The following is a 57,671-nucleotide window of genomic DNA, read 5'->3' as shown; positions in this document are numbered from 1 at the left end:
AAAGTAAAAAAATTATGAAAGGGGTCTTATTAAGCTGAAGAGTACTTTAAGTCAATCGACAATGGACGACCTAGTTGCTCAGGCACTCGAAAAGAAGAATATTACGAGTGTTGTTTTATGTGTAAAAAAAGGTGATAACTCATTTTCACATGTGTCTAGTGCAGGTAATATGGCAGTAGATACTCCATATTATTTAGCAAGTGTCACGAAATTATATATTACAACGAGTATTTTAAAATTAAGGATGGAAAATAAGGTGGATTTAGAGGACAAAATTTCAGAATATCTTCCTAAAAGTGTAGTAAGCCGCATTCATGTCTTGAAAGATATTGATTATTCATATGAAATAACAATCAAACATTTAATGTCTAATACTTCAGGCATTCCAGATTATTTTACTTCTGATGTTTTTTTAGAACTTATAGCAGGTAAGGATCAATTATGGACTTTTGAAAAAACTGTACAATCAGTGAAAAAAATGAAACCTAAATTTAAGCCTGGGCAAAAGGGGAAAGTGCATTATTCTGATACAAATTATCAGTTTTTAGGAGAAATTATTAAAGAAATTACTGGCAAATCTATTCAAGAAGTATTCAAAGAATTTATTTTTGATGTATTGAATCTTCAGCATACCTATGTATATGAGAACATCAATGACAAAACGCCTTTACCATTAACTTACAAATCGAAACAACTTCAAATCCCACAATATATGTCTTCAATACCAGCAGAAGGTGGTATTGTATCGACAGCGCAAGAATCCATGGTTTTTCTAACAGCTTTTATAAATGGTCAACTTTTTCCCAAAAAAGACTTCGATGAGTTAATGGAAAATTGGAATTTCTTGCTTTTACCTGGGCAATTTTATTATGGTGTGGGGATAGCTAAGCAGCCAATCTCATTGTGTTCCTTTAAAAATGGATTAATAGGGCATTGGGGACAATCCGGTGCTTTTGCTTTTTATTATCCACAAAAAGATTTGTATTTCACGGGAACAGTCAATCAAATTACCGGTCATAGCGTAGCCGGTCGTTTAATTTCGAAAATTATCAAATATTTTTAGTAAATCCCAAAAAAGAAATAATCACCTTGTTCTTAACCCCAAAAAGTAAAAATAATTTACACGACAAACCGTCTCCTCAGTATTACACTGAGGTTTTTTTGTTTCCCTTTTCACTTCAAAATTGTCGAAACCTTCTCCAGCAACTAAAAAGGTTCAAATGATGGCACAATTAATCAAAATCTGGGGATGGATTTCGGCACTACCCTACATAACGTAAAATAAAAGAAGCTAAAATATATTTTGATAAGCAAAAAAGAAGGTTAATAATAAAATTTCAAGTGGGGTCAATGGAATTGTGAATACGACAATATTTTCAGCATTAAGGATTGGTGCTTAATGGAAACAAGGATTTATAAAACAGAAGAAATGGAAAATCCATGTATTATCATTAATATATAATAAGGGGTTTTAGTATAGAAACAGTAAATAAATTACATATCAATTTAATGGAAATTAAAGAGTTACTTAAAGAAAACAAAAGAGAAAATTGGTTTGATCCAGAGGACCGTCAATATTGTTGGAGTCCTCTATTAATTGGATAAAAAGAGATAAACAAGGGCTGTTATATCTAAAATCATTTATTAGTAAGGGTATAATGTTTAAAACATCTAAAGTGTGCTTATTAATTTATATAGCACTTGGTAGGGCAAATAAAAGAGCAGAATTGCAATATCTTTTGAAAACAAATGGATACAAAGAAAAGCATAAATTGTTTGATGAACATTTATATAATAAAAATAACTAGGGTACGACTAGGTTGTGTATAGTTTAAACATAGTTAAATTTTCAGAGTACGATTAAGTTGTAAAAATTATTTTTTTAATGATGTAGAAATGAGTGTTGGTGCGTCTTTACGGTACGATTAAGTTGTATGGACACAATATAATGAATAGACAGTGACTGATGTAGAGGATGATATCACTATGCTTCTTCCAAGATGATAAATTCTAATTTTCAGTGGTCGTAATTATTGAAAAAGTTGTGAAGAAAAAGAAGTTTGAGCATAACAACCGTGTAATACGGGTTCTTTGCGTGAACACGCAAAAATGATGCGTGTGTAAACCTAAAATGGACGGAAGATACGGATTCTGTTGACAGTGAAGTCCGCTATGATCAAGGAGCGTACTAAGAAATTAACGCTCATTTTGAGAGGGGTTTTATTATGTCCGTGGTTTACCGTAAATTCGTCGATTTTTTCAACTTGTCCGATCCGACTTATGTCCAGTTCGTCCGAAAGTTTGAAGCCAAAACAAAGAAAGGAATCGCTTTCTACTTGTTTCTTGGCTTGTTGCCCGGTCTGATTGCATATGTATTCATCTATCCGCTTCGCGAGTCGATGATGGCATGGACCGGTTTATCGTCTCATTATGTGCAGTTATATGTGCTCATCCTATTGAGCGCCGGCTGGCATATGCTCGTTCCTTTCCTAATGCTACGTTACAAGGACGGACTTTCATTCAAGGAGTCGCTCGTATATTTAGGCTTCGCCAGACTTGATCTGAAAGGGTTGCTACTTGTATTTCCGATTTTGACGATGTTGTTCACGCTTTTATCGTTGCCTTATGTAAAATACGTCTATCCCCCATTGTTTGAATGGCTGAATGGATTCCCAGCTTTCCATATGGGTGAATGGCATGTTTTTTATCAAGGATATTACGACCCGAACTTTCCGTTTCTGATACTGCTAATGGGCCTAATCGGCAACTTTATCGGCGAGGAAATTTATTTTCGAGGTTATTTGTTACGTAAAGTTGGACGCCTCAAACATGATTGGTTATGGATAGCGATCATTTTTCAGTTTTATCACATGTGGCAAGTACCCATCAATTGGGCGTACGTTCCATTAGCTGTAATTATCCCGGAAGAAATTTTAGTTAAGTTACGCAAAAATATTTATGGCGCTATCCTGTTACATCTGTTCGTGAATTTTTTGTGGGGGATGATTAATATGTATTTAGTCGGCGTGCGATAAACTCTAGCTTGTCGTAGCTTAGGTTTTTGCTCGATTTATTGATTTTTTAAGAGTAAAACACTCGAAGGGGGGTGATGCAATTTGCCGGAAATTGCACGGAAATACAATTTGGCGGTATACAGTTCAGCTTTGTTATTTCTGCTTGTTGGGGTTTATATACATGCTACGACATTAAAGAACCCATATACTGGTTTAATGTTCCGTGAAGATGGGGGCACGTGGGTCATCGCATCCATTGATCCTGCCGGCAAGGCGAGAGAATGGGACGTCCGCATCGGTGACAAACTCCTGTCGGTTGGCGGTCAACAGCCGGAATTAATGAAGCTCGGTGATCGTGCTTATCTGAAACGATTGGGGGTACTTCAATTTGAGCGCGGGAATTTGGTTCGCTTCGAATTGCGCAGCGAACCGGGGATGACGGATGTGTATAAGAGTTTGTTTGCAGCCTGCGCGGAGCTAGCTCTGCTCGTTATCGGACTGGCAGCTTATCGGAACAAGCCCGAATCCTATATGGTTCGCCGTTTTTATGCACTGAACGTATTCATGGCGGCGACGCTACTATCGGTTTATTCGACAGAGACGGTGCTTACTGGATTGATATTGCCTGTCGTGACAAGTTGGTTGCCTTACTTGTTGTTTGCTTTCTTCATTGCCTTTGTGTTCCGCACGGTCCCTAATTGGATAAGTTCACTAATGGCAGCCTACAGGGTACTGGCAGCCTTATTCTCCGTGTACGTCCTACTTGTTTTCTCGCTTGGAACCATCCCGGGGTGGACACGGAGCGCTCTTCATACCGCGCTGATTAGCATATTACTTGCCATAATCGTCATTGCTGTCGTATATTGGCGCGCGATGGATCGCGCTGAAAGAAACCGGTTGCTGACATTTGTTACCGCGCTGACATTTGGTTTGATGCCGTTTCTGTTTCTATACGCGCTCCCAGACCTGCTATGGGGGGAATACATAGCGTTGCCGGAAATGACATTGGTAGGTCTTATTGTCCTACCAGCTTCCATACTAGCATTGTGGGCTAGACAGAAGCTGCTCGACATCCGCTTCTATCTTCCCAGTTTAGCTATTCATGGTTTGTATGTAGGACTTGTGATAATCCTAATTGCCGCGCTTATCCGTTCAAATGCTTCTCTGACAACACTTACATTGTGCGGCGCGTTCGTTATTCTTACACTGCTACATCGCTTCAATCTTGACAACTTCAAACGTCAGCGAGAGAAACGGAAAGATTGTCTGGATCGTCAGCGGCTGGAGATGTCTATTAAACTCGCCGAGCATCGCAATAGCCGTGATCTACTGCGAATGCCTGTAGAGCTTATTCATAGCGTGACAGACATTGAGGGTCTTTGCTTTGTCTGGAATCGGGGAAGTGAGGCTATTACGTACGGAACAGGGCCATTTACCGAAATGCAGGAGTTAACCAATTTTGGTCAATTTAACACGAATGTTTTTGAACAAGTGATAGATCTTATGCAGCCCGACGGAACGATAATTGGCTATTTGGTGCTTGGTCCCAAAAAAAATAATACGTCCTTTACACCAGAAGAGCTTGGCTTAATCGACAAAGTAAGGCTGGAAACCGTTCGTCTGCTGATGGGAGCTGCCTTACTCGACGAACTACGAGGAGCGAGAAGTGGGTTACCAATGAAAACCTCAGAATACAGATTACTAGAGGCACAGCAAGCAGAGCGAGTTCGTATGTCATATTATTTGCATGATCATGTTTTACAGAATCTAATCTTTCTTGCACGCGATTTGGAAGAATTACACGATACAGACCGAAGTGACAAGCAATTGACCGCCGTCTGGTTAAAATGTTTGTATGATACGCAACGCGACATCCGAATGCTGTGCGATGATTTATACCCGCATATCATCGATCAGGCAGGCTTAGATGCGGCTCTGCTCTGGCTTGCACGTATAGTTAAGGAGAACGGTGACCTAACCATCAAGCTGGAAAACAAACTGCCAGAGACATTGTCTTCGTTGTACAAAATGACGTTATTCCGCATTGTGCGAGAGCTGGCCAATAATACAGTCAAACATGCGAGAGCACAGAAGCTGGAGATTCGGTTATGGGAAAAAGATGATGCGTTTTGCGGACAGATTAGCGATGACGGCATTGGATTCGATCCAGCAAATATGAGCGGTGTTCGGACCGATTCTCAAGGATTCGGACTTGTCACAATCAGCAGTCAAGTTGCGCAATTTGGAGGAGACATCGAAATTGACTCGGAAGCTGGACGTGGAACGATTGTCCGCATTAGACTACCGAAACAGAGAGGTGAAGCAAAATATGGAGCAACCGATCAAGGTGCTGCTACTAGATGATCATCCCCTTGTCATGGAGGGATTAAAGAATCGGCTAGAGCGAGAGCAAGATATGTTGGTCGTAGGGACTTTCAGTGAACCCCAAGAGGTGCTAAAACGTATCGGTACATTAAAGCCAGACGTCGCCGTTATTGACATTTCGATGCCAAGTATGACGGGATTTGACTTGGCGATAGAAATAAAGCGGACTTACGATATGGCAATCAAGTTGATCGTGCTGTCAGGTTATGTCTACGATGAATATGTGCATAAAGCTTATGAGATAGGAATTCACGCTTATTTATCTAAACAGGCGACCTATCCACAAATTATAAACGCCATTCGGCAGAGTATGCTTGGGTTGCGGCTCGTACCTGAGAAAATGACTACATTACCGAGAGCTGACCAATTGACGCCGACTGAGAAGGCAGTACTAAAGCAAATTGCGTTGGAGAAGACAAATAAAGAAATTGCTAGGGAGTTAGCGATGAGTAAGCGCACTGTAGAGTATCATATGGCGGCTATAAACCGAAAGCTTGATGTCAAGACGAGAGTCGGTGCAGTAGCAAAGGGCTATGAGATGGGATTACTAGAACGCTTATATGACTAGTTTGAGCGCAATGGAAAATACTCCTAACATTATACTGTTGGGGATTGAATGAAACCATTTATATAATTCAACATCCGTATTTTTTGAAGTATGTTCAAGCGAGAGCCAGTTGTCACAAAAAGTGATCTGGCGTTTTTTTATAACCGAATACCTAAATATTCCCATTTTTCGAATAGGCAATACCTATATCAATCTTTTTATTTACCTTACGAAATACACATCTAAGATGGATACATAGAATACATTAAAGGATATGTGAAGGAGGATAGACTATGGCCAAAACTATATTGATAGTTGATGATGATCCGGATATTGTAGATTTGTTAAAGCTTTACTTAAATGCAGAAGGATATATTACATTAGAAGCGTTTGATGGCAAAACAGCTTTCAATCTGTTGAAAAATCAGGCGATTGACCTTGCCATTCTAGATATTATGATGCCAATTATTGATGGTTATCAACTTCTCCAAATGATCCGGCAACAGTATAAAATTCCAGTTATTTTACTTTCTGCCAAAAGTCATGACTACGATAAAATAACAGGACTGAAATTAGGGGCAGATGATTATATTTCGAAACCATTTAGTCCTTTAGAATTGACGGCTAGAATTCAAGCCCAATTACGGAGGTATTATGAATTTAATGAGCCATTATTAGCTCAACAACCCTCTCAGCTAAAGTTGGGTGATTTACTTTTGTCGCACCACGAATGTGTGCTATATATCAAAGACAAACCGATTCCGCTCAGTGCCCGAGAATATGAACTGTTAAAACTCTTGATGAGTGAACCGGGACGCGTCTTTACAAAAAAACAAATTTTTGAACGTGCATGGAATGAATTTTATATAGCTGATGACAATGCAATTATGGTTCAAATCAGCAGACTTCGTGAAAAAATTGAGGAATGCCCAAGGAAACCAGTATATATAAAAACCATTCGCGGCCTCGGTTATCGATTTGCCAAGAAAGATGAGCTGATTCCATGAAATCTCCGAATCGACTTCGGCGCTTATTAGTTATTACATACAGTTATTTCTTCATTACAATTGCACTTATTGCTGCGTTTTCATTGTTTGTATTAAATGAACAGATTCTTAATTATTTTGCGGACATTGCCCATGAAAACGGTACAGTCCTAACATCTGAAACGGATAAGATCATGGATGGCAAAAATCATCAAAACAACGAACAGATCTTTTACAAAATGCTCTTGCAAACGCTTTTGCTTTTTCTCTCTTTATTGATGATTGCTGTTTATATTTTTGGGAAATGGACGGCCTCCAGGCTTACCACTCCACTACGTTCAATTGCAGATGGCATCCAAGATATTGCTCGAGGTCAATATAATAAGCGACTAAAATTTAAAGCAAGTTATGAGCTTGCCCAAATCCAAGATGATTTTAACGCCATGGCAGAACAACTGGAACGAACAGAAAAGGAAAAGCAACATCTAGAAGAGAGCAAGCAACGTATGCTTGTGGATTTATCTCATGATTTAAAGACACCGATTACTACAATTAGAGGGTATATTGAGGCGATGGAATTAGGATTAATTAATGATGAAGAGCGAAGGCAGCGAATTTTACGCATAATTTCTGATAAGGCTGAGCTTGTATCAGAACTCATTGACGACATTTTTGAATTATCTAGACTGGATAGCCCTGATTATCCTTTTGACTTTCAAATAGCTGATATAGCCGAATTCACGAGAGAAATCGCTGCAGAGTATTACGAAGCATTTGCAGAAAAAAATTTTATGTTTCATTTTGAGATTCCTAAAGGTGAAGTCATTTTCCCATTCAACTATACATGGTTATACCGAGCTGTATCTAATATTCTCTCAAATGCATTAAAATATAATTCACCAGGAACAACCGTCCGATTGAAGCTTTTAGCAACGGAAAAAGGGATTGAAATTCATATTCAAGATGACGGGATCGGCATTCCACTAGCAATTAAAGAAAACATATTTGATGCTTTCGTTCGAGGGGATCAGTCACGCAAGAGCGATGGTGGTACAGGGTTAGGACTAGCGATTGCCAAACAAGTTATCGAAAAACATGGTGGAAATATTAAGCTGACAACGAATGGTGAGACGAGTTTTATCCTCTTCTTGCCAAAAAAGTTCTGATTTGTTCTTCAAAAAATATCCAAAAATGAATGTAAGATTATTGAAAGAAAGAAGAAAGCTGGTTGAAAGAGTCATCCTGTAACCTACAATAGAATATTTTGAAATAGATTGTAGGTAGGGGGATTAAAAATTGGGAGTATACAAAAGGAAACTCATTTATTTTGTTAGAAGGCTGTATGCAAAACGAAATTGTATAGAGCCATTGTCATTAGGTTGGAAAGGTGCAGCTATCGCTTTAAGTACGATGGCATTCCTATTGATGTTGAATCAAGGGAGGTTTTTTTTAGATCAGCGTAGTTTAGTAGATTACACGATTGGAATGTTCGTATTTATTTTATCCGTCGTACTAATAAGTGGTTTTATCACTCTTCTATTGCATGGTGTGAAAAAAATTCCTAGTCGATATTTATGGATACTCTTTAGTTCACTAATATTTCTATTGTTCTGCTTTTTTGCTTCTTCTTTGGAAGTAACTATCCTATTTATTCTATTAATTGCGGTTGTTGTTTCTTTGTGGGGAGCATTATTATACAAATGGTTAAAAGGTAGCTATAAAAATGCAAAAAAATATCAAAAAGTTTGCGTCCTCACATGTTTATTTATATTGACTATTGGGATTGGAGCATGGGGTTATTGGTTGATTCATCCCGGGGAAGCGAACACCCCAGTAGTTGTATTAAAGCAGCTGAAAACATCGAAACGGTATGACAATACTTTGCTTAGAAATCCGGCGAAACCGGGCGATTATCTAATTAAAAAGCTCACATATGGCAGTCCGAATACTTATCGAGAAGACTTTAACCAAAAAAATTCTTTGACAACTAAAACAGTAGATGCTAGTGATTTTGTAGAAAAGTGGTCTTCTGTTCGCACGAGAACACTTGGTTTTGGACCTGAGGCAATGCCGTTAAATGGTCAAGTGTGGTACCCAGAAGGGAAAGGAGACTTTCCGTTAGTAATGATCGTTCATGGAAACCATTTAATGAATGATTATTCTGATCCAGGTTACGAATATTTAGGTAACCTTCTTGCAAGTAGGGGCTATATAGTTGTATCCGTAGATGAAAACTTTCTTAATAGTTCTCCCTACGATGATTTATTTTTGGTTAGTCCGCTAAAGAATGAGAATCCAGCGAGAGGATTATTATTGCTGGAGCATTTACAGACGTGGAAAGAATGGAACAGTACTAAAAACAATCCATTTTATCAAAAAGTGGATATGGAACATATTGCACTAATAGGGCATTCTAGAGGTGGAGAAGCAATCGCGATTGCAGCTGCTTTTAACGAAATGCAACACCCACCTAGTAACGGAAATATTCAATTTGATTATAATTTCTCAATCCGATCGCTTATTTCTATTGCTGGAATAGACGGTCAATATATGCCTGCTGGGAAACCACTTCCGTTAAAAAACGTAAACTATTTGGCACTACAAGGGGCGCATGATATGGACGTAAATAGCTTTGATAGCTCTAATCAGCAGTATCGGATTTCCTATACGAATAAAGATGATTATATGAATGCGTCGGTCTATATTTATGGAGCCAATCATGGGCAATTTAATGAAAAATGGGGACGAGGCGATCTAGCTGGCATGGCAAACCAACTTTTTAACCTAAAACAAATTATGCCTCGCGATCAGCAAGAAACCATCACGAAAGTATTGATATCTGCTTTTTTAGATAGTACGTTGAAAGAAAAGAAACAATACAAGGAAATTTTTAAAGATTTAGGCTATGCTAAAGAATGGCTTCCTGACACGCTGTATATTAATAATTACTACGATTCGCAAACATCTTTTATTGCAACGTTTAATGAAGATATTGATCTAAACACGACCACTGTTCCAGGCGGCAAACTGTTCGGCAAGAATTTGAAGGAATGGAAAGAGGAAAAAGTCAAAATGAAAAATGATGAGGCAGATTATAGTGCCGTTCGTTTAGGCTGGAATTCAAAAGACAAATTTTCTCCAGCTTGCTATACAGTAACTCTCCCCAAGAATGGATTAGAGATAGGGCAGAACAGTTCTATCGTATTTTCACTTGCAGATAGTAGAAAGGAAGAAAAAGAGAACAATGAGGAGGAACTAATTGATTTTACAGTTACAGTAGAAGATAGCAATGGCAACCAGGCGAGCCTGCCTCTTAGCTATATAGCCAAATTGACACCTGCCATAAAAGGAAAGTTACTGAAAAAACCTTTTTCCAATATAGGTAATACGACGGAACCAGTGTTTCAACATTATGGATTTTTATTGAACGATTTTAAAGAAGTAAATCCACAGTTTGATCCACTGAAGCTAAATAAGATCCATTTCCAATTTAATTTAACGAAACAAGGGACGATACTAATGAATAATATTGGGATTAGAAATGAAAATATATAAAAATATTAGTAATAGCTAGGGAGAAATTATAGGGGGAAACAATATTGAAGAACCAAACGATATACTTACTCCGTCATGGTGAAACTGAATTTAATACACAAGGGCGATATCAAGGAGAGCTCGATTCTCCATTAACTGAAATGGGTGTACAACAAGTACAACAAAATGCTCTAATGCTAAAAAGTTTAATTGGAGATCCAAATGAATGGAAAATTTTTTCGAGTCCATTAGGCAGAGCTATGCAGAGCACTGAAATAATTTGTGAAACAATTGGATATGATTTGAAGAATGTTGTAAAAGAAGATCGTTTAACTGAGGTGGCTGTGGGACAATGGGCTGGACTAACAACGAAAGAAATTGAAAGTTCTTGGCCCAACCTTCTTCATAACACAGATGTGTATAATTGGTATTTTAATGCGCCAAATGGAGAAGCTTACGACTCAGTAGTGAACAGACTAAGTGCTTGGTTAGAAACTATTCAACATATACCGCAAGTGATTGTTATTTCACATGGTTTAACAGGCCGTATTTTACGAGGAATATATGCAGATTTAATGAAGGAAGATACACTTAAGCTAGAAGTATCTCAGGATGTATTTTTTAAATTAACGAATAAAACAATAACAAAAATATGTTCAGATTTTGATGATTTTTAACTGGGTGTATAGACATCCGCTGAAATAGTGGAACTCAGGCAAAAAACACGTTGCTGCCGCTATGCTTTCGCGCAAAAAACATCTGCCGCTGCCGCTATGCTTTCGCGCAAAAAACATCTGCAGGCCTAAGTACAAAGCCGATTCCGAACGCAATTATGTCAGGGCATAATTAATCTTATTTCTTCAAAAATTCCCTACAGGAATAATCATAAATGCCTCCTATTATAATGTGTGGGGGGCGTTTTTTTTATGAAAAAATTTGTCTTATTTTGTTTTATATGTGCGGTAGCATTCTTTTTTTATTATACGAATCACATAGCAACGGAACAAACGCCAGTAGAGCTACCTTCGTTGCATAGTAAAAATGCTTTATTGCTGAATGAAAAAGGAGACGTATTATTTGAAAAAAATGCAGATGACATTATTTATCCTGCATCATTAACGAAAATTATGACAGCGATTGTTGCTATTGAAATGACTACTGATTTGCAGAAGCAAACCATTGTTAAACCACAAACGATTTCTAAATTTACTGCTCAAAATGCTTCCATGGCGGGCTTTAAGGCAGGAGATTTTGTCACGATAGAGGATTTATTATATGGCACACTGCTTGCTTCTGGGGCGGATGCTACAGGAACACTTGCGGATGCGTTAGCAGGTAGTGAAGAAGCATTTGTAACATTAATGAATAAAAAAGCACAGGAATTAGGGCTGAACGATACCCATTTTGTTAATGCCAGCGGATTACATGATCCTGCTCATGTCTCCAGTGTCCGTGATTTAAGTAAGCTATTTCGTTATGCCATTAAAAATCCTACCTTTTATCAAATTTTGACTTCGAAAAGTTATATAACTCACGTTCCAAATGAATTAACGATAACAAGCTCACTATTGGCAAGAATACCAGTTGGAGAAGGTACAATATTGGGAGGAAAAACGGGCTACACCCCTGAAGCAGGTCTTTGCTTAGCCTCTATTATCGAAAAAGATGGAAAACAATATATTTTCGTGACGACGAATGCGAATGGGCAGGCTTGGACACCACCATTCCATATTGAAGATGCTCTTACTGCGTACGATGCGCTGTAAGAGGAAAAATTATGAAAAGGGGATAACTTTTTTTATCGTTTCAATCGTCTTATTTATAGGGTGCACAGTACAAGTACTTGATAAAGGCTCTTGGGGCCTTTGACAAATGACAGTTGGCAAAATTGCTAACACAGTATTCATACTTGGGGAACAATCGATCATTTTCATTTAAGTGGGGAGGTATTGATTACCAATTGTTTCCATCGTCAAATTGCCAGCGCTACCACAGAGGAATTTTTGATGAAGAAAAAGTGAAAGTTTTTTAGAAAAGCATCAAGAAATAATTTGATAATATGCCGTTCACCCTAGCTACCAAAAACGTTAATTAAGTGATTTTTATGGTTCATCACCAAAAGTTGTGGATGACTTTTGTTAAAACATCTACTATGTAAATAGTTGACCTTCGTTCCGACTGGGCGACTCCTCGGGGATCAGTAATAGAGGAACGAAGGCTAAAAGCATCACATCCTGTGATAACGCCTTCGTGACCAACATCGTGCTGCTGTCGCTACGTTGCACTCACGCTTTCGCGCAAAAAACATCTGTTGGCCCGAGACCATGCAGCGCAGCGGATGTTTTCTGTGCGAAAGCGTAGTGTTAACGTAGCGGCAGCACCAAATGTTTTCTGTAGCGAAAGCGAAGCGTCAGCTACAAATGTTTTGACTGTGCGAAAGCGAAGCGACAGCTACAAATGTTTTGACTGTGCGAAAGCGAAGCGTCAGCTACAAATGTTTTGACTGTGCGAAAGCGAAGCGTCAGCTACAAATGTTTTGACTGTGCGAAAGCGAAGCGTCAGCTACAAATGTTTTCTGTAGCGAAAGCGAAGCGTCAGCTACAAAGCGCCCAGTCGAAACGGAAATCAACCACACGTTTTGAGGATGATCCATTTTTATTCACAAAAACTAGTTGATTTCTACTATTTCCTGGAATAATTTATTAATCTATAATTAGAGTCGAATCCTATACTTTTATGGAAAAAACATATGAGAAAAGACATCTGTGATGAAAAGGGCGGTGTAGAACAATGAAAAAGCTTTTACCCTATGCTATTATTTTGACTTTTTTAATCAGTTTTATATTTGTAGGTAATACTCCTGCAAATGCGGAAGGTACACTAGTTATTCAATCCGTAGCTAAAGACACAACAGTTTATGTAGAACCTTCCGTAGAAAGTGCCGTAATCGGGCAATTAGCGAAGGGTAGTTTTGTAACAGCCACACCAGTAAGTGAGGAATGGACTCGAATTAAAACGCAACAGCTAGAGGGATTTGTAGAAACGGCAGCATTAGTAAGCCTTAAATCCGAAAAATATGTAGTGACGCAAAAAGATGGAACAACTTTATTTACATACCCTAGTCCAAGTGCACAAAAAGCCGGACAAATTTACGAAAATAGTATTATCTTTGTATATGGATCAGCACCTGGAGGTTGGTCATTTATCCAATATGGTCATCAAACAGGTTATGTTGCAACAAATTCTTTAAAGAAACCTGTTGCAACAAAAAAACGAGTAAATGCTACTAACGGCGCTGTGCTTCGTTTAACTGCTAGCCCAAGTGGTGAGGTTCTTGGTACACTTGCCAATAAAACAGTCGTTCAGCAATATACAACGCTAGCAGGCTGGGCCTATGTAGAAGCGGATGAACAACAGGGCTATGTGAAAGCTTCAGAGCTAGCAAATATCCAAATAACGGGTAACAAAGTATACAATAAAGGTGTACCTGTAGCGAAAGGGGAAAAAAAGCGTGTGGCATTAACGTTTGATGATGGGCCAGATGCAAAAGTTACCCCACAAGTTTTAGCAATTTTAAAGAAATATGATGCAAAGGCTACATTTTTTATGGTTGGGCAAAATGTCTCTAAAAATTCAGCAGTCGTAAAGCAAATTTATGAGGCTGGCCATGAAATAGGCAATCATACATGGGACCATGCAAAGTTAACAGCCTTATCGACAGCAAATGTTAAACAAGAGGTTGATCGAACTAACAATGCTATTTATGCTGCAATCGGTCAATATCCAACGGTTTTCCGTCCACCATATGGTGCAACGAATGATAAAGTTCGTTCTGTCATGACGATGCCTTCTATTCTATGGTCAATCGATACGCTAGATTGGAAGCATCGCAATGCTGAGAAAATATTAACGTATGTGAAAGCGTCAGCAAAAGATGGCAGCATTATTTTAATGCATGATATTCATCAAACGACAGCAAATGGTTTAGAAAATGTCATTCTATACTTGCAAAAACAAGGCTACGAATTTGTAACTGTTAGTGAAATATTACAATAATCAATAAGCGAATGGAAAGGCCGTGCAACTGTTAATCAAGACAATTGCACGGCCGCTTATTTTATGAAAGGGAGATGTAAAACACAGAGGTATTAGCTACGAACAGGTCTGCGTCCTTGTGTAGACCGCTTAAAAGTGCGGCTACAAAATAATTCGACCATTACCTGTCTTGTTTATGTTCGTTGATAGTCGTAGTAATGAAGGCACTAAACACAATATCAAAATATACTAAGTTATCAGCATATTATTTGAAATAACAGATACTTATACGTTTGTCTACATTCAATTTATAAAGATTCGGAGGAATAGAAATGACTACTAAAAAGAATCTTTCACAATGCATAAAGATAAGACCTTTAACCCTAGATGATTATGAAGCTGCCTTAAACTGGAGTATGGATGACACTTTTTGTTTAGCCAATGGATGGGAGTTAAATAGAAGTCCCGAAGAACTATATAAATGGTGGCTCAAATGTATTAACAATGTAGCTGAGGATTTTATCCGAATGGGTATTCAGTTTAACGATAGATTAGTTGGATATGCAGATTTAGCCTGTATGAAAGGGAATACTGCTGAATTAGGTATTGCAATTGGTGAAAATAGGCTGTGGGGGAAAGGGATTGGATTTAATTCTGCTCTATGTATGATGGCGTTTGCCACAAAAAAATTAGGAATTACAACTTTTAACGCAGAAACACACGAGGCTAATGTTCGTTCACGAAAAATGCTTGAAAAGATAGGATTTAAAGAAATAAGTAGAGTAGGTAGTGAAAAATATTTTGGCATGAACAGCCAACTAATACAATACGAACTAAATTTATAACAGGGAAACCTCAATTAAAAGGTTTCCCCATATTTTCTTCAGAAATAAACATTAAACTTAAACAGAGCCTTTATTTAAATAAATTGATCGTTGTAATAATAATTGGAATACCGAAGACGTCGATTAAAAACGCTCCTACAATGGGTACAACAAGAAATGCTTTTTGAGATGGGCCGAAACGTTGGACAACTGCTGACATATTGGCCATCGCATTTGGTGTGGCCCCTAAACCGTGACCAGCAAAACCGGCAACCATCACCGCAGCATCGTAATTTTTTCCAAGAAGCTTAAACAAGACAAATATACTAAATAAGACAATGAAGAATACTTGTACAAAAACAATGATGAATAGTGGCAGTGCTAAATCAGCGATTTCCCATAATTTAACACTCATGAGCGCCATTGATAGGAAAACACCTAATGTCACATCGCCGATTAAAGAAATGCTTTTCATGTTAATCGCTTCAGGTTTTATTTTATCCATAATATTGCGCACTAGTACAGCTACAAACATTGCACCGACATAGCCCGGTAGTACGAAGCCAGTAGCTTCTGAGAATAATGTTCCAACATATGTCCCTACAGCCATACAGAACGTAATTATTAATACTTGTGTAAAGAATGAATCGGATGTAATTTGTTCATTTTTATTTTCAAAATCAATTTCTTTTGTTTCTTGCTCATTTGGCGTTAAATTATATTTACCAACTAAGTATTTGACAATCGGGCCACCGATTAAGCCACCAGCCACTAAACCACATGTAGCCGCAGCCGCACCGATTGTCATGGCTGATGAAATACCTAAGTCTTCTAATGTTTGTCCAAATGCTGCAGCGGCACCATGGCCACCTTCCATAGAAACAGCACCAGCCATCATACCGATTAATGGATGAATCCCCATAAGCGATGCAAGAGATACACCAATCACATTTTGCATTAATGCTAAGAAACCACAAGCTAACCAATAAATAATTAATAATTTTCCGCCAAGCTTTACAAGTTTAAAGCTTGCTCCTAAACCAATTGTTGTGAAAAATGTAATCATAAATAAACTTTGTAATGACGTATCAAGCGATATTTCTAATACGCCAGTTGTCTTTAGAATAGTGGCCAACGCGGCGAATAATAAGCCACCAACAACAGGTGCTGGTATACAAAAACGCTTTAAAAAACCGATTTTATTGATGAGCCAGCCGCCCAATGCGAATAGTGCAACTGCTAGAAATACTGTTGTAATTTGATTAATTTCGATCATGAACATTATCTCCTAAGTAAGTGATTTAGTGCTTCATATACAAAATAAGCACCTAGTTTAACTGTGCGTCCATTCTCATCCAGTGAAGGATTTACCTCACAAATATCAAAAGAATGTGTATTTGGATGTGAAGTGACTTGTTGAAGAATCGTACGTACCGTTTTTGGATCTAGTCCAAACGGTGATGGAGCACTTACACCCGGTGCAAATGCAGCATTTAGTACATCCATACAAAGTGTTAAGAGAATATAATCATGATTATCCATATACCGCTGAAGGTCATGCATGATTTGCGCTTTATTTTCTGGCGTCATATTTTCTTCTAACACATAATTCACATGCAATTCATCGGCTTTATCAAATAGTTCTTTTGTATTGCCGAAACGTTGTATGCCTAAAACAAAGTAATCGGTAAGCGCATCCTGTTCTAAAATCTGCCGGAACATTGTACCGGAGGATGGTTGCTCATCGTATGGTCGTAAATCGAAATGAGCATCGATGTTGACGATTCCGATTTTTGCATCTTTAGGGATCGCTGCACGAACGCCTAAATAATGTCCGTATAATGTTTCATGTCCACCGCCAAGCACGACACATTGTATTTTTTTATTTAGCAATGTTTTGACAATTTCGCCGAGCTCGTATTGCGCTTCTTCTAATGCGCGGTTAAGACAAAGAACGTTACCAACATCTATAATTTGCTGTTCATCGTTAAATGTCCAAGGTAAGCTAGATAGTGATTCACGCAGAGCATTAGGTGCACTTGCTGCCCCTACACGTCCCTGATTACGACGTACACCTTCATCACATATAAAGCCCACAATTCCGGCATGCTGATTATCTGAAGCGCTTACATCATTAATAGCAGTTCTTTTCACTTTTTGATGTAAACGGAAACTACTCGTATTAGTCGTTGAATCTATACGGCCTTTCCATTGTTTTTGATCTGTCATTGTATACATTTATTCATCAACTCCATTTCCAATATTATTCTAGTGAAAATATTGTTATGAATAAATTATATATTCACATAATTATAAATGCTAATATATAATTAATATTAATCTATAGCTTAAAACTATAAATGTGGGGGGATATTGCTGTGGATTTTAAACAATTACAATATTTTTTAGCAGTTGTGGAGCAAATGAATTTCTCGAAGGCAGCAGAAAAACTACATATTTCTCAGCCTTCTCTCAGTAATGCTATTAAAAAATTAGAGCAAGAGATTGGTTCACCTTTACTTGAAAGGAATACAAGAAATCTTCAATTAACAGAAGCAGGCGAGCTTTTATATGAACGAGCAAACGTTATATTGAAAAACATGGAAGTTTTAAAAATAGAAATGGATGAGGTAATTGTACGTGGCACAAGTGAAATAACGATAGGCGTGATGGAATCGATTAAGCATTGGCTCCCAAAAGTCATTACAGAGTATAAAAAAGAATATCCAGAAATGATGATTCATTTAGTAGATATTTTAGGGAGTAAGCGTGTTGAAAAATCACTTAAAAGCTATAAAACACATTTAATTATTACAAATCAGATAATGGATGATGAAGAGCTCGAGGTTAACTGCTTATATGAAGAGCGACTTGTAGCTGTTTTACCTTTAAATCACCCATTAGCGAAGAAAGAGAAGCTGACGATCGCAGATTTAAGTGAAGAGCCTTTTATTATTAGTACAGGGGGCTTTCAAACGAGACATGACATTTTAGATGCATTTGAAAAGGCTGGCAAAAACATGAATATCCAATTTGAAATTGAACGCTTTGAAACGGCTGTATCGCTCGTTCGTGAAAATTTAGGCGTTACCATTCTACCAGAAAATTATTTAAAAGGTCCTACAGCAAAAACTATTGTACAAAAAGAAGTAGATTGCCCCAATTTACGACGAAATGTTTATGTGGTGTACTTAAAAAATCGTCATTTACCTTTGGCTATTCGTGAATTGCTTACTGATATTATGGAGATAGGCAAAACACTTTAGAATATTGAAATCTTAAATACCACGGTTGATGGATTATGTTAAAAATGAAACTAAGAGGAACATGAATTCTAAATAATATGAAGGGTGACAATATGAGAAAAATAGTAATTGGTATTCTAATAGTCTGTTTATACTGTTTTCCTTTTGTTTATTTTTCAATGTACCAAGATTTTGCTAACCGATCAATGCTCTGCTACTTATTGATGATTGTAGTGACTTCACTTCTTGCTTTTCTTGGGAAATTTCTATGCAACTCAATTCCTTTTATTATTGGCAATATTGTATCGGCCGTTATGTCCTTTTACTTTATCGGTAGGATGGAAGACACGCTAGGGATAGGATGGGATAGTGGTTATTTTAAACCATTTTCACCTTCCCAATTAGTAATAATTGTGAGTATTTTAATTTTAACTCCTCAGTTTTTCGCTATGAAGTTAGCTAATGGATACAAAAATAAAGTTAAAGATTAAATTAAGTGAGATGAGTAACTTCAATGAATGAAAAGTTACTCTTTTTTTGATGAAGTGCACATAGCGATAAATTAACGCAATCGACGCTATTGTGATTTGAAAATACATATTATGGCAAAATAGTGTTTTAACTTGTATTTTTTTATCGTAATGAGAATTTCTATCTTTAAAAACACTGCCTTAAGTATGAATTTTCTCTATAATTCAAATTTTTGTTTAATAGACATTGATTTACAAGAAATATAGCGGTAACATTTAATGTAAGAATAAAAATGAATATTCATTCATTTGTCATTTTGATGTTCAAATAAAGGGGGCTTTTTTATGAATTTTTCTTATAGTGAAAAAGTAGTCGAATTACAAGAGAAGCTGACAAATTTTATGGAACAATACATTTATCCAAATGAGGCGGTGTTTGCTGCGCAGGTGGAAGCAATGGAAGATCGTTGGGGAGCTATCCCACCAATTATGGAGGAATTAAAGCACAAAGCACAAGAAGCGGGCCTATGGAATTTATTTTTGCCAGATAGCGAATATGGTGCAGGTTTGACGAACTTAGAATATGCACCTTTATGTGAAATTATGGGACGCTCTTTACTTGCTCCTGAAGTGTTTAATTGCAATGCGCCAGATACGGGAAATATGGAGGTGCTTGTGCGTTACGGCTCAGAACAGCAGAAGAAGCAGTGGCTAGAACCGTTATTGCGTGGAGAAATACGTTCCTGCTTTGCAATGACTGAGCCTGCGGTCGCGTCTAGTGATGCAACAAACATCGAGGCAAGTATTGAACGTGATGGCGATGATTATATTTTAAACGGACATAAGTGGTGGACGACAGGAGCTGGCGATCCTCGCTGTAAAATCGCTATTTTTATGGGGAAACATAAAGATTCTACAGCACCTATCCATGAGCAACAGTCGATGATTTTAGTGCCGATGGATACACCGGGAGTGAAAATAGAGCGTATGCTTACGGCATTTGGCTATGATCATGCACCAGAAGGACACGGTGAGGTGACGTTTACGAATGTTCGAGTACCAGTTGAAAATATTTTGTGGGGAGAAGGAAAAGGCTTCGCGATTGCGCAAGGTCGTTTAGGGCCAGGTCGTATCCATCATTGTATGCGTCTTATTGGAGCCGCTGAACGTGCATTAGAGGAAATGTGCGTGCGTGTTCAGGAGCGACATGCTTTCCATCGACCACTCGCAGACCAGGGTGTGATGCGCGAGCGTATTGCGGAGTCCCGTATCGATATTGAGCAGGCAAGACTCTTAACGCTTAAGGCAGCGTACATGATGGACACAGTAGGAAATAAAGAAGCGAAGGCAGAAATTGCGATGATTAAAGTAGTAGCACCAAATATGGCATTGCGAGTGATTGACCGAGCAATTCAAGCATTCGGTGCTGCTGGAGTAGGACCTGATACGACGCTTGCCGCACAGTGGGCAAATTCTCGAACATTACGACTAGCAGATGGACCGGATGAAGTGCATCGTAACACGGTTGCCAAGCTGGAGCTGAAAAAGCATGCTAAAAAGCAAGAGGAGCTGGTTAAATGACAGTATTAGATTTATTTAGCTTAAAGGGGAAAACGGCCATCATAACGGGGGGAGGACGCGGTCTTGGAGCCCATATTGCACAAGGCTTTGCGGAAGCTGGTGCCAATATTGTACTGTGCTCAAGAAAGGTCGAGGCATGCGAAGAGGTAGCTGTAGAATTAGCTGAATTAGGTGTACAAACATTAGCTCTTGCCTGTGATGTGACAAAGCCAGAGGATATAGCAAACGTAGTATCAAAAACGCTTGAATCATTCGGCCAAATTGATATTTTAGTCAATAACAGTGGGGCGTCCTGGGGTACTCCGGCTGTTGAAATGCCGTATGAGGCTTGGCAAAAAGTTTTCGATGTGAATGTCAATGGTACATTTTTAATGAGCCAAGCTGTTGGCAAAATAATGCTAGAACAAAAGAGCGGAAAAATTATAAATATCGCCTCAATTGCAGGGCTTGGTGGTACATTACCTGATTTCATGGATACAATTGGTTATAACGCAAGTAAAGGTGCGGTCATTACGCTAACAAAAGATTTAGCCGTAAAATGGGGGCCGTATGGCGTCAATGTAAATGCGATTGCCCCAGGATTTTTCCCAACAAAAATGTCAAAGGTCTTAATTGAGCGCGGACAAGATTATTTAATGGGCGTGACGCCGTTAAAACGTTTAGGAACTGAAAATGATCTAAAGGGCGTTGCATTATTTTTAGCCGCTGCTGCCTCAGATTATATTACGGGGGACGTCATAGTTGTAGATGGCGGTATGAGTTCAATCATTTAAGGGAGGGGTACAATGGATACGATACAAGTAAGGGCAAGTGAACGTATTGATGAAGTGAAATTACATTCATTTTTAAAGAGTCAATTTCCAGCGTTACCAGAAGGAAAGCTAGAAATTTCACAGTTTAGTGCCGGACATTCAAATTTGACTTATTGCCTAAAAGTAGGCGAATTTGAAGTTGTTCTTCGTCGTCCCCCACATGGCCCAGTCGCCAAAAAAGCGCATGACATGAAACGAGAGTTTACGATTATATCTGCATTACATCCTTTTTTATCTGCTGTACCAAAACCTTATGTTTACGTTGAAGATCGAGAGATTATCGGCAGTGATTTCTTTTTAATGGAACGCAAAAAGGGTATCGTACTCGATACTCATTTTCCACCTGGAACAGAAAATACGGAGGATTTAGGACGGCTCATATCAGAAAAAATGGTTGATTCACTTGTTGCTCTTCATGCAATACCATATAAGGAAACGAAGCTTAAGGATATGGTAAAGCCAGAAGGGTTTATGGAACGGCAGGTACATGGATGGATTGAGCGCTATGATAAAGCGAAAACGGCAGAGCATGCTGAAGTAGCGACATTGACAAAGTGGTTAAAGGATCATGTACCTTCTAATCATGAAGCAACCATTATTCATTATGATTACAAACTGAATAACGCCATGTTTACAAGCGATTACTCTGAGATGATTGGTCTTTTCGATTTGGAGATGACAACTGTAGGGGATCCATTAGCAGATTTAGGTGTAGCCATGAGCTATTGGATGCATGCAGATGACCCAAAAATGCTACTATATGCTTTTGGAGAACCGCCAATAACGACTTTACCAGGGTTTTACACACGTCAAGAATTCATTAATCGATATGCAGAGAAAAGCGGGCGTGATGTTTCAGCCATCGATTATTATATTACATTTGCCTACTTTAAATTAGCTGTAATTTGTCAGCAAATCTATTATCGATATGTGAATGGTCAAACAAAAGACGACCGTTTTGCACAAATGGATAAAATGGTAGCTGCACTCATCCATCAGGCTTCCAAGGCACTCTAAACTATGGTGAAAATGACGGTTGTTTATAAAGCAGCCGTCATTTCATATTGTTAAAACCTTTTTCTGTCAATGAAATTAAGGTGTCAAATTATACAAGGTAGGACTCTTCCCTACCAAAGTAAGAAATGATCAGATTTTAGGAGGCTGAAATGGAATCAAGATTGAGTGTAGAAAGTGAAAAAAATAACGAGATAAAAACAAAGATGGGCTTTTTACTCGTATTTTACTTTTCATGGACAATTAAAGAATTATGGTTAATCGACTACATTTATTCGTTCGGTGAAATTATCTCTCCATTATTAGAGGCGGTCGTTAAGGGTGTCATTTGGATTGTTCCAACGTGGTTATACATAAAATACTATTTACATACTTACCCATTTGACTTCTTAAGAATGAACGTAAATGTTATTAGGGGTTTGTTTTGGGGAGTAGTTCTTTCATTGTTAGTGGGCTTATATTTTGCTTTTGAAACTTATATCATTAATCAACAATCATTTCAATTTTCATTATCTATTGATGATTATCTAAATGTTTTTTTAATGGCTGGGATTGCAGAAGAAATAGTTTTTAGGGGATTAATTTTACAAGAGATTAATAAAAAAATGACTTTTTGGAAAGCAAATGTTTTGACTGCTTTATTTTTTTTAGTAATACACTATCCAGTTTGGATTTACAATGAAAAATTCTTTCATTTTGGGGGGCATGTATATGTATTAATTTTAGGCATACTCTTTGGGTTCGTGTACAAAAAGACTGGCTCATTATGGTCAGTTATTATATTGCATGTACTTCATAATTTTTTTGTATCTATTATTTAGAAAAGAAAATACATTATTAACTTTCTTCAACTAACGATACGATTCTGCGAGGGAGGATATTTATGACTTATAAGTTTGAGATTATGACTCAGGAACAAGCTGAGGATATTGCACATAATTGGCACTATGATGGAGAATATTCTTTTTATGATATAGAAGCTGATGCAGAAGATTTAGCTGAATTTTTAAACCCAGAAACAAGAGGTACCTCAATGTTTGCAGTTTTGAAAAAGGATGAAATCATTGGTTTCTTCAGTGTTAACAAAGTAGCTACTAGAATTTATGATATAGGTTTAGGAATGAGACCAGATTTGACTGGCGATGGTAGAGGATTAGAATTTCTAAATGCAGGTATTGATTTTGTCCAATCAAGATTTACACCAGATAAAATTATATTATCAGTGGCAACTTTTAATCAAAGAGCGATAAAAGTATATAGAAAAGCTGGGTTTAAAGATATTGATACATTTATGCAAGATACAAATGGGAGTACATATGAATTTTTAAGAATGGCTTATGAATGCTAATTTAAAGGTTCTTTGTCCAATTAAAGGTTCCAATTAGGGCATCGTTTCTTGCGCTAACGGAGCAGTAGTGGAAAACGGTGATACATCAATGTTTATAGAGGGAGTTTAGGACAAGAAGAATTCAAGTAGGTAATAGCTTTTTAGACGGGATTTATTGGGATATTATGCTAAACTGACTAAAAGGAGATTAAAGGACTGATTCAATAATGGATATTAGAAAACCTAACGATTTTGAACTAAAAAAGGTATTATCTCTTTCTCCACAAGCTGTTTTTGATGGCACATTAGGTGAAGTAGAACCTACAAAAGAAAAAATTGACCAGCTTGTTAAACCACTTTTGGAAAAGGGGAGCTATTATTTAATAGCGACAAAAAAAGATAAATTAATGGGCTGGATTCTTATAGGCGCTAGCAAAGACCAATTTACTGATATGATGAATGGATTTATTTATGAACTATTTGTTATTGAAGAATTTAGGGGAAATGGGATTTCTAAAATGTTAATGAGAGCAGGTATTGACCATCTAAAACAAGATGGATATTCAGAAATACGTCTAAGTGCATTTGCAGGGAATCAAGCAATTAAACTGTATGAAAAATTGGGATTTAGCATTAGGACAGTTACTATGAGTTTGCAGTTATAAGCAACTAGCTTTTTTCACTACGGGTGCTTAGCTTCAAGATGGGATTCCACAGGGATCCCATCTTTTTCTTCATCACGAAGTGGTGGAAACTGTTGATACATCAATGTTTATAGAGGGGGTGTAGTACAACCTTTTATAGAGTTACAAAAAAGCTGAACTCCACATTTTGGAAATTAACTTTTTTTCTATATATTAGCTTTTAGTTATAATCGAATTAATGGACTCTTATGGCTAATTCAAATCTTTTAAATACCACGCATCCATAGCAGAGTGTTCAGAACCTGGTAGGGGTTCTTGTAAAAGTGTGAATCCAAATTTTTTATATAAAATACATGCAGTTTTTAATTCATGCATTGTTTCTAAATAGCACTTTTCATAATGTTTAGGGGCAAAAGACAAAGCTGTTTCCATTAATTTCTTAGAAAGCCCTAAACCTTGTGCTTTTGGACTTAAGTATAGCTTTTGTAATTCGCAAACTTTTTCCTGTTCGCTGAACGGAGCTATACCAATTCCACCTACAACTTCCCCATCTAATTCTACTACCCAATAGTTCGCATGTTTTAAATTATTATAATATTGGTAAAGGTCGTTAAGTTGAGGATCAAAATAAGCTGATCCAGGAACTGCTAATCCAAGTGATTTTAATGAATCTTGTATAATTTCTTTTACTTTTGTATTGTCTTCTTTTTTAATTTCTCGAATAATCATATACGATCTCCTTCAATTAGGTCTTAATAAGGATTGCCACAGATTTTTGAAAATATATTCCTAAAATGTTGACTTAGTCCACATTTATATTAATATTAAATGTAGACTAAGTCAACTAAAGGAGAATGTATGGATAAAGAAATTATTTATGATATCAGACAATTCAATCGTTTTTATACAAAGGTACTTGGTTTATTTAATAACCAAATTCTAGATACAGATTGTTCATTAACCGAAGCACGAATACTATTTGAAATAAGTGAGAGAACTGAGTGTATTGCAAATAATCTCGTGCAAGAACTTAATATTGATAGAAGCTATTTGAGCAGAATTTTACGTAAATTTGAGAGGGAAGGGTTAATAGAGAAAAAAAGCTCACCAATAGACAGTAGAAAAAATCTCCTATTCTTGACGAGAAAAGGGGAAGAACTACTAGATAAAATTAACAATCAGTCAGATGAACAAGTAAATCAATTGTTTAATGGACTAACAAAAAGTGAGATCAATGAAATTCGTAATTCAATGATGCTAATAAAAGAAAAATTAGATAATAATAAACTTTGAAGATTATCTTGAAATCGAGTCTTCTGTTAAAGAGCGCGATAATTTAATAAGCGTCGCTGTTCCACTTAAACTTCTAGGAAAGAACTTAATCATCTTTTATTTCTGTGGAGAAGAGCTAAATTGTGTGGAGATGGCTATTGGAGGCTTTACTTGAAGATCATTGAGTTGCATAGGCAGCTCTTTTTTCTTATTGAACTACCGAAGTAGGTTACTTTAAAAGGGCAAAAAAATTTATATACAGTAAAGTTTTTAGTTGTGCAGGGAGGGAAAACAATGCAATAACAAATAATTCAAAATTGGAATCAGTATTGTATAGATGAAAATTTTGTTGGCTTAGGTTCTACAAGAAAAGTATATAGAGTTTTGGATTATGTAATAAAAGTGCATTTGCATCCAATTGGTTATAAACAATCAAAAAATGAAATAGAAATTTATACTTCAATGGCTGACAAAGGTCTCGATCGGTTATTCGCTCAGACATATTATGTAGATGAATTCATATCTGTACAAAAATATTACAAACCTTTAGAGCTAAAGAATAATCAGTCGTATGAGGTGAAAGTTGAAGAAAACCGACGCTTGATCCCTAATTTGTTTGATGAGGTTTTAGAAATATTAGATAAAAACTTCGACTGCTTTGATTTAATAGACAGTAGTAATTACGGTTTAAACAATGATGGTAAACTTGTTTTTATCGATTATGGTATGACAAAGAAATTATATGAGAAAGAGTGGGTCCCATTAGCAGAAGAGGGCATACTTCCGCAAATACATTTTGACTTTTGCATCATTTGTGGATTAGAAAAGGAACTACGTATGTACGGAGACGATGACAAAGACAAACGTTGTTATGAGTGTGGTAAGGAATAAGGGGAATTAGTATGTCGGTAAGTTTGTGAAATATTGTACTTAAACACCCATGAAAAAACGTAATCACATTTTCTGTGTTGTTGTATTAATTTTTACGACATGGAAATCAAGCTACCGAAGTCAAAGGAGCTTTTCTTATTGAGCTGAGTTAAGTGGCAACAGCTAGCTGTAAATTAATAGACGTAGATTATAAAAGGATTAACAGTAAACATGCGTGTGTTACCAATCCAATAGCTGCATAATTGAAGAAGACTAGCCAAGCTAATTTAGCCTAGCTAGTCTTTTTTTCTATGTTTTATGATTGGTAGTGAACTATAATTATGCTTTTTATGTTTGGATAATAGGAATACGTTCTAGCTCCGAAAGTTGTTAACATCTACAAAAGCGCTTTCAATCCTAATTTTCCCTGTAGTAAGTAAATTTCCATATCCTAACACATGAAAAAGGAGCCATTCTTACAAATGAGTAAGAATAGAGAATAAATAGTTAGTTAACAGTTATTCAAATATAAAGAATATCTAGTCTATAATTTAGACATCGAGGAAAGAAGGAGAAAAAAATGAAAAAAATTATAGGATTTGTTTTAGTTATCGTTATTTTTTTAGGTATAGGATACGGAGTAAAACGTTTTATTCAAGGCCCACCACAACCGGCCAATGGAATAGTAGTTATCGGTACAGAACAAGATGTCAATAAAGTTAAGCAGGAATATAAAAATAAAACCGAACAAACTTATGATTACAAAGCGAAGTTCATCGTAACAAAAAAAGGTGAATCAGAACATGAGTATTTGGTTATTAACAAAACTACTGCTGAACAATTAGTTAAGAGTGGAATTATTAGAGCAAGAAAAGAACCAAGAAGTTCATCTCTCATTTCAGAACCTGTTAATGAAATTAAAGAATTACCTGGTTCACAAAATTTATTCTATTCTATAACTGATTATGATTTGATAGATAGCCAGATAGATTTGAATGGACAAATGATACCTGTAAGCTATATTAAGAATCAAATATGGGTCGGATATATGGCTATGGATTTTGTTATTCTAAATGATAAAACTTATGATGAGTTGGCTGACCCAGATTCCGTTATGACAATGATTCACTTAAAGGATAAATTTGATTATAAAGAAGATAAAGAAGAAGTAAAACAAATTTACAAAACAATTGAGAACGTTTATCCAGATAGCAAACGCAAAGTAGATTTTGTAGACATACAAGATTGAGCTTTAATGATGAAAGGATGGGTCATATGGAAGTTGTACGTATGGAGAATATAGTGAAAAGCTATGGAGAAGGCAATAGCAGGGTAGATGCATTAAAAGGGATTGATCTTTCTATTCAGCAAGGCGAGTTTGTCTCAATCGTCGGTGCTTCTGGTTCTGGAAAAAGTACACTGCTACATATTTTAGGTGGGTTGGATCGCCCTAGTTCTGGGGAGGTATTCATTGGGGATAATGATATTTATAAATATTCAGATAGTGAACTTTCAGTATTCAGAAGACGAAAAGTTGGCTTCATTTTTCAATTCTTTAATTTGATACCTGTATTAAATGTCCAAGAAAATATTGCTTTACCTACGTTATTGGATAGTGAATCTATAGATATGGCGTATTTAAATGAAATTATGAATATCCTGGGGCTTCAAGAACGTAAGGACCACTTACCTTCCGAACTATCTGGAGGGCAACAGCAACGGGTTTCAATTGGCAGGGCGCTTATTAATCGTCCGCATTTGATACTTGCTGATGAGCCTACAGGTAATCTGGATACTCGAAATACGAAAGAAGTTATGGATTTATTAAGATTCACGGCAAAAAAATACAATCAAACCATTGTAATGATTACTCACGATCTAACAATAGCATCAGCCTCGGATCGGATTATCACAATACAAGATGGTAAAATCATTTCTGACCAACGACTGACCGCGAAAGAGTCACTGACCGGAGGGAATGATTTTGATCAATAGTTATAAGCAACTAGGTACTAAGTATTTAAAAGGGAATATGAAACGAACAATTTTGACGTTGGTTGGAATCGTGCTCTCTGTAGCATTAATTTCAACGATTGGTCTCTATGCGAAAGGATCACAACTTTCTCAAATTGAGAACACCAAAAAGTTAAGCGGGGTTTCTTTTCATGTTGGTATTTCAGATTACGATGAAGAGATATTAAATAAAATCAGATTTAATCCCCAAATTGAATCGTTTGGTTTAATGTCTGAAGGGGACATCTTTCCACTTGGAGAGGTTTCTGTGCAAATGAATTTTGCAGATCACCAAGCCTTAAATTTTTTAACCTATAGCCTACTAGATGGAAAATTACCATCTAATGACCATGAGGCCGCTGTTGATTCCTGGATACTTCCTTATATAAAAAAAGATCTTCAGATTGGTGATTCATTTGAACTGGATGGAAAAACATATCAACTGGTAGGCTTACTGAATAATAATGATTCTACACAGAAAGGTAAAAATGGACGATTATTAACATATAAAAGTAAGTTTGCTATTGGAGAGGGAAGGATATTAATTGAAATTAATGAGAAGGCAGACTTCAATGAGGTTTTAGACGAACTTAAATCAATTACTGAAGATGATAATATTGCTATTAACAATGATTTGATTCTAGTTTTGAAACCGGAATCGAATCAAGCGCTTCTGACTATCCTAGTTATCGTTGTCAGTATTGTTGTAATTGCGACAATTATTGTTATTTACAACGCTTTTCAAATCAGTGTCGTAGAGCGAATGAAGCAGTTCGGCTTGTTGAGAAGCATCGGTGCTACACGAAAACAAATTCGACAAATTGTAATGAAAGAAGCTGCCGTACTTGCTTTCATAGCTATACCAATTGGGATTGTATGTAGCTTATTGGCGCTTGGTATTCTCCAAACCATTTTCTTGATATTACTAGAAGATAGTTCAAATGTTCCCTTGTTCAATATTGATTGGCAGATATTATTGATTAGTTCGATTCTTACTCTGATAGCCGTATTAGTATCCAGTTATTACCCGGCTTTTTTTGCAGGCAGAATATCACCGTTGTTGGCAATTAGTAGTAGATTATCAATAAATAAAGGGAAAATCAAAAATCAAAATAATAAGGTGCTAAGAAAACCTTTTTCATTCCCGTTAAGCATGGCCTTAAAAAATGTAAAAAGAAATAAAAATCGTTATACCGTTACCGTTTTATCAATTATTATAAGCAGTGTATTGTTTATTACTTTTTCATCTTTAATGGACATCGCATTTTCATCCAGACTTGTGAACGATCCGTACGAATCGGATCTTACAATCAATCTACATGATGAAAATAATGTTTCTTCTGAAAATCTGGAGGTTTTAGAACAAATAAAGTTGATTAAAAATGTATCCGAGGTTTCCGAACAAGACTTAAGTTTTGAAATTGAATTGAAAGATACAAATCAATCTCTCGCTACTGTTGAAGACATCCAGAACACTATTGGAAAAAATCACTCTATTGTAGTGATCAATAACTTTGAAGCGAAAAAAGACCAGAAGGAATCCGTTCTCATTATCAAAGTTCTTGTCTATGCTTTTATTGTGGTCATTTCTTTAATCGGTAGTTTAAATATCCTCAATACGATTACGATTAGCATCATGGTTAGGCGAAAAGAACTGGCTGCATTAAAATCCATAGGTATGTCCCAAAAGGATTTGAAAAAAATGATTACTTATGAAGCACTGATTTACGGTTTTTCTGGAAGCTTGCAAGGTATATTTTTCGGTTGTATACTTTCATATATTATTACGTATAATGCTACTTCCGGTTTCTTAAAAGCAGAATGGTCGATTCCTTATATTGCTTGTTTTATTACATTTGTTGCAGCTTTGATAATCAGTTATTTATCTGTGCTGCTACCGCTGAGAAGAATCCGACAGGATAATATTATAAATACGATAAGAGAAGAATAATACTAAAGGCCTGGCTATTTATTATAGTCAGGCTATTCTGATTTGATGGTAACTGCTAATATAGAGTGAGAGGAAGGAGAAGATATACTTGAATAAAATATTACTTGTAGAAGACGATGAGGCTCTAGGTCTAGCCATTGAATTTTCATTAAGAAATGAAGATTATGAGGTGATTAGAGCTACTAGTGTAAAAGAAGCGAAAAGCCAATTTAATGATAATATTTTTGACTTGGCTATCTTAGATATCAACCTTCCGGATGGAAATGGTTATGACTTATGTTTGCACTTCAAAAAACAAAATAATGCAACAGCTATTATATTCTTAACAGCTTTGGATGAAGAAGCAAATGTAGTAATGGGACTAGATATTGGCGGAGACGATTATATAACAAAACCTTTTCGGGTTAGAGAACTTATGTCGAGAGTAAAAGTACAATTACGTAAACAAGTTAGATTGGAAGAAGTTTCAATGATTTTAATATCTGAAAATATAAAGGTGGATATGAACCAAGTAAAGGTCTATAAAAATCAGGGTATTGTTCCACTAACAACCTTAGAATATAAGCTTTTGTTAACTTTTATGAAAAACGCTCACAAACTATTAGAAAGAGATGAAATCCTACTGAAAATAACAGAAGAAGATGATGTTTTTTTTGGTGAAAATACGTTATCTGTATACATAATGCGTTTAAGAGAAAAAATTGAAGATGACCCCAAAAATCCTCAGTTTATCATTACTAAAAGAGGATTAGGATATCATTGGGATAAGGATGTGAACCGAGAATAGATGATGAAAAATACCGAATTGAAAGGTTATTTGATCATACTGGTGGTTTTATTTTCTCTATTTATCGTTTATCAGTTAATTTCACATCAAATATTTTACAATCAATTAAAAACAGATTCTATTACAGCCTGGGGAGAAATATCCGCCAAATTGATAGAACAAAATCCTGAGAATGAAGCAGAAATTATGAAAGTCTTAACAAGTAATTCATCTAATTCAAGTGAATATCAGGAGAAAGGGAGAGAAATTTTTAGGCAGTATGGATTATACGAGGATTTGGAGACGAAACTTTTTCCACTTTTAAATAACCATATTTCTAGCTTTAATCAAACAATATTATGGGGAATGATTTGTTTCGGGTTAATACTGTTTCTGGCAAACTATATTCAATACAAGATTATTTTCAATAAAATTAAGCAACTTACTTCAACGGCTAAGAAAATAATTGATGGAGATTACTCCGTTACAATCAATGAAAATAAAGAAGGAGAAATCGCCAAATTAGCTGTTTCATTCCGCTCTATGAAAGACGTAATTAGAAAAAATATGAAGGATTTACTTGTAGAGAAGGAATTTTTAGGACAAATGTTGCAAGACATATCCCATCAATTAAAAACGCCACTTTCAACTATATCCATCTATAATGAAATGTTATTGATGGAAGATTTGCCCCGTCAGCAACAAGTTCAATTATTACAAAATAATGAAATGCAAATTTCCAGAATGAATGTCTTAATTCAAAACTTGTTAAAAGTAGCGAAAATTGATGCCAAAGCGGTTTCGTTTGATAAAGAACCTTTAAACTTGGTGAATACCATTAATGAAGTTTTGAATCGTTTGGAAAATATAATCAATGAAAGGGATTTGTCAATTGACTGGGATGGGACGGAGGAAGTGGTGGTTATCCACGATAAATTATGGATGCAAGAAGCGTTGATGAATTTGCTAAAAAATGCGATTGAGCATTCTAAACCTGGTGAGAAGATCACACTTCAAGTCATGGATACACCGATTTATACAGAGCTCGTAATTCAAGATTTTGGAGAAGGGATTGCTGCTGAAGACTTACCACATATCTTTAATCGATTCTACAAAGCAAGCACTTCTAAAAAACATGATTCTACAGGGATTGGCTTGGCTTTAACAAAAGCGATTATTGAAGCTCATCAAGCTTTGATTAAAGTTGAAAGTGTGAAAAATGCTTATACAAAGTTTACAATTACCTTTATAAAATTTTAAAATGTTTTATATCTGAATCAGTTTTTAAGGTTGTAGTCGAATGAGAAAGATAGTAGTACTTATGCAGTAAAAAGTTATGTATACGATGATAACGGACACCCACTCACAATGATTTACAAAGGAGTACCTTATCAGTACATCACAAACTATCGTGGCAAGCTCGTTGCATCTTACACATATGATGCATGGGGTAACATTTGTAAAGAAATCGGAGTTCATCTGAGTTAAGGTGCTGAAAGATTACAGCACCCCAACATTTGACTTAGAACCTTTTTTTAGTAAAGTAGCAGTGTATTTCACTCTGCTACATATGTTTATTTAATAGAAATTTTTCGATGAATCCATTTGGGTAGTCACTTCTTTTGTTTTCTATTGAAAGATCCTTTAGCCTTGTGAATTACTCTATGGTGGGTCGGACAAACAATCATGATGTTTGGGGGAGAATTGTTTTAAGTTAACGAGAACTCTTCAATTTGATATCCCTAGAAGTGGTGGAATCAATAGAAGTGTTGATATTTCGTGTAGCAACTAACAGAATGAAGATAGTAGTCGATGAATTTCACTTTCACCGAGAACGAAAATAATTGATTAATAGAAGTATAAAAATCTAAATGAACGTCTATATTGTAATTAAGAATTACAATTGATTCAAACGCTAATTTCGATTATCTAAAGGAGTGAAATAGTATGAGCCACGACCAATATCATGAAGAACATGATAATATCTTACATTACTGCTTCACATACAGCTTAGAGGTTAAATACTACTACATGATGGTGAAAGAACTGAAAAAAGGACGTAGAATTCAGTCCATTCAGTTAGGAGATAGACAACTATTGATATGTTCATATAAACTGCCAAATTCAATTGATCTATGTGTACAGATTCCAATTGTATCATCTGTTAAACAAATGCCTTTAAAACCGTCCGGAACAAGCGAATAGGAGTTTTATAAGTGTAGTACTGAAAATTCTAAAAACGACGAAAGAGCCTAATTATAGGCTCTTTTTTACGTACATAGGCAACGACTCTACAGATTGATACAATCGATAATTAATAATTTTAGAAATCTAATTTAAAGTAACAGAGTACTTCATTATGCTATAAAGGTTTATTTAACATTAATTTTTCAATGAACCCATTTTAAAAATTCTTTTCTGATAATACAGTTTTTCAGTTAAGTTTAAATAGTTTATATTAAAATTTGAAAATAAGTGTGGCGGTGAAAATAAATAATTTTTTGGAATAGTTGCAGCAGCTGAATAACTAAAAAAAGACCGTCAAATCAACGTTAGAGGTCATTTGTACTTAATCTTTACTGTAACATTATCATCTTTATCACGAATTTATGAAAATCACTCAATTATTAAGCGTTATATATTATTGATTGGCTGTATAAAAGGTCGTCTCCATCTAATCATCATTTGACGACCGTCTCCACATGCATTCTTTTTTTCTTCTTCTTTGTTAATCAATCCTCCTAATACTTTTCTGTCTACTGTACGAATAATTAATTCTTCCATTTGAACAAGTGTTTGTTTCAATTCCTATCAGTATTAGTTTTGGTATTATTTATCAAATAATGAAATCAGCCTTACTGCGTTTAAATTCGCAAACGATTAATTAGTTTTTTTATTTATTCAGTCCTTCTATTCAAATACTACAATCTAATTGTCTTAAAACCACTATAACAATAAAAGACTAAATAAAAAAACTTCCAAAAAGTAGAAGGGATTTTAAAAGAAATGTTTAATATGTAATATTATAGAAAATAAAGAATTAATAGGGTGTTAGATTGTGAATTTCTTCTTTTTAACTTTTTGATCGTAGCTTTTCGAAATTTATTAGTTTCCAATCCTTTAAACAAACAATAGAAAAAAGGATTTTTGTGTATATTAAATCACATCTTGAATATAGGATTAATAAAATAATAAACAAAAAGTCAGCCTAAAAATACACTGAAAGGAGGTGATTTATATGCAATGGAATTATTAATACTTAGTAAGGAAAAATGTAATTCAACTTATTAAATCAAAAGGTAGCTTAAAAAAATACATTGAAAGGAGGTAATTCATATGCAATGGAATTATTAATATTTAGTAAGGAAAAATGTAATTCAACTTATTAAACCAAAAAGCAGCTTAAAAGATACATTGAAAGGAGGTAATTTATATGCAATGGAATTATTAATATTTAGTAAAGAAAAATGTAGTTCACCTTATTAATTATTACGGGTGAACATGCTAACAATTATGATTACAAAAAGACAGGGCGTATTCCCTGTCTTTTTATAATCTTAAAACAGGTGATAACGTGATAAATGCTTTTAGAGCTTTAGAGATTACGATTCATTTTTAAATAAAAAATTCAATTGTTATTTCTTTATGTGCTAGATTTAAAAATACCTAATTTGAAGAAGTATATAATTTCGAAAAAGATCTTTACAAATTTTTATATATAATATGAAAAATTCCCAAAATAATATCAATTCAGAAAATATACTTCCATTTTTTGTATGCATAAGTTAAACTTAAATTACAAACAATTTACTGATATTACCATAAAAAGATGTAGGAGGAATTACTATGACAAAAACAGAATTACAGTATAATCCTTTAGATTCGGAAACATTAAATAACCCATACCCGATTTACCATCAACTTCGTGAAAATTCCCCCGTTTTTTGGCATGAAGGTATGAAATCTTGGGTACTAACCAGATATGAGGATTGTAGAGAAGTTCTTCGTAATCACGAATTGTTTGCTAGGGATTTGCGACGTATTGGTGTTGATATTCCTGATATAAAAAATAACCTTCAAACTTTAGATCCGCCTGCTAATATGCCATTACGTAATCTAATGATAAAAGCTTTTAATTCTCAGGATATTGAAAGTATTAGACGTAGAGTTCATGATTTAATTGAGGACATTTACAAAAAACAAGCTTCTAATATAGAATTTGATTTTATGAAAGAAGTTTCAGCTCCGCTTTCATTAAGTTTAACGTGTATTTTGCTAGGCATAGAAGAACCAGACTTAGAATCCATTGTAGAAATATCTGATGCTATCGCTTATCAGATGGACTCTGGATTAGTACCAGAGAATGCAGAAATCGGTAATTTAGCAAGAAAAAAACTCAATGAACTTGTTGAAGAATGGTTGGCAGCAGAAGAACAGCCTGGAATTCTATCTTATATAAGAAAAAATAGTCAGAAAGCTAATATACCAGAACATTATGTGCGTAACACTACAGGCACAATGTTTACTGCAAGCTTTGGTACGTTATATGCATCTTTCGGTAATGCCCTACTTGTACTGTTAGAACACCCAGATATTCTTGATCAATTTAAAAATCAAGAGTTACTTGACTCTGGAGTTGATGAATTAATTAGATATGATGGACCAGCAACAGGAACTAGTCGTTTTGCAGTTAAGGAAACAAAAATTGGGGATACTATCATTAAGCCTGGTGAAATTGTTTTGACTTTACTTGCTGCTGCTAATAGAGATCCTGAAGTATATCCCGACCCAGATAGAATTATTCTAAATCGATCTTCAAAACCAAATCTTGGTTTCGGTTGGGGTCCGCATTCTTGTGTAGGGACTTTGTTTGGTAAATTAGCAATTCAACAATTAATAGTATGTTTACTCGAATCGCCTAGACGTTTACAACTGGTATCGGAGCCTAAGCGACGCAATACGGCTACTGTACGTTGTATAGATGTATTACCTGTTTCATTTAATTAATTCTCTTTTACACTAAATGGTTAATTTATTAAAAGTAGTGATAGAAGGGGTACCAACAACAAAACTCAAATTTTGTACGCTAAGCAATTTTTCGCAAGAAGAAGCCGATTTTCTGTACGTTAAGGGATTATCGGCTTTTGTTTATTCTATTATTCTTAATATTTAGGACTTGGTTCCACAAACAATACTAGGTATTAGCATTTTGAATAAAATCTACCATTTTCTCCTTTAATTCAATCGTAAATTCTGTACGTGTACTGAGATAAAATTGATTATTACTAGACAGATGTACGTGTATAAGGTTTGCTGATTGCAATATCATAAGGTGATGATGGAGTTTCACTTTAGCTCCGCTTATATAATTTAAAATAGCCGTAAACTTATATTTATCCCTTGAAAGAAACTGAAGTATCTCCAAACATTCTTTCTTTAAAAATACTAAAAGTATGGAGCGGACGAAAGTACCTGTGCAAAAAGTATGGCATGGAGGTAAGCAGTGGAGGACAATTCAAAAACTATTGGACAGAAGCGAGGTAAATAATATGACTTTTGAAGAAAAATTACAAGCATATGCAGAACTTGCGGTAAAGGTTGGTGTAAATATTCAACCTGGGCAATATTTATTAGTCAATACATCAGTGGATGCATTGGACTTCGCCCGTTTAGTTGTGAAAGAGGCTTATAAGGCTGGGGCAGGACGTGTTCATGTTAACTTTTCAGATGATGAAATGGATCTGGCTTACTTTAAGCATGCCTCAGATGAAGAATTTAATCGTTTCCCAGAATGGATAGTCAAAATGCGTGATGAGGTAATCGAACGTAAAGGAGCACTATTGTGGATTGATGCTGCAGACCCTGATAAATTAACAGGTATTCCAACAGATCGTCTAGCTACCTATCAAAAAGTTTCAGGAGCTGCTCTAAGAAACTATCGCAACGCCGTCATGAAAAGTTTATTCGCTTGGTCGATTGTAGCCGTTCCTTCACCAAAGTGGGCATCGAAGGTGTTCCCAAGCTTAGCAGTTGAGGAACAAGTACCGGCATTATGGGATGCTATATTTAAAACAGTTCATATCGGTGAAGGCAATGCTGTTGAAAACTGGCGTGAACATGTAACAAATTTAGAATCTCGTGCGCTCCTTCTGAACAATAAAAAATATGCGAAGCTTCACTATACAGCGCCAGGTACTGATTTAACAATTGCCTTAGTGCCACAACATAAATGGATTACTGTTGGTGGTAAAACGCCAGATGATACGATCTTTATTGCTAATATGCCGACAGAAGAGGTTTATACGTTACCGATGAAACAAGGTGTAAATGGCTATGTAAGCAATACAAAACCATTGGTTTATCAAGGGAATATTATCGATGGCTTTAAACTGACATTTGAAGAAGGAAAAATTGTAAAAGCTGAAGCACAGGTAGGACATGATTTATTACAGCAGCTTATTAGTGTGGATGAAGGCTCATGCTATTTAGGTGAAGTAGCACTTGTACCGCATGACTCACCAATTTCAACATCGGGGATTTTATATTTTAAAACATTGTTTGATGAAAATGCATCGAACCATTTAGCAATTGGTAAAGCATATCCAACTTGCTTAGAAGGCGGAAGAGATTTAGAAAACGATCAGCTTGAAGAGTTAGGTGCAAATAATTCAGTAACACATGAGGACTTTATGATTGGCAACGGTGAGATGAATATTGACGGTATCTTACCAGATGGAACTGTGGAGCCAATTTTCCGTAAAGGTAACTGGGCATTTTAAGCTAAGCTTAATTAGTACATTAATACTCACGATGGTATTTAGTGTTTCATCTGCTTTTACTCAAAACTGAAAATTACCTGTCAATTGGAGATTCCTTGGCGGCTGGTCAAACACCATATCTATAGATTGATACAGGCTACAGTGATTTAATCGCCATGAGATTGGGGATGATCGGTCAATTGAGATATTTGAAGAGCTTTTTTTGCTAAATAAGGAAGCAATATCTGAAAACTGATCAAATATCTAAATAAGTTTTAGCAGCTAAGTAACCACCTAGTGAATGGCCAGTAAAATACCACTGATAACCGCTATACTGTGGACTTGAAGAATATGAATTACTCCAATCAATTCCCGGTATTGGTGAAAAAATCGCTGCCACAATTATTTCAGAAATCGGAGAAATTGATCGGTTCAATCATCCGAAAAAGTTAGTAGCCTTTGCAGGACTAGATCCCAGTGTGTTTGAATCAGGTCGCTTTAAAGGCACAAAAAATCACATTACCAAATGCGGCTCGGCTAGGCTTTGCCATATGCTTTATACAGCTGTTCGTTGTTCTATTCGAGATAGTCGGAAAAAGAAAACAACACCTGAAACTATCGCACGAAATAAGCGATTACGAGCCTCCTACGATTTAAAACGTGAGGAAGAAAAGCCATATAAAGTAGCTATTACTGCTTGTGCAAATAAGCTTTTACAATGGATTTATGCGATTTTAAAAACGAAAACACCATTCCAAGAAACCATGTAGTTACAGTATTTTTTAATACAACAAAAACCTTCCGAATTGAATTCGGAGGGTTATTTGAGTTGCGCTTTTTAGTATAGCATGAAGTGTTTTTTAATTTAAAAGATTTTTATTGACAATCTATTAGCTGCTTTAGTTTTTAGAAGAAATCTAAGAGTTGCTGAGAAATAATTAGGTTGAGTGGATTCTATTATCGTTACAACTTAGTAAGATAATATTTCAAATTGTAAGGGAACAGTTATTCATTTAAACAAAGAAAATTTATATCTTTAAAATGAAACAATTGGACAAAAGCGAGGTAAATAATATGACTTTTGAAAAAAAGTATAAGTCGGTGCCAATATTTACTAGGGCAATACTTTCTTATAAGGCTGGGTAGGACGTGTTCATGTTAATTTTTTGGATGAGGAAATGGATCGTGCTTACTTTGAGCATGCCTCAGATTTAATCGTTTCCCAGAATGGATAGTCAAAATGAATGATGAGCTGATCAATGGAAAGGAGCATTCAATTAATTGATGCTGCAGACCCTGATAAATTAATAGGTATTTCAGCAGACCGTCTAGCTACCCATCAAAAAGTATCGGGAGTTGCTCTGAGAAACTATCGCAACGCCGTAATGAAGGATTTAATCGCTTGGTCGATGGTAGCAGTTCCTTCACTAAAGTGGACATTCATTCAAAAAGAAAAGAATCCATTTTGATTAATCTCTTGTAAAAATGGATTTTAACTGTAGAACCTAGATTTACACAGTTTTTACCAAACTTTTGAAAAAATGAGTTTTAATAGCTTGATATTTTATTTAAAATGATTTATATTGATATCAAATGATATGTTTATCTATCAAAAATGCCGACTTTATACAAAGAAAGGAGTGAACGATGAAGAAAAACGTTTTAACGGAATCAAAGTTTAGGAGGTAAATATATGAGTGATAAAAAACCCCATTTTTTTTTATCATATCGTGAAGAAAAAGCGTATGAAAAGTGGTCACGAGAAATTTCTGAGAAACCTGTACAGAAAGTATGGTATGAAGATAAGCGAGCGGATGATAAAAAACAATTGGACAGAGGAGAGGTAAATAATATGACGTTTGAAGAAAAATTACAAGCATATGCAGAACTTTTGGTAAAAGTCGGTGTCAATATTCAACCAGGGCAATACTTATTAGTCAATACATCTGTGGATGCATTGGATTTCGCCCGTTTAGTTATGAAAGAGGCCTATAAGGCTGGTGCAGGACGTGTTCATGTTAACTTGTCAGATGATGAAGTGGATCGTGCTTACTTTGAGCATGCCTCAGATGAAGAATTTAATCGTTTCCCAGAATGGATCGTCAAAATGAATGATGAGCTGATCGAACGTAAAGGAGCACTATTAATGATAGATGCTGAAGATCCTGATAAATTAGCAGGTATTTCAGCCGATCGTCTAGCTACCTATCAAAAGGTATCAGGAGCTGCTCTAGGAAACAATCGAAACGCCATAATGAAGGATTCAATCGCTTGGTCGATGATAGCAGTTCCTTCACCAAAGTGGGCATCGAAGGTGTTCCCGAACTTAGCAGTTGAGGACCAAGTACCAGCATTATGGGAGGCTATTTTTAAAGCTGTTCGTATCGGTGAAGGCAATGCTGTTGAAAAATGGCGTGAACATGTAACAAATTTAGAATCTCGTGTGGTCCTACTGAACAATAAAAAATACGCGAAGCTTCACTATACAGCGCCAGGTACTGATTTAACAATTGCATTAGCACCACAGCATAAATGGATTACTGGAGGTGGTAAAACGCCAGATGATACGATCTTTATGGCAAATATGCCGACAGAAGAGGTTTATACGTTACCGATGAAACACGGTGTAAATGGCTATGTAAGCAATACAAAGCCATTAGTATATCAAGGGAATATTATCGACGGCTTTAAACTGACATTTGAAGAAGGAAAAATTGTTAAAACCGAAGCACAGATAGGGCACGATTTATTACAGGAGCTTATGAATGTGGATGAAGGCTCGTGCTATTTAGGTGAGGTAGCACTTGTACCACATGAATCGCCAATTTCAGCATCGGGGATTTTATATTTTAATACATTGTTTGATGAAAATGCATCGAACCATTTAGCGATTGGTAAAGCTTATCCAACTTGCTTAGAGGGTGGAAGAGATTTAGAAAACGATCAGCTGGAAGCGTTAGGTGCCAATATTTCAGTAACACATGTGGACTTTATGATTGGCAGCAGTGAGATGGACATCGACGGTATTCTACCAGATGGAACTGTAGAGCCAATTTTCCGTAAAGGTAGCTGGGCATTTTAAGTTTTTGATTTGAAGAAAGGAGTAGAGCAGATGAAACGATTACTAAGCATAATCGGTGCAACTATATAGGTGTTTCATCTGCTTTTGCTCAGACTGAAAACTACCTCTTTAATTAGAAGTAAAATGCATTCAAAGGAGATAGGCCAATGAATTTCTGGGAAGTTGTTTTGATAGTTGTGAATTTTAGTCTATTGAGTTGGATACTGTTAATAGGCAGGGAAACGAAAAAGTGGTCTAAATTAGCTACTTTGGTTGCCGTTGTAATGGTTACAGTTCAGCTAGTGGCAGAAGGTTTTAGATGGCAGATGATTCCGGCATATGTATCCCCAGTTATCTTGATTATATGCTATTTATTAGCTGAGCGGAAAAAGGGGTTCAGAAACAAGAGTATATTCATAGTTAAGTCTTTGTTATTGTGCATCTATTTGTCTGTAGCAGTTGCGCTACCCTTACTTATGCCAGTATTTTCATTTGAAGAACCAACTGGCCCACATAAGGTCGGTACGAAGCTATTTCATTGGGTTGACAATCAGAGAAATGAACCGTATTCGAAAAATCCAACCGATCGACGCGAACTGATGGTGCAAATTTGGTATCCTGCAGCTGAAAAAGGCAAAGGGGATCGAGAACCTTATATTCGTAACATAAATGAGCTCTCCAAGGGATTGGAAAAAACATTATCCATTCCTGCATTTGCATTCAGCCACATGGGTTTGGTCAAATCTCATTCGTTTATGGATTTACAACTCTCAGACTCAGAAAATCAATATCCGATATTACTTTTCTCTCATGGTTTTAATGGTTTTCGTAATCAAAACACGTTTCAAGTCGAGGAGTTGGCTAGTCAAGGATATATTGTTCTAGGTATCGATCATACCTTTGATGCTGCAGCTACCGTCTTTCCAGATGGTCGAACTGCTTACGTACAGCCCTTCAATTTAACTGATTTTAACTTACGTGATCGCCACATCAAATTATGGAAAGAAGATGTCACTTTTGTACTTGACCAGTTAGAGAAGCTTAATCAAAACGATGAGACCGGCTTCTTTACAGGAAAGATTGATACCTCGCGTATTGGAATGTTTGGGCACTCTTATGGTGGGGCTACCGCAGCACAAATACTTGCAGAAGACTCTCGTGTCAAAGCAGCCATCGATATGGATGGCACATTGCATGGGGAAGTTTTCCCTGAAAGTGGGATTGGAAAACCATTTCTGCTCATGAGTGCAGACATAAATGAAGATTCTGATGAAGATACCTATAAAGACAAGGTTCGCAATGAACGTGGGTTAGCTGGCGGTGGTATGTCAATGGTCATTCCCCATACGGATCATTCAAGCTTCACTGATTTACATTTGTTCTCCCCTCTATTGCGGAGCCCAGGTGAAAATCCAAAGGAAGTTCATCGCATTATTAACGAATTCAGCCTGGCATTTTTTGACCAGTATGTAAAACAGAAGGATGACGGCTCAACCCTTAAAAGGCTGATGACCAAATACCCGGAAGTGAATTTTAAAGTAAACCGATAACCTTATGCAGAACCAACTTAATTAAAAAATATTCTGCAATTAAATGAAGTACAATCGGAGTTCATCGTGAGAAATTGCTTGAAAACCCAAGTAATGTTATCTTTTCTCTCTTGATTTAATTTCTTCATCGTCATTTAAATAATGAAATGCTAAATATAGAACATTCAAAGTACTATCCGTTTCAGTAGTATAATTCTTTTTGAAAGGCTACATTCAACAGCTGGACACTTTGTTTTAAATGATTTATGCTAATTTCAAATGATATGTTTATCTATCAAAAATGATGACTTTATACAGAAAAAGGGAGAGATTGATGATGAAAAAAGAATTATCAGCGTTGAAGGAAGCGAGATTTAATGCAATTCTTGATTCGGCTACTATATTGCTTGTTGAAAATCCTACTGCTTCGATGAATGAAATTGCGGAATATGCGGGAATTGGCATTGCTACACTTCATCGCTACGTCGAAAGCAGAGAGAAATTGATGCTGTTCTTGGGCCATCGCGCTATACAACTGGTAAGTGAAACTGTAAACCAGATTCCTATGGATGAGGAAAGTAGCGAAAACTATATCCCGAAACTCATTGAAGCATTAATCCCCTTAGGTGACAAAATCTATTTTTTAGGTCATGATGCATCTGTATTTAACAACAAAGAATTAGGTGAAGCCGAAGTGAAGGTAAGGGAACCCATACGACGCGTTATTGAGCTGTTACAACAAAGAGGTTACCTTCAGCAAACGGTTAGCAGCGAATGGATTTTGAATACGCTTTATGCCATGCTTTTCCATACATGGGAACAGGTACATGAAGGTAATGTGCCTAAAAAATCGGCTGCAGAGCTTTTCTTAAATACGTTTTATCATGGTTTCAAAGCAAAGGACGAGTCGAGAGGGGATTGAACTGATAAAACATAAGAAAAGGAGTACTAGGAAATGAATCAATTCACTATTGTAAAGGCTGATCATCAATCTATGGTCGGCGCCAAGCTAAATGTAATGGCATTGGAATACATGGCGTTTCCACTTGCAGGAACAGAGGACAAGAACAAAGTTGAAGGAACATTTCGTACCCTATGGCGGCAGGAGAACAATCGTTTTAGTCATCAATACGCTTATGAAGCTCAAATGGACGGGAAAACTTTAGGGATGATTACTTGCTATCCCATACCTGTTTTAAATCGTCTTCCATGGCCAACTTTTAAACAGTTGCTTTCATTGCGAAAGCTGGGTCTTGTTATTTATAACATTCTGAATATTAAAATGTTTTATTCTATGATTACCATGAAGGAGGGAGAAGATGACGAATTTCACATCGGAACAATCGCCTTATTACCCGAAAGCCGGGGACTGGGAGTAGGTACCAGGCTGCTTGAGTTTGCCGAAGAACAAGCCTGCCTGCAAGGCTTTGCCAAATGCTCTCTGACGGTAAAGAAAGAGAATCATCTTGCCGTTAAATTGTATCAGAGGATAGGCTACCAGATTACAGGTGAAATCAATAAACCAAAGTTATCGTTGTACAAAATGGTTAAAAATTTATAAAGCAGGGTTCAATAGAAGTGCATCCTACGAGTTCAAATAACTGGGAAGAAATAAGTGGGCATTATATTAAAGAGTTCTGTAACTTTATGGCAGAGTTTGATACTCTCGGATTAGAATTTTTGAAAAAAATCCAATTATATTCTCGTCTATTACACTGAATCTAATTTTAGGAGGTCAATATAAGATGAATAAAAAAATTCCATTAATAATGGCGACAACGTTAGTATTTTGCGGAGCTGTTTCAGGATTAAATTTGACTAAACCGGCATTAGCAGCAGAAGACAGTAATGTACAAGATGTAAACAATCTCCCATATAAAATATCAGAAGAACTAACTCGAAAGATTGAGGGAGCTTCGCCATCAGATGTATTCTCAGTAATTGTTAGTTTTAATAAAACACTTAACAAAGAAGACTATGCGAAACTTGAAAAGGACATTGGTGAATTTTCAAGAAGATATACTTATGATACCGTTATTAGTGGTTTTGCTGGAGATTTAACCAAAGAACAGCTTTTATTGTTAAACAAAACATCGTTTGTCACACTTATTGATGTAGACCAGATAGTAACAAATTATGATGATATCATTGTTGAATCAACTTTTAGCAAGGATAGAAGTGGATGGATCGGTGAATTTTCTGACTATCCACATCAAGATAAAGGTCGTTATAAGCTCCAATTCTCCCTTAAGTCACTACCTAAAGAGCTAAACAATAAACGGAAAGGTCTATACGTAAGTGGATATAATGGAAGCGACGATTTATTTATGTTTGTTAAGAAGAAATTGGATGCAAATGATCGGCTAAAACCAAATACAAAATATAGTGTGACATTTGATTTCGATATAGCCACAAATGCTAGAGATGAAATAGGTGTAGGTGGGTCTCCTGGTAAAAGCGTATTTGTGAAAATTGGTGCAACCAATACGGAACCGATCCCGGTTATGGATGAAACAGGATTTTATTTAATGAATATTGATAAAGGGAATCAAGGAGTAGAAGGTAAAGATGCATTTATTATTGGGGACTTGCAAAAAACGACAATAGATAGTGAGAAGTATGAGGTAAAACCTTTCAATAATAACCAACGCCCATTTATTGTTGAAACTGACAAGGATGGAGAACTATGGTTATTTATTGGCACAGATTCCGCTTTTGAAGGTGTTACGAGTATTTATTATCCTCGTATTAAAGTGACCCTAAAGGAAGTGAAAGAATAGAAAAACCAGCAGTAATTTGTTGTTCACTTAATACCTCAAAGAATAGGCATATGCTACGCCAGTCAAAAGTTTAATGATTTGACGAATGAAATCAATGAAGTCAAATAATAAAAAGTTTCAGTTGATTAATGACAAGAAATTAGGGGGCAAATGCCATGAAAAAAATACTTTTTATCCCCATGCTTCTAAGTTTCAGTATAATAAGTGCATGCTCTGATAAAGAGGAAACACCTAATGTGCCGAGCAAGCCACAAGAGGAGCAACAATCTAACGTGCCGAGCAAGTCACAAAAGGAGCAACAATCTAACGCGCCGAGCAAGTCACAAGAGGAGCAACAATCTAACGAACCAAACAAGTCACAAGAAGCGCATCTATCAATCGAAAATCAGGAACCGTCCAAAACAAATAAGGGAAACACAGAAGCATCTCTTACACAAGCTGATGTACTAAAAAATATTAAGAGCCAGCTTAAAACTAATTTATCTATAACTTTACCAAAAGGGCTTCCGATATCAGATGGTACATTTTTAACTGCAACAACGAAGGCGGAAGCTAACCAAGTTGAAATATTATTTTTTGAAAGTAAAAAGTATTTGCCAATTAATGATCCGAAGCTTCAAAATTCAAAAACAGCTACTGTAATTGCAAGACTAGTAGTAAAGCAATATCAGAATGCTAAAGAAGCAAATGAGCAAATTGCTTTTGTGAACTTTAGTCAAAATGGGGGTCAAGAGGTTGATCTTGGCTATAACATTAAAGGTTATCAGGATGCAGGAGCTGGTTCATTATGGACTGGTTGGAATGAGGGTAGATGGGCAATTGAAACACATACACGAACAGACAATCCAAAAGCAGGTGTGAAGCTTGCAAAACAGGCAGTCCAATTTCTAGAAACACATATGCTACCAATTCCAAAACAAAACGGTTTTGCACGCTTAGATGTTTATAAATCAGGGAGTTTGATTGTTTGGCAAGACGAAAAACTTGTTTATACGCTTGATTCAATTAAAGAGCCACTTAAAGCACTTGAAATGACCACAGCTTTTTACCATTAAAATGGTTCCTTCATAGGATATCTGTTTTAGTTATGAGTATGGTGTGAAGACATTTGGTTAGATAGAATCGCCAAACGGATGTTTTGTATTAAAACTTTTTTAGTCACGTTAAGCGCCTGAGTTGAATTAGGCGCTTTTCAAGTTGTTAGGAATTGCCTATGAGAGAGAACAATTTGTAAAAGATCATTACATGCAGGGAAAATGATTTAAATAAGATTTCTGTAATGGATATTGTATGATAAAGTTAGAATTTTGCAACATCTGGAAGAGTTAAGATAATCTAACATATGTAAAGCATGAAGAGTCATTAGGTAGTACGGCTGTGTATGTAAGAGCAGTACCGTGTAGCAGATGTTAACTGGAATAAATAAATTGGGAAGGTAGCCCCGTGCAAAACTATACAAAGTTTTCTACATGTTTATATATTTTGATTCTACATAACAGAAAGGCAGTAGTAACAAGGTACAGATCCTTGTTACTACTGCCTTTTTCATGAAAGTAACAGTTATTGGATATAATACAATTTCTTGAAGTAGTAATACTAATGCGTTTCCGTTTTAGTTTTAGAAGAGATCCAAGATTGCATGAGAAAAAATAGATAAAGATTTAGTGGATTCTATTCAAATAATTTCCATAGTTTAATTCGAGATGTAGCTTTTCCTATCGTTACAATTTAGTAAGATTATATTTCCAATTGTAAGCGGACAGTTATTCATTTGAACAAAGAAAAAATATATCCTTAAGGTAATAATAAAACCAATGAGTTTTCTACTAGCAAACCTTATTGGTATGGGAGGAATGTTGATTACTATATTTTGTAGTTATGGTTTAAATAAGAAATCTAATTATGATTTATCATCTACAGATTTAACAGAGTACTTGCAGATTACAAAAATTAAGAAAATCTAAAAAATCAAATGGATATTGAACTTTTATTAAGTTCCTAAGGAGAAAAAATGGAAAAGTGTGAGTTAATTAAATTAGTGCTTTAATGGGGGAGATGGAAACCTCAATACTATCGGTTAAATGAAAATTGCGAAGGTTGTATGTGAAGCACAAATTAATTTTGGGAATTTTTAATACTAGAAATATAATTATATATTAGGAGAATTAAAATGAATAAACTAAATTCGTATACACGAATAGACATTATGGATTACTTACGAGGATTTGCTTTGCTGGGGGTACTTATTGTAAATGGTTACCAGGTTTTGGGTTATTTCTCCTTTAGTAAGTTACACGATAAATTATATTATATATTAAGTGGGATATTTTACCCTATTTTATTCTTTTTATTTGGATTTGGGTGTTATCTTTTTATGAATCGATCCACACAAAAAGCAAACAATAGATACTTTTCGTTTTTACGCAGACTTTGTTTTTTATTTGTATTAGGACTTATCCATACATTTTATGCACCGCAAGGAATTCAGGATGTATTAATGATTTATGCTATACTCGGCCTGTTTATTATAATATTTTTCAAAAGAAATAAGTGGACCAATTTAATAGTAACGTTTACACTAATATCCTTTTCTATTGTGACATCTTTTCTCTATTATGGTGAGGGAATAGTATGGCTGGAATTACTATCCTTCATAAGTAAGGGGCTTTCATTTATGGTGCTAGGTTTTACGATGGGGCAATTTAATTTTTTTGAAAATGTCTATGGAAAATTAAAGTATATTTCGATTTTTTTATGCGTTAATATTTTTATTTTTGTATCTTTAATTTATGTAAGGGGTTCAGGGTTAATTCCCGTTTCAGGAATTGAAATGCTAGAAGATTATAGTGGTGCCTTTATGATGACTAGCAGTCTTCTTATTATTTTACAATGGGATAAGGCAAAAATGATTTTAACACCATTAAAGTTCTATGGACAAATGTCTTTAACAAATTATCTTGCACAAAGTGTGTTACTATTTGTGTTTAGTATCATAAGTGGTTTTACACCTTTTAATTCATTAATTGTGTGCTTTATAATTCACGCTATGTTAATTACTTTTAGTATTGTTTGGTTAAAGTATTTTAAAATGGGGCCAGTTGAATGGTTATTAAGATATTTTACATATTGGAGTAAAATTCCTAATAGAAAGAGATCAGTTAGAAACAATTTAGAAAGTGTTTAAATGACTTTATATACATTCTAAGGAGATAGGTTAAAACAAGAACTAGGGCTGATTTCCATTCGGAGGGCGGTCGATAAGACTTCGTATCTTAACTCGCTCTAGAGTATCATCTATGACGTTAAAACAAAAGAAGTAGCTCGGACTTCACTTCAATCAATCGCTGACTAATTGGTTTTCGTTGCTATAAAAAATAACAGATTATCCGACATTATATATTATAATTACAACATCTATTCTCGCACCCAATTTATTATCATAACAAAATATTCCCGTTAAGAAAATCAAGAGAGAGGGAATGCGTGTTCTTATTTTACCACAGGATTTATCAAATTGAAATGTTCAAAGTTAAACAGCTATAAGTCGTTTCAATGTAAACCCTATTTTCCACTATCTTATCAAGTAGAATCCTGAATTTATCGCGTACTCAAAGTAATTTACTTTAACGGGGTTTTAGGTATTTTTTAGTAATATGAAAAGATCAGGTTCAACTAGGAGCCTGATCTTTTATCGTGTTATTCCCAAGTTTGATCTAGCTTATCGCTGTAAAATTTAATGGCCTTGCTATATTTTTTTATACCTTTATGATTAGTAGTATGAATTACTGTGTTTAATAAAGTTTCCATAGCCTTTGAATGCTCGCTAAGATTATAAAGTGTCATCGCATAGAAAACCTTTAAATGTTCGGCTTCTGGAAACTCACTTAAGGCCTGTTCTAGTATACGTTTTGACTGTTCATATTGCCCTAATGCACGATAGGTACTACCTAATCCTAAATAAGCATCTACTAAAAATTCGGGTTTAAGCCCTAATTGAATCGCTTTTTCATAGTGAGGGACAGCCTCTTGTTCTTTTCCTAATGAATCATATGTCCATGCACATTGAAATTGGTAATATCCATTTTCAGGCTCATCTTTAACTAAAGTAACCATTAATTGATTTGCTTCTTCTAATCGACCATCCTCTCTTAATGACATGATGTGTTGTATTCGCTTATCCATTTTTGTATCCTCTATCTTTCTATTTTTTCCAATATTTAATAATTTTAAACTTTTAAATTCATATTGTATACTTAGTTCAAGTTTTAAAAATTTCACTTTTCTATATTATCAGGCATATTAAATAGATAAATTAATCTGTACGAAATCCAACAACTGGCTCAACGCTTGTTTTTTAATTAATAAAATAATAATGGGGTGAAAAGAATGCTTGATCGTTCTATGGAGAAAACACGGGAATGTTAAAAAGAAAGGGAGTGATAGAAAGAAGAGTACAATGAAATGCTCTTCGATATAAAAAGAAAAGAGGACGATTATAATGAATAATTATCAAAGCATCTTTAGTGAAGGATTTGATTTAAAATATTGTGTGAAGGGACAAGGTAAGCCGATATTGGTGGTGGGTAGCAGTATATATTATCCGCGCTTGTTCTCGGAAAATTTATATAAACATTTTCAATTTATCTTCTTAGATCATAGAGGTTTTGTGAAGCCTCCACGTTCTTTAAAGAAAGAAGATTATACTATAGATAAAATTGTTGAGGATATCGAAACAGCAAGACAATGGCTAAAGCTTGAGGATTTCATCATATTAGGACATTCTGGGCACGCATTTATGGCTTTGGCATATGCCGAAAAATATCCTCATTATGTTCAGAAGGTCATTTTATTAAATTCAGCACCGACAAACAGTCAAGAGAGACAGCAGCAAAGTTTTTCATTTTTTAATGAGACTGCTAGTGCTGAACGTACAAAGCAATTCGAGCATGATATTGCTTTTTTAGAGAAGGATATTCACAATGATCCTGAAAGACGATTTGTGCATATGTGTATTCGCATGGGGGCACATAGCTTTTATGATTATACGTTCGATGCTGCTTATATGTGGAATGGCGTCTATACAAATATGGAAGTTATTGATTACCTTTGGGGTGTAGCTTTTGCTGAACAAAATCTAATCCAATCTATGGCTCACTTAAATAAACCTATTTTTGTAGGGTTAGGGAGATATGATTATTTAGTCGCTCCTGTTTCGCTCTGGGATGTCATTGATGATTCAAATGAAAATGTAAAGAAGGTCATTTTTGAAAAAAGTGGCCATAACCCAATGTTTGAACAACCGGCTATTTTTGATGGAGAATTGATTGATTGGCTTAATGAATAAATGACCAATACTTTCAACAAAAGTTTGATGAATAGCCTATACTAAATAAAAATGTACCCTATAAGATAGGCACTAAAAAAGTCTCTCTTATAGGGTAATTTAGTTACATGGAATATGACTAGAGAAACTTATGTCAAAAAACGGTTTGATTTACGAGAAGTGAGCGTAAGTGCCATCTTATCTAATACAGTAGCTATTATAATCCCGACTGAATATCGAACCAAATCCGCTACAAGAAAACCTTTGCCAAGTATTAAAGCCCCGAGCGTTGTCCCACGAATCTGATTAATCCAGTGTTCCTGATACAACTGGCTAAATTCTATGCCGAAGCTAAACAAAAAACTGAGCCAAATGGCTGTTAGGATACTCTTATGCACTAGCAACAATCGAAATCCGAAGTAGACCATCATAGCCCAAAGCATGTCTCCTGCGTTCTGCGCTACAAATGACGGAAGTAGAAGACTCCATTTTCTAGATGCTAAACCTAAAAAGATGGTGATCACAATAGTTATCAAATATGCTATTCGGATATTAAGGTAATGTAAGTTGCTAGATTTATGCTCATTAGTCAATAGAATCACTCTTTCGGTTGTTGATATTCATTCATTATCTCATATTTAATGCCCGAAAGATTGATGTGTACATACTTTTAACCAAATATTACCAAATAATTTAGTTCACCGTGTACTATTCTTTAAGTAAACCGTATATTTCTAAATCTACAACTCCTTTACCAGACCAGAATGTAGCTTGTCTTATAAGTCCTTCTTGTGAAAAACCATTTTTCAAGAGCACCTTTTTAGATGCCTCATTTAATGGCATAACCTCAGCCTGTATGCGATTTATATTTACTTCCTCAAATAAAAAATTGACAATTATTTTAACCGCATCTGTCGCAAGGCCCTTACCCCAATAGTTCTCTGCTAAAAAGTAACCAATCGTAACCATATTCACTTTTTGATTAAAATCCATTGCTTCTATAATGCCCACTAATTGATCGTTATGTGACTTTTGAAAAATGCCCCATTTAATTCTCGTTTTCTTTTGATAATCTCTGTCAAAGTGTCCAATCATTTTACGTACTGTTTGGATATTATGCTTCGGGATTATCCCACAATAGTCAAAGACTTTTTCATTATCATAGATTGCAAATAATTCTGGTAAATGGGCATCTTCAATTTTCTTTAGCACAATATTTTTGGAGCTTAATAATGGGAACTCTGCAAACACTTTTTCGATATTCATAGCATACTCTCCTTATTTTTTACATTTTTTCGTACATTATATTGTAGAAATGATTGGAAACCAATCTCTTTTTATCAATCTAAGCATCTAAATGGTGGGATGTATGACTTATGTAAAGTTGATTGGAGACTGGGCGACACCTTGAGAATCCGCGTCACAGATGAGTAGGGGGGAAGCGACAGCAACAGTGATTATTGAAATAAAAACATATTGAAAGGTATCCCTTAGTTTTGTATAATTTTACTATATTATACAGAAAGTGAGTGATTTATGATGAAAGTCAGCTCTATTTTTCCAACAAACCAATATAAGGTGTGGAAGAAGTAAGAATAATAGATTCTTCTGCACGAAATCGGAGGAATTGAAATGTATAGTAATTACGGACCTTTATGTACAGAACTTTATGATTTGACAAAACCAGTCGGATATTCTATTGGTGGGGATATTGAATATTATCTTGAACGCTTAAAAGGAACTGAAGGAAAAGTACTTGAGGCGGGAGCTGGCTCTGGACGCTTCTTAATTCCTTTACTTGAAAATGGATACGATGTTGAAGGAATTGACTACTCATCTGAAATGTTAGATTTATGCCGAAAACACTGCTTAGAAAGAGGGTTCAAGCCAAATTTATATGAAGGTAACTTAAACAATTTTTCATTAGACTCAAAATATGAAGCGATTGTTATGCCGACAGGTTCGTTCTGTTTAATCGAGAATTCCAAAGATGCGATGGATGCATTATTATGTATGTATAATCATTTGATCCCTGGAGGACGCCTAATTGTTGACATGCTTTTACCTACAGACTGGCGAACAGGGGAAATTACTTCATCCTACTATGAAATTTCGCAAGAGGACGGAATTGCAATAGAAAGAAAAGCCGTTGAAATGAACTGGATCGAGCAATATACGCTCACCGTTTTAAAATATGAAAAATGGCGAAATGGTAAATTAATTGATTCAGAGTTACAAAGATTCCCATTAAGATGGTACGGAATAGAAGAATTCAAGCTTATATTAACAAATATAGGTTTTTCTAATATTACTTGCTCGGCTGAATATGTTTATAACAAGAAGCCTTCAAAAGAGCATTCATTAATTACATTTGAAGCTGTTCGCAAATAAATATACCTGCTAGATATTAGTTAAGAAAGTAGCTAATATCTAGCAGGTTTTTAGATTTAATCAATTCTTTTTTCTCATACCTTGTCCAATGCTACAGATTCCTGTACCGTTGATCGCTTAAAGTTAAATTCATTCCAAATCGAGTCTTTATCATCCAGCAGTTCTTTTCCTTTCCAAATGATATCGTTAATTTTACCTTCGTAAGCAATGGCTCGACCAAATGCAAAGGAAATAAAATATTCATTCCAGGATTGGAAGATAGGGCTGGCGGCGTTAGCAGCTCTTTCTATATAGTTCCATGCCTGGTCTTCTGTTAAATAACCAACTATGTAGCTCCATCTTGCAATATTTATAGCTCGCTCAAAATCCCATGCAGCAATAGTGTTTACCTGATCAAAATCGGATTTCGTAAAGGAAAGCCTTTTCATCATCCCTTCTTGGGCGGATTCATAGCATTCCTTCGATTTCCCGACTTCTTCCTCTGTAAAAGACTGACCCGCTTTCAATGCCAGAAGCAGCTCATTAAACTTCGTACGGTGTCCTTCCGATAGCAACCATTCCAGGGTTTGTATAGCCTCCTCAGTATTATTAACCTCCCATGCAGCAGAAAGACCATCTTTCAAAATTTCAGGATTTTCCATCACCTGCAATGTCCGGGGCGACTCAAGTCGATAAAGTGCGAGGATGGCGCCGTAGGCAAGCAAATGCTGCTTCTCTTTTGGTAAACGGTTAGCCATCTCCATTTCTGTTCGTTGTTTTTTATTCTTTTTATTAAATACATTGACCGCTATAGACATACCCACGAAAATTAAAACTATAATTCCTACAATAATTAGAAAAATCTTCAAACCATCACGTTCCTCTCTATTTTTTTAATTTTGTACAGTTTAAATGAGAATCTCTCACTTCTAATAAATTATAGTAAAATTATACATCTTGAGTAAATGATATACAATACGACTATTTAATTACTTATTATCGATTGAAGGATGCATTGATTGGCTGAAGCTTTTGCATGAGTGAAAGAAAGGAGACATGGAGCGGAAGTTTGCTCTGAACGTTTCATAATGTTGGAGATTAATCATTTGAAATTTTGATTCATGAAGAGTTGAAATAATGACATCACTATCAAGTGAAGATGGAAATGCATGTGATAGAAAATCGATTGAAAATAACAAGGATTGATTAATATCACTACTAGATTTTAGATAAGAAAGTCGCTAAGTATAATCCATTTTTTTCTTGCTTTATTTTTACTGTATAAAGGAAAAATATGATTGTTTATATTTCGATGAAGAAAGAAGGGTTTTCCATGCATAAAGATATGAATTATGGTAGCGACTTTAAATATATTCCAGCAACATCGATTTGGAGTGGAGATGGTGTAGAAGTATTACCTGATTTATACCAGCATACGATTCAAATTGTTAATATCGTACTCTACGGTGAACCTCATAAGAAAGAGTTCGTATTAGTTGATGCAGGCATGCCAAAAAGTGCAAAGGAAATTATTTCAATAGCCGAGGAGAGATTTGGCTCAAATAGTCGACCTAAAGCATTAATTTTAACACATGGACACTTTGATCATGTTGGGGCGATAATTGATCTAATTGACCATTGGGGTATGCCGGTTTATGCTCACACATTAGAATTACCTTATTTAACTGGTATGAAAAATTATCCTGAAGCTGATCCTGTTGTCAATGGTGGCGTAATAGCGAAAGTATCATCAATTTTCCCGAATGAAGCCATAAACTTAGGAAACAACGTTGAGGCGCTTCCGTCAGATGGGAGTATTCCATATATGGATGGTTTTCGTTGGATTCATACGCCGGGTCATACGCCAGGGCATATATCTTTATTTCGTGAAGAGGATCGAGCGTTAATTGTTGGAGATGCATTTGTTACGGTTAAACAAGAATCACTCTACAAAGTGTTGCTTCAAAAAAAGGAAATTAGCGGACCGCCACGATATTTCACGACGGATTGGCAGGCTGCTTGGGATTCCGTTAAAAAATTAGAAGCATTAAAACCTTCAGTTGCTATTACAGGACATGGATTACCGATGAAGGGGGAAGAGCTTGCTAGAAATTTGCATAAGTTAACGACTGAATTTGAGCAGATTGCTTTACCTAATCACAGCAAATTCTTGAATTAACATTATGTAGGACGAAGAAGTAAAATAAAGGTATTCGTTCTAGATAAGAAAAAAGGCGGCACTTCCAATTGACAGTTGTGTCTAACAATTGAAGTGCCGCTTTTACGCTATTACCGATTAAATTGTCGTATTTTCCTTGTTCACCTTAATGTTATAGGACTGATGATATCTTTATCAGTCATGCTTGAGTGCATGCCCATTTTTTATGTTCTATAGTGAATATATCTATCATCAAAAAACGCTGTAGCACATAAACTTGCTACAGCCTAAATTGGTTCATGCCCCTTGATGGCGCAATATCATATATTTTATCATAAGATACTTTATTGTAATATATTTTGTTTTTTACAACATTTCAATAATAAATAAAAAGATTATTGACAAAAAATAGACACTAGAAAGGGCGATCGAATGAGTTTAATTAGAATAGGAACTACTTATATTCCAGTCAGCAATGTTGAACTGTCATGTGAGTGGTATGTAGGTAAATTGGGAGCTGAATGTAGTTACCGAGATAGTGATAAGGCTATTCTTAATTTTGCTAATCAAAGCTTTTTTCTTGTTAGATCCATGAACAATCAAAGCTCAAATTTCATTGATTGCTATGGGAAAGAGCATTTTTCGATTACCATTGAGGTAGACGGATTAAGTGCATTAGAGATGATTCATAAAATTTTTAAAGATAAAGAAATTAGAGTTGGGGAAATTGAAAATAGGGGGCATTCGGGAAGGAATTTTGTTTTTTACGATTTAGATGGAAATAAATTTGATGTGTGGAGTGAGCTGAGTCCTACTTATAAAGAAAAATACAAGGGTGATGAGTAAACTAATATGAAAAGGTTATTCCGATTCCACTAAATTTCCCAGACAATTATTTGAAGGTGGGGAAATTTCGAGAAAGAGAGACGAAATTTTATCTTGCCCGATCGAGATAGAAATACGCTAGGAGTTTGTCAATAAACTATATAGAAACATTATTTTCTGAACAGAAGATTAATAGAGGGCCACTTACTATTATAAGTGACCCTTAGTAACAAAGCTTCGGAGGTGTAAGACTAAACCAATCTTACATTACTAACATATGATACGATGTTATTTTTGCATAGTTAATTGCCTGAGAAATAGTGTAACTTCTATCAGATGGTTTCAAATACCCGCTGAAAGAAGTTAAAGCCTCAGGCGAATATCATTTTTTATAGGCATAAATGCTGAGGGATTTAATTGTTCTGATTCTATCACAATACCAGTTAATCCTGTATCCGTTTTAGTTTCATGCCATTCATCCTTTTCCCAAAAAACTGCATCACCAGGCTGTACTTGATAGTATTGCGCCTGTTCATTTCTTACAAATCCTTCACCTTCAATAATTAAGAGAAGCTGGGGAACTACAGCTTGATGATAGCCAATAACACCGTTTTCTTCTAAATACATACACCCAATACTAGGGTGATGCTTCAGTTTCAATAATTCTAGACATAATAAAACTTGACTTAAATTTTGTTATATTTTTGCCATTCTCTTTGGACAATTGATAAAATTTCATTTGATTCCTCCAAGCTTTAAATTATTTTTTCACAGCATGGACGTAGTGAATAGTTTCAAAGGCGGTTAAATAATCTTTTCGATTGTTAAAATAAAGCTCATTAATTGTTTCTGGCGATAAATGTTCGTAAATAAGCAGACCTGAGTTTTCTAACATTTTTTCCATTTCTTTATAAGTAAAACATGATTTCATCGGTTCACCACTTGCTGCAGCCATTTTTACCATGTTATCTACTCGGTTTGATATTCCTTGTTCATTAAATAATTTCTCATCTGCATAGTCCAACACTATCGAACTTCCTGTTGGTACACTGGCAAATAAGAGATCAATTAAACTTGAAATTTCATCTTTCGTCAAATAATAGGAAACACCTAGTAAACTAAAAAAAGTTTTTTTATTGCCGAAGCCGCTATTCATTAGCTTTTGATATGAAAACTTTTTTGTGAAATCCAACGAAACGAAATGTACATTTCTTGGAAGCTTTAACTTGACTTCAGCTAATCTTTTCTTTTTAAATTCCTGTGTTGCAGGGTGATCAATTTCAAAGATTTTTAAATTGTTTTCAAGTTCCGGGTGTCTTAGGCTAAATGTATCTAGCCCTGCTCCGAGGATAACATATTGCTGTAAACCTAACTTGATTTCATTTAACAAAACTTTTTCACAATATGCAGAACGTGCCAAGGGGGTAGGGGAGAGCTGAGTTTGCACAATCCATTTTAATAGCTCTTCCGTTTGTCCATTTAGTTTTACTGCGATTTCTTTGTTAAAAAACTGGATACCTTGAACCATATTTTTTTGAATATCATTGAACTCTTGTTGTGTGATTAATTTTTTAGCT

50 protein-coding genes and 2 pseudogenes (1 of these 52 running past the window's edge) are annotated in these 57,671 nt (G+C 35.5%); 42 read left to right on the top strand and 10 right to left on the bottom strand.

What is annotated here, in order from left to right; all coding sequences use genetic code 11:
* The first annotated feature begins 61 nt into the window (after nucleotides 1-61).
* The 11 genes from MY533_RS12175 to MY533_RS12125 all read left to right on the top strand — a co-directional run bounded on the left by MY533_RS12175 (nucleotide 62) and on the right by MY533_RS12125 (nucleotide 15,346).
* Entirely contained in the window at nucleotides 62-1,063 is a 1,002-nt protein-coding gene (locus MY533_RS12175) for a serine hydrolase domain-containing protein (RefSeq protein WP_248716161.1), read from the top strand.
* A gap of 1,162 nt (nucleotides 1,064-2,225) precedes the next feature.
* On the top strand, nucleotides 2,226-3,035 hold the full coding sequence (locus MY533_RS12170) for a CPBP family intramembrane glutamic endopeptidase (RefSeq protein ID WP_248716160.1): 810 nt from the start codon (nucleotides 2,226-2,228) through the stop codon (nucleotides 3,033-3,035).
* 81 nt (nucleotides 3,036-3,116) lie between these two features.
* Entirely contained in the window at nucleotides 3,117-5,378 is a 2,262-nt protein-coding gene (locus MY533_RS12165) for a sensor histidine kinase (RefSeq protein WP_248716159.1), read from the top strand.
* On the top strand, nucleotides 5,344-5,967 hold the full coding sequence (locus tag MY533_RS12160) for a response regulator transcription factor (RefSeq protein ID WP_248716158.1): 624 nt from the start codon (nucleotides 5,344-5,346) through the stop codon (nucleotides 5,965-5,967). Before MY533_RS12165 ends, MY533_RS12160 begins: the two co-directional genes overlap by 35 nt.
* A gap of 272 nt (nucleotides 5,968-6,239) precedes the next feature.
* Nucleotides 6,240-6,953 carry a response regulator transcription factor gene (locus MY533_RS12155; protein WP_248716157.1) on the top strand — a complete coding sequence of 238 codons (714 nt, stop codon included), beginning with the start codon at nucleotides 6,240-6,242 and terminating at the stop codon, nucleotides 6,951-6,953.
* Nucleotides 6,950-8,098 (top strand): sensor histidine kinase, encoded by a 1,149-nt coding sequence (locus MY533_RS12150; RefSeq protein ID WP_248716156.1) that lies wholly within the window; start codon nucleotides 6,950-6,952, stop codon nucleotides 8,096-8,098. Before MY533_RS12155 ends, MY533_RS12150 begins: the two co-directional genes overlap by 4 nt.
* A 130-nt stretch (nucleotides 8,099-8,228) precedes the next feature.
* Nucleotides 8,229-10,487 (top strand): poly(ethylene terephthalate) hydrolase family protein, encoded by a 2,259-nt coding sequence (locus MY533_RS12145; protein WP_305883945.1) that lies wholly within the window; start codon nucleotides 8,229-8,231, stop codon nucleotides 10,485-10,487.
* 44 nt (nucleotides 10,488-10,531) lie between these two features.
* The gene (locus MY533_RS12140) at nucleotides 10,532-11,143 is read left to right on the top strand and encodes a histidine phosphatase family protein (RefSeq protein ID WP_248716155.1); all 612 of its coding nucleotides are present in this window, start codon (nucleotides 10,532-10,534) and stop codon (nucleotides 11,141-11,143) included.
* Nucleotides 11,144-11,392: 249 nt separating this feature from the next.
* Entirely contained in the window at nucleotides 11,393-12,232 is an 840-nt protein-coding gene (locus MY533_RS12135; RefSeq protein ID WP_248716154.1) for a D-alanyl-D-alanine carboxypeptidase family protein, read from the top strand.
* 1,024 nt (nucleotides 12,233-13,256) lie between these two features.
* Nucleotides 13,257-14,522 carry a polysaccharide deacetylase family protein gene (locus MY533_RS12130; RefSeq protein ID WP_248716153.1) on the top strand — a complete coding sequence of 422 codons (1,266 nt, stop codon included), beginning with the start codon at nucleotides 13,257-13,259 and terminating at the stop codon, nucleotides 14,520-14,522.
* Nucleotides 14,523-14,833: 311 nt separating this feature from the next.
* Nucleotides 14,834-15,346: a GNAT family N-acetyltransferase gene (locus MY533_RS12125; RefSeq protein ID WP_248716152.1), complete on the top strand. Its 513-nt coding sequence runs from the start codon at nucleotides 14,834-14,836 to the stop codon at nucleotides 15,344-15,346.
* A 70-nt stretch (nucleotides 15,347-15,416) separates the two neighbouring features.
* On the opposite strand, the gene gltS is transcribed toward MY533_RS12125, so the two are convergent.
* Complete coding sequence (gltS, locus tag MY533_RS12120; RefSeq protein WP_248716151.1) at nucleotides 15,417-16,601, bottom strand: sodium/glutamate symporter; 1,185 nt, start codon at nucleotides 16,599-16,601, stop codon at nucleotides 15,417-15,419.
* Between the two features lie 5 nt (nucleotides 16,602-16,606).
* The gene (gene hutG / locus MY533_RS12115) at nucleotides 16,607-17,563 is read right to left on the bottom strand and encodes a formimidoylglutamase (protein WP_248716150.1); all 957 of its coding nucleotides are present in this window, start codon (nucleotides 17,561-17,563) and stop codon (nucleotides 16,607-16,609) included.
* Nucleotides 17,564-17,703: 140 nt separating this feature from the next.
* Here hutG and MY533_RS12110 point away from each other — a divergent pair, with 140 nt between their 5' ends.
* The 8 genes from MY533_RS12110 to MY533_RS12075 all read left to right on the top strand — a co-directional run bounded on the left by MY533_RS12110 (nucleotide 17,704) and on the right by MY533_RS12075 (nucleotide 24,439).
* On the top strand, nucleotides 17,704-18,591 hold the full coding sequence (locus tag MY533_RS12110) for a LysR family transcriptional regulator (protein ID WP_248716149.1): 888 nt from the start codon (nucleotides 17,704-17,706) through the stop codon (nucleotides 18,589-18,591).
* 92 nt (nucleotides 18,592-18,683) lie between these two features.
* Nucleotides 18,684-19,061, top strand: a complete 378-nt coding sequence (locus MY533_RS12105) for a hypothetical protein (protein ID WP_248716148.1) — start codon at nucleotides 18,684-18,686, stop codon at nucleotides 19,059-19,061.
* A gap of 324 nt (nucleotides 19,062-19,385) precedes the next feature.
* On the top strand, nucleotides 19,386-20,621 hold the full coding sequence (locus MY533_RS12100) for an acyl-CoA dehydrogenase family protein (RefSeq protein ID WP_248716147.1): 1,236 nt from the start codon (nucleotides 19,386-19,388) through the stop codon (nucleotides 20,619-20,621).
* Complete coding sequence (locus tag MY533_RS12095; protein WP_248716146.1) at nucleotides 20,618-21,394, top strand: SDR family oxidoreductase; 777 nt, start codon at nucleotides 20,618-20,620, stop codon at nucleotides 21,392-21,394. Before MY533_RS12100 ends, MY533_RS12095 begins: the two co-directional genes overlap by 4 nt.
* Before the next feature lie 12 nt (nucleotides 21,395-21,406).
* Nucleotides 21,407-22,450 (top strand): phosphotransferase family protein, encoded by a 1,044-nt coding sequence (locus MY533_RS12090; RefSeq protein ID WP_248716145.1) that lies wholly within the window; start codon nucleotides 21,407-21,409, stop codon nucleotides 22,448-22,450.
* 149 nt (nucleotides 22,451-22,599) lie between these two features.
* Nucleotides 22,600-23,268, top strand: a complete 669-nt coding sequence (locus MY533_RS12085; protein ID WP_248716144.1) for a CPBP family intramembrane glutamic endopeptidase — start codon at nucleotides 22,600-22,602, stop codon at nucleotides 23,266-23,268.
* A 62-nt stretch (nucleotides 23,269-23,330) separates the two neighbouring features.
* Nucleotides 23,331-23,795: a GNAT family N-acetyltransferase gene (locus tag MY533_RS12080; RefSeq protein WP_248716143.1), complete on the top strand. Its 465-nt coding sequence runs from the start codon at nucleotides 23,331-23,333 to the stop codon at nucleotides 23,793-23,795.
* 206 nt (nucleotides 23,796-24,001) lie between these two features.
* Complete coding sequence (locus MY533_RS12075) at nucleotides 24,002-24,439, top strand: GNAT family N-acetyltransferase (protein ID WP_132360962.1); 438 nt, start codon at nucleotides 24,002-24,004, stop codon at nucleotides 24,437-24,439.
* A gap of 231 nt (nucleotides 24,440-24,670) precedes the next feature.
* Here the strand turns inward: MY533_RS12075 and MY533_RS12070 are convergent, their stop codons facing one another.
* The gene (locus MY533_RS12070; RefSeq protein ID WP_248716142.1) at nucleotides 24,671-25,147 is read right to left on the bottom strand and encodes a GNAT family N-acetyltransferase; all 477 of its coding nucleotides are present in this window, start codon (nucleotides 25,145-25,147) and stop codon (nucleotides 24,671-24,673) included.
* 129 nt (nucleotides 25,148-25,276) lie between these two features.
* On the opposite strand from MY533_RS12070, the gene MY533_RS12065 reads away from it, so the two are divergent.
* The 8 genes from MY533_RS12065 (at nucleotide 25,277) to MY533_RS12030 (ending at nucleotide 33,495) form a co-directional block, all read left to right on the top strand.
* Nucleotides 25,277-25,711 carry a MarR family winged helix-turn-helix transcriptional regulator gene (locus tag MY533_RS12065; protein WP_248716141.1) on the top strand — a complete coding sequence of 145 codons (435 nt, stop codon included), beginning with the start codon at nucleotides 25,277-25,279 and terminating at the stop codon, nucleotides 25,709-25,711.
* A 363-nt stretch (nucleotides 25,712-26,074) separates the two neighbouring features.
* Nucleotides 26,075-26,581, top strand: coding sequence for a protein kinase (locus MY533_RS12060; protein WP_248716140.1), 507 nt, complete (start codon nucleotides 26,075-26,077; stop codon nucleotides 26,579-26,581).
* Between the two features lie 559 nt (nucleotides 26,582-27,140).
* The gene (locus MY533_RS12055; RefSeq protein WP_248716139.1) at nucleotides 27,141-27,809 is read left to right on the top strand and encodes a lipoprotein BA_5634 family protein; all 669 of its coding nucleotides are present in this window, start codon (nucleotides 27,141-27,143) and stop codon (nucleotides 27,807-27,809) included.
* Between the two features lie 26 nt (nucleotides 27,810-27,835).
* On the top strand, nucleotides 27,836-28,555 hold the full coding sequence (locus tag MY533_RS12050; protein ID WP_248716138.1) for an ABC transporter ATP-binding protein: 720 nt from the start codon (nucleotides 27,836-27,838) through the stop codon (nucleotides 28,553-28,555).
* Nucleotides 28,545-30,524, top strand: a complete 1,980-nt coding sequence (locus MY533_RS12045; RefSeq protein WP_248716137.1) for an ABC transporter permease — start codon at nucleotides 28,545-28,547, stop codon at nucleotides 30,522-30,524. The genes MY533_RS12050 and MY533_RS12045 overlap by 11 nt, the downstream gene beginning before the upstream one ends.
* A gap of 88 nt (nucleotides 30,525-30,612) precedes the next feature.
* Nucleotides 30,613-31,311, top strand: coding sequence for a response regulator transcription factor (locus MY533_RS12040; protein ID WP_248716136.1), 699 nt, complete (start codon nucleotides 30,613-30,615; stop codon nucleotides 31,309-31,311).
* 3 nt (nucleotides 31,312-31,314) lie between these two features.
* Entirely contained in the window at nucleotides 31,315-32,550 is a 1,236-nt protein-coding gene (locus MY533_RS12035; protein ID WP_248719204.1) for a sensor histidine kinase, read from the top strand.
* A 687-nt stretch (nucleotides 32,551-33,237) separates the two neighbouring features.
* Nucleotides 33,238-33,495, top strand: coding sequence for a hypothetical protein (locus tag MY533_RS12030; protein ID WP_132360942.1), 258 nt, complete (start codon nucleotides 33,238-33,240; stop codon nucleotides 33,493-33,495).
* Nucleotides 33,496-33,924: 429 nt separating this feature from the next.
* Here the strand turns inward: MY533_RS12030 and MY533_RS12025 are convergent, their stop codons facing one another.
* Nucleotides 33,925-34,095: a hypothetical protein gene (locus tag MY533_RS12025; protein ID WP_248716135.1), complete on the bottom strand. Its 171-nt coding sequence runs from the start codon at nucleotides 34,093-34,095 to the stop codon at nucleotides 33,925-33,927.
* Nucleotides 34,096-35,136: 1,041 nt separating this feature from the next.
* Between MY533_RS12025 and MY533_RS12020 the strand changes: the two genes are divergently transcribed.
* The 11 genes and pseudogenes from MY533_RS12020 (at nucleotide 35,137) to MY533_RS11970 (ending at nucleotide 48,602) form a co-directional block, all read left to right on the top strand.
* A complete protein-coding gene (locus MY533_RS12020; protein WP_248716134.1) occupies nucleotides 35,137-36,297 on the top strand; it encodes a cytochrome P450 in 1,161 nt (386 codons plus the stop codon).
* 542 nt (nucleotides 36,298-36,839) lie between these two features.
* On the top strand, nucleotides 36,840-38,069 hold the full coding sequence (locus MY533_RS12015) for an aminopeptidase (protein WP_248716133.1): 1,230 nt from the start codon (nucleotides 36,840-36,842) through the stop codon (nucleotides 38,067-38,069).
* A gap of 320 nt (nucleotides 38,070-38,389) precedes the next feature.
* Nucleotides 38,390-38,818, top strand: a pseudogene (locus tag MY533_RS12010) (transposase); the annotation flags it as partial.
* A 304-nt stretch (nucleotides 38,819-39,122) separates the two neighbouring features.
* Nucleotides 39,123-39,484, top strand: a pseudogene (locus tag MY533_RS22320) (aminopeptidase); the annotation flags it as partial.
* A 416-nt stretch (nucleotides 39,485-39,900) separates the two neighbouring features.
* Nucleotides 39,901-41,130 carry an aminopeptidase gene (locus tag MY533_RS12000; RefSeq protein ID WP_248719203.1) on the top strand — a complete coding sequence of 410 codons (1,230 nt, stop codon included), beginning with the start codon at nucleotides 39,901-39,903 and terminating at the stop codon, nucleotides 41,128-41,130.
* A gap of 146 nt (nucleotides 41,131-41,276) precedes the next feature.
* Nucleotides 41,277-42,659, top strand: coding sequence for an alpha/beta hydrolase family protein (locus MY533_RS11995; protein ID WP_248716131.1), 1,383 nt, complete (start codon nucleotides 41,277-41,279; stop codon nucleotides 42,657-42,659).
* Between the two features lie 316 nt (nucleotides 42,660-42,975).
* Nucleotides 42,976-43,560 carry a TetR/AcrR family transcriptional regulator gene (locus tag MY533_RS11990; RefSeq protein ID WP_248719202.1) on the top strand — a complete coding sequence of 195 codons (585 nt, stop codon included), beginning with the start codon at nucleotides 42,976-42,978 and terminating at the stop codon, nucleotides 43,558-43,560.
* Nucleotides 43,561-43,593: 33 nt separating this feature from the next.
* The gene (locus MY533_RS11985) at nucleotides 43,594-44,199 is read left to right on the top strand and encodes a GNAT family N-acetyltransferase (RefSeq protein ID WP_248716130.1); all 606 of its coding nucleotides are present in this window, start codon (nucleotides 43,594-43,596) and stop codon (nucleotides 44,197-44,199) included.
* 184 nt (nucleotides 44,200-44,383) lie between these two features.
* Nucleotides 44,384-45,418 (top strand): hypothetical protein, encoded by a 1,035-nt coding sequence (locus tag MY533_RS11980; RefSeq protein ID WP_248716129.1) that lies wholly within the window; start codon nucleotides 44,384-44,386, stop codon nucleotides 45,416-45,418.
* A gap of 155 nt (nucleotides 45,419-45,573) precedes the next feature.
* Nucleotides 45,574-46,473: a hypothetical protein gene (locus MY533_RS11975; RefSeq protein WP_248716128.1), complete on the top strand. Its 900-nt coding sequence runs from the start codon at nucleotides 45,574-45,576 to the stop codon at nucleotides 46,471-46,473.
* Nucleotides 46,474-47,588: 1,115 nt separating this feature from the next.
* Nucleotides 47,589-48,602, top strand: a complete 1,014-nt coding sequence (locus MY533_RS11970; RefSeq protein ID WP_248716127.1) for a DUF418 domain-containing protein — start codon at nucleotides 47,589-47,591, stop codon at nucleotides 48,600-48,602.
* Between the two features lie 512 nt (nucleotides 48,603-49,114).
* Here MY533_RS11970 and MY533_RS11965 read toward each other — a convergent pair.
* Nucleotides 49,115-49,600 carry a tetratricopeptide repeat protein gene (locus MY533_RS11965; RefSeq protein WP_248716126.1) on the bottom strand — a complete coding sequence of 162 codons (486 nt, stop codon included), beginning with the start codon at nucleotides 49,598-49,600 and terminating at the stop codon, nucleotides 49,115-49,117.
* Between the two features lie 316 nt (nucleotides 49,601-49,916).
* On the opposite strand from MY533_RS11965, the gene MY533_RS11960 reads away from it, so the two are divergent.
* Nucleotides 49,917-50,762 (top strand): alpha/beta fold hydrolase, encoded by an 846-nt coding sequence (locus MY533_RS11960; RefSeq protein WP_248716125.1) that lies wholly within the window; start codon nucleotides 49,917-49,919, stop codon nucleotides 50,760-50,762.
* Between the two features lie 128 nt (nucleotides 50,763-50,890).
* Here the strand turns inward: MY533_RS11960 and MY533_RS11955 are convergent, their stop codons facing one another.
* Both MY533_RS11955 and MY533_RS11950 read right to left on the bottom strand, forming a co-directional pair.
* Nucleotides 50,891-51,265: a ribosomal maturation YjgA family protein gene (locus tag MY533_RS11955; RefSeq protein WP_371873350.1), complete on the bottom strand. Its 375-nt coding sequence runs from the start codon at nucleotides 51,263-51,265 to the stop codon at nucleotides 50,891-50,893.
* Between the two features lie 184 nt (nucleotides 51,266-51,449).
* A complete protein-coding gene (locus tag MY533_RS11950) occupies nucleotides 51,450-52,007 on the bottom strand; it encodes a GNAT family N-acetyltransferase (protein ID WP_248716123.1) in 558 nt (185 codons plus the stop codon).
* A gap of 366 nt (nucleotides 52,008-52,373) precedes the next feature.
* On the opposite strand from MY533_RS11950, the gene MY533_RS11945 reads away from it, so the two are divergent.
* Complete coding sequence (locus MY533_RS11945; protein WP_248716122.1) at nucleotides 52,374-53,132, top strand: class I SAM-dependent methyltransferase; 759 nt, start codon at nucleotides 52,374-52,376, stop codon at nucleotides 53,130-53,132.
* Between the two features lie 74 nt (nucleotides 53,133-53,206).
* Here the strand turns inward: MY533_RS11945 and MY533_RS11940 are convergent, their stop codons facing one another.
* The gene (locus MY533_RS11940; RefSeq protein ID WP_248716121.1) at nucleotides 53,207-53,980 is read right to left on the bottom strand and encodes a DUF1266 domain-containing protein; all 774 of its coding nucleotides are present in this window, start codon (nucleotides 53,978-53,980) and stop codon (nucleotides 53,207-53,209) included.
* A 464-nt stretch (nucleotides 53,981-54,444) separates the two neighbouring features.
* On the opposite strand from MY533_RS11940, the gene MY533_RS11935 reads away from it, so the two are divergent.
* Nucleotides 54,445-55,290: an MBL fold metallo-hydrolase gene (locus tag MY533_RS11935; protein ID WP_248716120.1), complete on the top strand. Its 846-nt coding sequence runs from the start codon at nucleotides 54,445-54,447 to the stop codon at nucleotides 55,288-55,290.
* Nucleotides 55,291-55,701: 411 nt separating this feature from the next.
* Nucleotides 55,702-56,115, top strand: coding sequence for a VOC family protein (locus MY533_RS11930; protein ID WP_248716119.1), 414 nt, complete (start codon nucleotides 55,702-55,704; stop codon nucleotides 56,113-56,115).
* 342 nt (nucleotides 56,116-56,457) lie between these two features.
* Here the strand turns inward: MY533_RS11930 and MY533_RS11925 are convergent, their stop codons facing one another.
* Complete coding sequence (locus tag MY533_RS11925; protein WP_371873249.1) at nucleotides 56,458-56,721, bottom strand: AraC family ligand binding domain-containing protein; 264 nt, start codon at nucleotides 56,719-56,721, stop codon at nucleotides 56,458-56,460.
* A gap of 133 nt (nucleotides 56,722-56,854) precedes the next feature.
* On the bottom strand, nucleotides 56,855-57,671 hold the 3' portion of the coding sequence (locus MY533_RS11920) for a class I SAM-dependent methyltransferase (protein WP_248716118.1). The gene runs 98 nt beyond the window's last position; 817 of the gene's 915 nt are visible here — the last part of the coding sequence; its start codon lies beyond the right edge, outside the window; it ends in the stop codon at nucleotides 56,855-56,857.

This window comes from Lysinibacillus sp. Ag94, from assembly GCF_023242215.1.
In the GTDB taxonomy this organism is placed as follows: domain Bacteria; phylum Bacillota; class Bacilli; order Bacillales_A; family Planococcaceae; genus Lysinibacillus.
The sequence above is the reverse complement of the archived record's forward strand: the minus strand, read 5'-3'. Positions and strand labels throughout refer to the sequence as shown.

Coding starts and splice junctions, on each gene's coding strand:
- MY533_RS11985 (WP_248716130.1), top strand. CDS start 43,594: ATGAATCAATTCACTATTGTAAAGGCTGATCATCAATCTATGGTCGGC.
- MY533_RS12125 (WP_248716152.1), top strand. CDS start 14,834: ATGACTACTAAAAAGAATCTTTCACAATGCATAAAGATAAGACCTTTA.
- MY533_RS12105 (WP_248716148.1), top strand. CDS start 18,684: ATGAGAAAAATAGTAATTGGTATTCTAATAGTCTGTTTATACTGTTTT.
- MY533_RS11970 (WP_248716127.1), top strand. CDS start 47,589: ATGAATAAACTAAATTCGTATACACGAATAGACATTATGGATTACTTA.
- MY533_RS11950 (WP_248716123.1), bottom strand. CDS start 52,007: ATGAATATCGAAAAAGTGTTTGCAGAGTTCCCATTATTAAGCTCCAAA.
- MY533_RS11960 (WP_248716125.1), top strand. CDS start 49,917: ATGAATAATTATCAAAGCATCTTTAGTGAAGGATTTGATTTAAAATAT.
- MY533_RS12095 (WP_248716146.1), top strand. CDS start 20,618: ATGACAGTATTAGATTTATTTAGCTTAAAGGGGAAAACGGCCATCATA.
- MY533_RS12175 (WP_248716161.1), top strand. CDS start 62: ATGGACGACCTAGTTGCTCAGGCACTCGAAAAGAAGAATATTACGAGT.
- MY533_RS12030 (WP_132360942.1), top strand. CDS start 33,238: ATGAGCCACGACCAATATCATGAAGAACATGATAATATCTTACATTAC.
- MY533_RS11990 (WP_248719202.1), top strand. CDS start 42,976: ATGAAAAAAGAATTATCAGCGTTGAAGGAAGCGAGATTTAATGCAATT.
- MY533_RS11995 (WP_248716131.1), top strand. CDS start 41,277: ATGAATTTCTGGGAAGTTGTTTTGATAGTTGTGAATTTTAGTCTATTG.
- MY533_RS12135 (WP_248716154.1), top strand. CDS start 11,393: ATGAAAAAATTTGTCTTATTTTGTTTTATATGTGCGGTAGCATTCTTT.
- MY533_RS11980 (WP_248716129.1), top strand. CDS start 44,384: ATGAATAAAAAAATTCCATTAATAATGGCGACAACGTTAGTATTTTGC.
- MY533_RS12150 (WP_248716156.1), top strand. CDS start 6,950: ATGAAATCTCCGAATCGACTTCGGCGCTTATTAGTTATTACATACAGT.
- MY533_RS12080 (WP_248716143.1), top strand. CDS start 23,331: ATGACTTATAAGTTTGAGATTATGACTCAGGAACAAGCTGAGGATATT.
- MY533_RS11965 (WP_248716126.1), bottom strand. CDS start 49,600: ATGGATAAGCGAATACAACACATCATGTCATTAAGAGAGGATGGTCGA.
- MY533_RS12085 (WP_248716144.1), top strand. CDS start 22,600: ATGGAATCAAGATTGAGTGTAGAAAGTGAAAAAAATAACGAGATAAAA.
- MY533_RS12160 (WP_248716158.1), top strand. CDS start 5,344: ATGGAGCAACCGATCAAGGTGCTGCTACTAGATGATCATCCCCTTGTC.
- MY533_RS12050 (WP_248716138.1), top strand. CDS start 27,836: ATGGAAGTTGTACGTATGGAGAATATAGTGAAAAGCTATGGAGAAGGC.
- MY533_RS12170 (WP_248716160.1), top strand. CDS start 2,226: ATGTCCGTGGTTTACCGTAAATTCGTCGATTTTTTCAACTTGTCCGAT.
- gltS (WP_248716151.1), bottom strand. CDS start 16,601: ATGATCGAAATTAATCAAATTACAACAGTATTTCTAGCAGTTGCACTA.
- MY533_RS12075 (WP_132360962.1), top strand. CDS start 24,002: ATGGATATTAGAAAACCTAACGATTTTGAACTAAAAAAGGTATTATCT.
- MY533_RS11975 (WP_248716128.1), top strand. CDS start 45,574: ATGAAAAAAATACTTTTTATCCCCATGCTTCTAAGTTTCAGTATAATA.
- MY533_RS11935 (WP_248716120.1), top strand. CDS start 54,445: ATGCATAAAGATATGAATTATGGTAGCGACTTTAAATATATTCCAGCA.
- MY533_RS12100 (WP_248716147.1), top strand. CDS start 19,386: ATGAATTTTTCTTATAGTGAAAAAGTAGTCGAATTACAAGAGAAGCTG.
- MY533_RS12035 (WP_248719204.1), top strand. CDS start 31,315: ATGAAAAATACCGAATTGAAAGGTTATTTGATCATACTGGTGGTTTTA.
- MY533_RS12055 (WP_248716139.1), top strand. CDS start 27,141: ATGAAAAAAATTATAGGATTTGTTTTAGTTATCGTTATTTTTTTAGGT.
- MY533_RS12020 (WP_248716134.1), top strand. CDS start 35,137: ATGACAAAAACAGAATTACAGTATAATCCTTTAGATTCGGAAACATTA.
- MY533_RS11930 (WP_248716119.1), top strand. CDS start 55,702: ATGAGTTTAATTAGAATAGGAACTACTTATATTCCAGTCAGCAATGTT.
- MY533_RS12065 (WP_248716141.1), top strand. CDS start 25,277: ATGGATAAAGAAATTATTTATGATATCAGACAATTCAATCGTTTTTAT.
- MY533_RS12015 (WP_248716133.1), top strand. CDS start 36,840: ATGACTTTTGAAGAAAAATTACAAGCATATGCAGAACTTGCGGTAAAG.
- MY533_RS11945 (WP_248716122.1), top strand. CDS start 52,374: ATGTATAGTAATTACGGACCTTTATGTACAGAACTTTATGATTTGACA.
- hutG (WP_248716150.1), bottom strand. CDS start 17,563: ATGTATACAATGACAGATCAAAAACAATGGAAAGGCCGTATAGATTCA.
- MY533_RS12155 (WP_248716157.1), top strand. CDS start 6,240: ATGGCCAAAACTATATTGATAGTTGATGATGATCCGGATATTGTAGAT.
- MY533_RS12070 (WP_248716142.1), bottom strand. CDS start 25,147: ATGATTATTCGAGAAATTAAAAAAGAAGACAATACAAAAGTAAAAGAA.
- MY533_RS11925 (WP_371873249.1), bottom strand. CDS start 56,721: ATGTATTTAGAAGAAAACGGTGTTATTGGCTATCATCAAGCTGTAGTT.
- MY533_RS12130 (WP_248716153.1), top strand. CDS start 13,257: ATGAAAAAGCTTTTACCCTATGCTATTATTTTGACTTTTTTAATCAGT.
- MY533_RS12000 (WP_248719203.1), top strand. CDS start 39,901: ATGACGTTTGAAGAAAAATTACAAGCATATGCAGAACTTTTGGTAAAA.
- MY533_RS12090 (WP_248716145.1), top strand. CDS start 21,407: ATGGATACGATACAAGTAAGGGCAAGTGAACGTATTGATGAAGTGAAA.